Genomic DNA, 56492 nt, shown 5'->3' on the forward strand with positions numbered 1-56492 from the left:
CGCCGCGCGGGTGGTGCAGGGCCTGGGCGCCGCGCTCATGACGCCGCAGACGATGGCCGTGATCACCCGGACCTTCCCCGCCGAGAACCGCGGGCGCGCGATGAGCCTGTGGGGCGCCGTCGCCGGCGTCGCCACGCTCGTCGGGCCGATCCTGGGCGGGGTGCTGGTCGACGGCCTCGGCTGGGAGTGGATCTTCTTCATCAACGTGCCCGTGGGCGTGGTCGGGTTCCTGCTCGCCGTGCGGCTCGTCCCCCGGCTGCCGACGCACGTGCGCCGCTTCGACCTCGTCGGCGTCGCGCTCAGCGCCGTCGGCATGTTCCTGCTGGTGTTCGGCATCCAGGAGGGCCAGGCCTACGACTGGGGCACGATCGCAGGCCCGGTCTCGGTGTGGTCGCTCATCGGCGCGGGCGTCGTGGTCCTGGTGGCGTTCGTGGTCTGGCAGGCGCGCGGCCCGGCCGAGCCGCTCGTGCGCCTGGGGCTGTTCCGCGACCGCAACTTCAGCCTGGCCAACGTCGTGATCACCACGGTCGGCTTCACCGTCACCGCGATGGTCTTCCCGATCCTGTTCTACGCCCAGGCCGTGCTCGGGCTCAGCCCGACCGGGTCGGCGCTGCTGCTGGTGCCCATGGCCGTGGTGTCCGGGGTCCTGGCCCCGTTCGTCGGCGGCCTGACCGACCGCATGCACCCGCGGGTGCTCGCCGGGATCGGGCTGGCGTCGTGGTCGGTGTCGCTGGTGTGGCTCGCCGCCGTGATGGGCCCCGACACCCCGATCTGGCAGCTGCTGCTGCCGATCACCCTGCTCGGCGTGGCCAACGGCTTCGTCTGGGCGCCGGTCTCCACCACCGCCACGCGCAACCTCCCGCCCGCCGACGCCGGGGCGGGCTCCGGGGTCTACAACACGACCCGCCAGGTCGGCGCGGTCCTGGGCAGCGCGGCCATCGCGGTGCTGATCGCCTCGCGGCTCGCGGCGAACCTGCCCGCGGCGCCCGGCGGCGGGGCGTCGGAGACGATCGCGCAGCTGCCCGAGCCGCTGCACGCGGGCTTCGCCACCGCGATGGCGCAGGCGCTCCTGCTGCCCGCGGGCGTGGTGCTGATCGGCCTCGTGGCGGCGCTCTGCTTCGCCCTGCCGCGGCACCTGGCCCGCGCCCGGGACGCCGACGCGACCACCGTCACGCCCGTCGGGTAGCGGCGGCGCCACCCGCGCGCGCCGCTGCCCGTAGGGTTGACGGGTGCTGTCCGCCGTCCCGCCCCCGGTCACCGTCCGGGTCCCCGCCAAGATCAACCTGCATCTGGCCGTGGGCCCGGTGCGCGAGGACGGCTTCCACGACCTCGTCACGGTCTTCCACGCGGTGAGCCTGTTCGACGAGGTGAGCGTGACCCAGGGCGAGCCGGGCATCGAGGTGTTCGGCGAGGGCGTCAGCGAGGTGCCCGCCGACGAGACGAACCTCGCCTGGCGCGCGGTGCAGAGCCTGGCCGAGCGGGCGGGCCGCGAGCCCGACGTCAACCTGGTGCTGCGCAAGGGCATCCCGGTCGCCGGAGGCATGGCGGGCGGCAGCGCCGACGCCGCGGCCACCCTCGTCGGGCTGTCGGCGCTGTGGAAGCTCGACCTCACCCGCGACGAGCTGGCCCCGATCGCCGCCGAGCTGGGCAGCGACGTCACGTTCGCGCTCTACGGCGGCACGGCGCTGGGTACCGGCCGCGGCGAGCGGATCGCGCCGGTGCTGTCGCGCCACCCGCTGCACTGGGTGGTCGCGCTGCACCGCGGCGGGCTGTCGACGCCCAAGGTGTTCGGCGAGCTCGACCGCCTGCGCGGCGACGCCGAGCCCGTCGACCGTCCCGTGGAGCCGGTGCTGGAGGCCATCGCCGGCGGCGATCCGCGGCAGCTCGCGCTCTCGCTGGGCAACGACCTGCAGGCCGCGGCCGTCAGCATGGTGCCGGAGCTGCGGCGCACGCTGCGCGCGGGCGTCGACGCCGGGGCGCTGGCCGGGATCGTGTCCGGCTCCGGCCCCACCACCGCGTTCCTGTGCACGGACCCGGAGGCCGCGATGGAGGTCGCGGCGGAGCTGGCCGGGCTCGGCGTGTGCCGCACGGTGCGCGTGGCCCACGGGCCGGTGCCCGGCGCGCGCGTCGTCGAGGAACCCGCGCCGCCCACGAGCTGGCCGTCGGTGCGTGCCTGATGCCGCCCCGCCAGCAGAACCTCGTCAACCTCGAGGCCGTCACCGCCCACGTCCCCGGCGACGCGTCGCGGGTGCTGCTCGACGCCGTGTCGCTCGGCGTCGAGCGCGAGGAGCGCGTCGGCGTCGTCGGCCTCAACGGCGGCGGCAAGACCACGCTGCTCGACATCGTCACCGGCGTCCGCGCCCCCGACGGCGGCCGCGTCAGCCGCCTGGGCGACCTCAACCTCGCCCACCTCGTGCAGGGCGACGCGCTGCCCAAGGGCGCCCGCGTCCGGGACGTCGTGCTCGCCGCCTGGGAGGGCGCGGCCGACCACGAGTGGGCGGCCGACGCCAAGGTCCGCGACGTCCTCGACGGCCTGGGCATCGGCGACCTCGACCGCACCACCGACGGCCTGTCGGGCGGCGAGAAGCGCCGCGTCGCCCTGGCCGCGGCGCTCGTCGGCGACCCCGACCTGGTCGTCCTCGACGAGCCCACCAACCACCTCGACGTCGAGGGCATCACCTGGCTCGCCGGGCACCTGATCTCGCGGCGCTGCGCCGTCCTGGTCGTCACGCACGACCGCTGGTTCCTCGACGCGGTCTGCACGCGCACCTGGGAGGTCGCGAACGGGCGGGTGGAGAGCTACCTCGGCGGCTACGCCGACTGGATCTTCGCCCGCGCCGAGCGCACCCGCCAGGCCGACTCCGCCGAGGCCAAGCGGCAGAACCTGGCGCGCAAGGAGCTGGCGTGGCTGCGGCGCGGCCCGCCCGCGCGCACGTCCAAGCCGCGGTACCGGATCGAGGCCGCCGAGGCCCTGATCGCCGACGTGCCGCCGCCGCGCAACACCGTCGAGCTGCTCGGCTTCGCCACCAACCGGCTCGGGAAGACGGTGCTGGAGCTGGAGGACGCCACGGCGGTCGTCGCCGGGCGCACGCTGCTCGACCGCGTCACCTGGCGCCTGGGTCCGGGCGACCGCATCGGGATCGTCGGCGTCAACGGCTCCGGCAAGACCACGCTGCTGCGCAGCCTCACCGGCGAGCGCCCGCTCGACGGCGGACGGCTCGTCACCGGCACCACGGTGCAGCTCGCGGAGCTGAGCCAGGAGCTGGTGGACCTGCCGAAGAACATGCGCGTGCTGGAGGCCACCGAGCAGGTGGCCAAGTACGTGCGGCTGGGCAAGCTGGAGCTCACGGCGTCCTCGGTGCTGGAGCGGCTCGGGTTCCCCGCGTCGCGGCAGTGGACGCCGGTCGGTGACCTCTCCGGCGGCGAGCGCCGCCGCCTGCAGCTCACCCGGCTGCTCATGGCCGAGCCCAACGTCCTGCTGCTCGACGAGCCCACGAACGACCTGGACGTCGACACCCTGTCCCGCCTGGAGGACCTCCTCGACGGCTGGCCGGGCACGCTCGTCGTCGTCAGCCACGACCGGTACCTGCTCGAGCGCGCCTGCGACACGGTCGTCGCGCTCTTCGGCGACGGGAAGATCACCCACCTGCCCGGGGGCATCGAGGAGTACCTGACGCGGCGCGCCCGGTCGGGTGACCAGGTCAACGGGCTCACGGCCAGCACCGCCGACGCGCCGGTCTCCCGGCCGGCGTCCGGCGCGGCCGACCAGCGCGCGGCCCGCAAGGAGCTGCAGCGCATCGAGCGGCGCATGACGGCGCTGACGCAGAAGCAGGAGAAGCTGCACGCCGCGCTGGCCGAGGCCGCCACCGACCCCGACCGGCTCCAGACGCTCAACGCCGAGCTCAAGGACGTCGACGCCGAGATCGAGGGCGTCGAGCAGGCCTGGCTCGAGGCGGCGGAGCTCGCCGAGGGCTGATCGGCCCGTGAGGATCAGACTTTCGACCGAGGCGCGCGTGATCACCACCGCCTAGCGTGGTGGTCGTGCGAGGGGGTCGGGGGACCCCTGCTGGGGAGCACGCACACCGAGGCGCCGGCCCGCCGTTCGACGGCGGCGGGTCGGTACCCCTCACGTCCTGCGGCACGGCGGTGCGGTGATCAGGCGCTCTCCCGCTGGAACGTGCGCACCCCCCACAGCAGCGACGCGGCGGCCAGCACGAGCGCCACCCCGATCCCCACCAGCGCGGTCGCCGAGAACAGGTCCCCGACGAACACCGCCCGAGTGGCGTCGACGACGTAGACGAACGGGTTCACCCGCGACAGCGCGAACAGCCACGCCGGCGCGATCGACATCGGCAGCAGGATCCCCGAGAGCAGCAGCAGCGGCAGGAACACCGACTGCACGATGGGCAGGAACGCCTCCTCGGTCTTGACCCGCAGCGCCAGCGCGTAGGACGCCGACGACGCCGCGAAGCCGAGGACCGCCACCAGGGCCAGGCCCACGACCACGCCGCCGACCGGCGCGCGCAGCCCGAACGGGATCGCCAGCACCGTCAGCAGGACGCCCTGGGTGAGCAGGACGGCGGTCTCCTTGAGCGCCCGGCCCAGCAGCAGCGCGACGCGGCTGACCGGCGTCACCTGCATCCGCTCGACGACCCCGGCCTTGAACTCGGTGAGGATCGAGAAGCCGACGAACAGCCCGCCGAACAGCCCGAGCTGGATGAGCAGCGCCGGCACCAGCACCTGCCAGGCGTCGCCGGGCGGGAAGCCGGGGGTGCTCTGCACGATCGGGATGAGCAGCGGGCCGAACAGCGCGAGGTAGAGGAACGGCTGCACGATCCCGATGACGACCCAGAACGGGTTGCGCAGCGACTGCCGCATGGAGCGCTGGAAGATCAGCCAGGTCTCGGTGGCGACGGTCACGACGGGATCTCCGCGGGCTCGGGGTTCGGGGCGTCCTCGCGCAGCGACCGGCCGGTGAGGGTGAGGAAGACGTCGTCGAGGCTGGGGCGGCGGACCTCGACCGAGGTCATCGTGATGCCTGCGGCGTCGAGCTCGCGCAGCAGGCCGGGCAGCACCGACGCGCCGTCGTCGACGCGGAACCGCACCGAGGGGCCGTCGATGGTGAGCTCGGTGCCCAGGCGCTCCACGAGCTGCGCGGTCCGGGACGGGTCGGTGGTGCCGACGAGGACGAGGTCGCCGGAGACGCGGCGCTTGAGGGCGTCGGGGGTGCCCTCGGCGACGATCCGGCCCTGGTCGATGACGAGGATCCGGTCGCAGAGGGCGTCGGCCTCGTCGAGGTAGTGCGTCGTGAGGAACAGCGTGGTGCCGTGCTCGGCGTGCAGGCCGCGGATGTGGCCCCACAGGTTGGCGCGGCTCTGCGGGTCGAGGCCGGTGGAGGGCTCGTCGAGGAACAGCAGCGTGGGCAGGTGCATGAGGCCCATGGCGATGTCGAGGCGCCGGCGCTGCCCGCCCGAGAGCGTGGAGACGACGCGGGTCTCGAGGCCGGTGAGGTCGAGGTCGCGGACCAGTTCGCCGGCGCGCCGGGCGGCGTCGACGGCCGAGAGCCCGTAGAGGCGGCCCTGCAGGACCAGCTCCTCGCCGACGCGGCAGTCGGGCCCGGCGCCGCCGTTCTGGCCGACGTAACCGATCTTGCGGCGCACCGCGACGGGCTCGGTGAGCAGGTCGTGGCCCGCCACCGTGGCCGTGCCCGCGGTGGGGTGGATCAGCGTCGTGAGCATCCGCAGGGTGGTGGACTTCCCGGCGCCGTTCGGGCCGAGGAAGCCGACGAGCTCGCCCGCGGAGACGTCGATGTCGACGCCGGACACGGCGTCCACCGTGCCGCGGCGGGTCCTGAAGCTGCGGGCGAGCCCGCGTGCGTGGATCACCCGACCAGAGTGGACCCCTTGCGGTCAGTCGTCGACCGCGATCGGGATCGTGGTGGGCGCCCCCGGACGGCTGCCGGCGAGGTCGGCCAGGAGGAGGGCCTCGGCGAGCACGCCGCGGCCGAACATCCCGAGGTCGAGGCTCTCGTCGATGCCGTGCCAGCGGCTGGCCGGGTCGCCGACGCCGGTGACGAGCACGGCGGCGCCCGGGAAGGTGCGCGCGAACTCGGCGATGAACGGGATGGAGCCCCCGATCCCGGTCTCGACGACGTCGTTGCCGAAGGCGTGGGCGAAGCTGCGGCGGGCGGCGTCGTAGGCGGCGCCGGTGGCGTCGATGCTGAACGGCTCGGCCGTGCCGTGGTGCGGGCGGACGTCGACGCGGGCGCCCCACGGCACGTGCGCGCGCAGGTGCTCGGTGAGCGCGTCGCGCGCCTTTGCGGCGTCGTCGCCCGGGGCCAGGCGCAGGCTCACCGCGGCGCGGGCGCGGGGGAGCAGGACGTTGGACGAGTCGTCGACGCGCGGTGCGTCGATGCCCAGCACCGCCGCGGCGGGCTTGTTCCACGAGCGCTCCGGGATGGTGCCGCAGCCGATCAGGTCGACGCCCTCGAGCAGGCCCACGTCGGAGCGGAAGGTGGCCTCGTCGAACTCCGGGGCGTCGGAGCGGCCGTGCACCAGGCCGGGCACGGCGACCTCGCCGTCGTCGTCGTGCAGGCTCGCGAGCGTGCGGCACAGCGCGGTGAGCGCGTCGCCGACCGGACCGCCGTAGACCCCGGAGTGCACCGGGCGCTCCAGCATCGACACCTCGATCACGACGTCGACCAGGCCGCGCAGGCTCGTCGTCAGCGCCGGGACGTCGATGGCGGGGTTGCCGGCGTCGGCGATGACGATGACGTCGCAGGCCAGCGCGTCGTGGTGCTCGCGCAGCAGCGCGGACAGCGTCGGCGAGCCCGACTCCTCCTCGCCCTCGATGAACAGTGTCACCCCGACGGGCGGGCGGCCGTCGAAGGCGCGCAGGACGGCGAGGTGGGTCATGACGCCGGCCTTGTCGTCGGCGGCGCCGCGGGCGTAGAGGCGTCCGTCGCGCTCGGTCGGCTCGAACGGCGGGCTCGTCCACTCGTCGTCGCCGCCGGTGGGCTGGACGTCGTGGTGGGCGTAGAGCAGCACCGTCGGCGCGCCCTCGGGGGCGGGCCAGTGCGCGAGGACCGCGGGGGCGCCCCCTTCGACCGCGATCACGCCGACGTCGGCGGCCCCGGCCGCGCGCGCGAGGTCGGCCACGGCGTCGGCGCTGCGGCGGGTGTCGTCGGCATGGGACGGGTCGGCCCAGATGCTCGGGATGCGCACGAGGCGCTCGAGGTCGGCGCGGGCCCCCGGGAGCGCGGCCTGCACGGCGGCGGTGACGGGCGAGGGCGGCAGGGCGGCGTCGGACACGGCTGCCGATGGTAGTGCCCGCCCCGCTTTGCTCTGAGCACCGATACGCACCACCCGGCCCGTTGCGCATGGGTGCTCAGAGCAAAGCCTGCGAGCAGCACCCGTGGTGCTACGGATCACCCGGGGTGCCCTGAGCACGTAGGCTCCCGGTATGTCCCGGTTCCTGGCGATGCTGCTGGAGTCCGCCGCCGGCTCCCCCCGCGCGATGACGACCGGGGAGCCGAAGACCCCCGTCCGGCGCACCTGGCCCGAGGTGCACGACCAGGCCCGGCGGATGGCCGGCGCGCTGCGCGCGGAGGTGTCGCCGGGCGCCGCCGTCGGCGTGCTCGCCGGGGAGCCCGCCGCGATCGCCCCGGCCGCGCAGGCCGTGTGGCTGTGCGGCGGCAGCGTCACGATGCTGCACCAGCCCACCGCCCGCACCGACCTCGCCGCCTGGGCCGAGGACACCGTCTCCGTCCTGGGGATGATCGGCGCGGAGCTGGTCCTGCTCGGCGCCCCGTTCGACGCCCTCGCGCCCGTCCTCACCGAGCGCGGCATCGCGTTCCGCACGATCGACTCGCTCGACGGCGAGCCGGTCGAGCCCGATGCCGACGTCGCCGGCGAGGACGACACCGCCCTGCTGCAGCTCACCAGCGGCTCCACCGCGGAGCCCAAGGCCGTCCGCATCACCCACCGCAACCTCTTCGCCAACATCCGCGGGATGGTCGAGGCCTCGCGCCTGGACATCGAGCGCGACGTGATGGTGTCGTGGCTGCCGCTGTTCCACGACATGGGCATGGTCGGGTTCCTGACGATCCCCATGTCCACCGGGCTGGAGCTGGTCACGGTCACGCCGGTCGACTTCCTCACCCGCCCGCTGCTGTGGGCCGAGCTGATCTCGAAGTACGGCGGCACCGTCACGGCCGCCCCGAACTTCGCCTACGCCGTGCTCGGGCGCCAGCTCGCCCGCGCCGAGGGCCCGCTCGACCTGTCGTCGCTGCGCATCGCCCTCAACGGCGCCGAGCCGATCGACCCGGACGCGGTCGACGCGTTCGTCGCGTCGGGTGCGCGGTTCGGGCTGCGGGCCGACGCCGTCCTCGCCGCGTACGGGATGGCCGAGACGGCGCTCGGGGTGTCGTTCGCGCCGATCGACACCGGCTTGCAGGTCGACCACGTCGACGCCGACCAGCTCGAGGCGCACCGCATCGCCGCCCCCGCGACCTACGGCCCGACCCGGCGCTTCCCGCGCCTGGGCCCGCCGCTGCCCGGCATCGAGGTCAAGGTCGTGGGCGACGACGGAGCGGTGCTCGGCGAGCGCGGCGTGGGGGTGATCCACCTGCGCGGGGAGTCGGTGACGCCGGGCTACCTGACCGTCGACGGCCCGGTCGCCACGCAGGACGCCGACGGCTGGCTCGACACGGGCGACGAGGGCTACGTCGCCGACGGGCAGGTCGTCGTGTGCGGGCGTCGCAAGGACGTGATCATCATGGGCGGGCGCAACATCTACCCGACCGACATCGAGCGCGCCGCGGCCGAGGCGGGCGAGGTGCGCGCGGGCAACGTGGTGGCGGTGCGGATGTTCGCCGGCGCGGAGACCGGGCGGCACCGCGAGTCGTTCCTGGTCGCGGTGGAGTCGCGCAAGGCGGGCGACCCGGCGGCCGAGCAGGCGATCCGCAAGGACGTGACGTCGCGCGTCGTCTCGGCGGTGGGGGTGCGGCCCGCGGAGGTCGTCGTGCTCGGGCCGGGCAGCCTGCCCAAGACCCCGTCGGGCAAGCTCCGGCGGGCGGCGACGGGGGAGCTGCTGCGGGCGCGGGTCTGAGCCGGGAGGGTCAGCCCGAGAGGGCGTGGAACCGGTTCTGCGCCGGCTCGAGGCCGTCGGCGAGCAGCGCCTCGACGGCGTCGGCGGCCAGGTCGACCGCGAACTCCAGCTCCTTGGTCTCCGCTCCGGAGAACCGCTTGAGCACGTAGTCGGCGGGGTCCTGGCGGCCGGGCGGGCGGCCGATGCCGAAGCGGACGCGCAGGTAGTCGCGCGTGCCGATCGACGACGTGATCGACCGCAGGCCGTTGTGCCCGCCCTCGCCGCCGCCGCGCTTGAGGCGGACCACGCCGAAGCCGAGGTCGAGCTCGTCGTGCACGACGACGACGTCCTCGACGGGCACGGAGAAGTACTTCGCGAGGTTCGCGACCGGCCCGCCGCTCACGTTCATGTACGTGCGCGGCTTGGCCAGCACGACCCGGCGGCCGGCGAGCCGGCCCTCCAGGACGTCCGCGTTGCTGCGGTGCTTGGAGAACCGGCCCCCGCCGGCCCGCGCCGCCAGGAGGTCGACGACGCGGAAGCCGACGTTGTGCCGGGTCTCGGCGTAGTCCGGGCCGGGGTTGCCGAGCCCGACCACCAGGGCGGGACCCGGCGCCACGTCAGCTCTCGGACTTCTCGTCGTCGGACGACTCCTCGGAGCCGGCCTCGGCGGAGGAGTCCTCGTCGGCCTCGGTCTCCGGCGCGTCCTCGACGACGCCGGCACCCTCGACGTCGACCTCGGCCTCCATGTCGGATTCGGTCGGCGCCGCGTTGACGTTGACCACCAGGCCCTCGGGGTCGGTCTTCAGCTCGGTGTTGGCGGGCATCGTCAGCGAGCCGGCCAGGATCTGCGTGCCGATCGGCAGGCCGTCGACCGAGACCTCGATGGTCTCCGGGATCGACGAGACGTCGGCCTCGACGAGCAGGGTGTTGAGCTCCTGCGTGACCAGGGTTCCGGGGGCGGCCGAGCCGGAGATGATGACCTGGACCTCGACCTCGACCTTCTCGCCGCGGCGGATCACCAGCAGGTCGACGTGCTCGATGTAGGGGCGGATCGGGTGCTGCACGACCGTCTTGGTCAGCGCGAGCTGCGGGGTGCCGCCGATGTTCAGCGTCAGGACCGCGTTGCGGCCCTGCTCGCGGACCACGCGCTTGAACTCCAGCTCCGGGAGCGAGAGGTGCTGCGGGTCGGTGCCGTGCCCGTAGAGCACGGCGGGGATCTTGCCGGCACGGCGGGTGCGGCGGGCGGCGCCCTTGCCGAACTCCGTGCGGGTCTCGGCGTCGATTCGGGCCTCGGCCACGGTACTTCTCCTCGATCAGCGGATGCGGTGTGTGCGCGCAGCGATGCCGACCGGGAGGACCGGGTCAGCGTCGATCACGGCGGGCTAGAAGGACACCCGCCCTCGCCGCGGAACTGGAGAGGACGATACGCCGTGGCCGGGTGGGGGCGGCGGGTGGGTGGCTCAGGCGTTGCCGTCGAACAGGCTCGTGACCGACCCGTCGTCGAACACCTGGTGGATGGCCTGGGCCAGGAGCGGGGCGATCGAGAGGACCGTCATCGCCGGGAACCGCTTCTCGTCGGGGATCGGGAGGGTGTCGGTGAAGACCACCTCACGGGCCCCGCAGGTGCTGAGGCGCTCGGTGGCGGGGCCGGACAGGACGCCGTGGGTGGCGGCGACGATCACGTCGCGGGCGCCCTGGGCCAGGAGGGCCTCGACGGCCTTGGCCACCGTGCCGCCGGTGTCGATCATGTCGTCGATGACGACGCAGGTGCGGCCGTCGATGTCGCCGACGACGCGGTTGGCGACGGCCTCGTTGGGCTTGCGGGGGTCGCGGGTCTTGTGGATGAAGGCCAGCGGGGTGCCGCCGAGGGTCTCGGCCCAGCGCTCGGCCAGGCGGACGCGGCCGGAGTCGGGGGAGACGACGGCGAGCTCGCGGTCGGCGTAGGTGCGCTTGATGTACTCGGCGAGCACCGGGAGGGCGAAGAGGTGGTCGACCGGACCGTCGAAGAAGCCCTGGATCTGGGCGGTGTGCAGGTCGACGGTCATGATCCGGTCGGCCCCGGCGACGAGGAACATGTCGGCGATGAGCCGGGCGGAGATGGGCTCGCGGCCGCGGTGCTTCTTGTCCTGGCGCGCGTAGCCCCAGAACGGCATGACGACGGTGATCCGCTTCGCCGAGGCGCGCTTGAGCGCGTCGACCATGATCAGGTGCTCCATGATCTGGTCGTTGATCGGCGCGGAGTGGCTCTGCAGCACGAACGCGTCGCAGCCGCGGACCGACTCCTCGAACCGGACGAAGATCTCCCCGTTGGCGAACGAGTACGCCGACTGCGGCGTGATCGTGACGTCGAGGTGCTTGGCGACCTGCTCGGCGAGCTCGGGGTGGGCCCGCCCGGAGAAGAGCATCAGGTTCTTCTTGGGCGTTGCCGACATGGCGCTCACCGCTGGGTGCCTCCGTTGGAAGAGTTGACCGAGGACGCCCGGGCGGCGGCCTCGGCGGCCGGGGTGCCGGGGCGCTTGCGCTCCACCCACCCCTCGATGGTGCGCTGCGATCCGGCCGACACGGCCAGCGCCCCCGGCGGGACGTCGTCGCGCACGACCGTGCCGGCGCCGGTGTAGGCGCCGTCGCCGACCTGCACGGGGGCGACGAACGTGTTGTCCGACCCCGTCTTGACGTGCGAGCCGACGACGGTGCGCTGCTTGCGCACGCCGTCGTAGTTGACGAACACCGACGACGCGCCGATGTTGCTGTGCTCGCCGATCGTGGCGTCGCCGACGTAGGTCAGGTGCGGGACCTTCGTGCCGGCGCCGATGTCGGCGTTCTTGACCTCGACGAACGTGCCGATCTTGCCGCGGTCGCCCAGCCGCGCGCCGGGGCGCAGGTAGGCGAACGGGCCGACGGACGCGCCTGCGCCGATCACCGACTCGCTGCCGTGCGTGCGGACCACCGTGGCGCCGGCGCCGATCTCGCACGAGGTGAGCGTGGTGTCGGGGCCGATCTCCGCGCCGCCGTCGACCGAGGTCACTCCGTGCAGCTGCGTGCCGGGGTGCAGCGTGACATCGGCGGCGAGCTGGACCTGCACGTCGACCCAGGTCGTGGCCGGGTCGACGACGGTGACGCCCTCGCGCATCCAGTGCACGAGCACCCGGCGGTTCAGCTCGGCGCGCAGGGCGGCGAGCTGCACGCGGTCGTTGACGCCCGCCACCTGCCACGCGTCCTCGCACACGACGGCCGCGGCGACGGCGCCGTCGGTGTGGGCCAGCGCGACGAGGTCGGTGAGGTACAGCTCGCCCTGGCTGTTGGAGGTGCTCAGCCGCGGCACGGCGGAGCGCAGGAACGCGGCGTCGAAGACGTAGACCCCGGAGTTGATCTCGCGGATCGCGCGCTGCCCGGCGGTGGCGTCGCGCTCCTCGATTATCGCGGTGACGGCACCGTCGACGTCGCGCAGCACCCGGCCGTAGCCCGACGCGTCGGCGGGCTCGGTGGTGAGCACGGTGACCGCGGCGCCGGCGACGGCGTGCTCGGCGAGCAGCGCGTGCAGCGTCGGCGTCTCCAGCAGCGGGACGTCGCCGCTGGAGACCAGCACCGGACCGGTGAGGTCGGGCGGCAGTGCGTCGAGCCCGCAGGACACGGCGTGCCCGGTGCCGAGCTGGCGGTCCTGGACGGCGACGTGCACCGGGCGGCCGAGCTCGTCGCCGAGGCCGCCGACGGCGGCGGTGACCTGCTCGCGGTCGTGGCCGAGCACGACGACGAGGTGCGCGGGGTCGAGCGCGGCGACGGCGTGGACGGCGTGCCCGAGCAGCGTGCGACCGCCGATCGCGTGCAGCACCTTGGTCGTGGCCGAGCGCATCCGGGTGCCGCGGCCGGCGGCCAGGACGATCGCCGCCGACGGCGGGGGCGTCACGGGTGCGGTCACCGGGGGGACGGGGACGGGCATGGGAGCGGCTCCCTGGTCGACTGGCGATCCGGTCCGGGCCGCGGGGGCGGCACCGGACCGGAGTACCCCGGGATCCTACGTCGTGCCCCGCGTGCCGCCCCGGACCAGCCGCGAACGTCACGAGGTCACGGTGCGGTAGCGGTGAGTAACCCCCGTGGTCCTCGCTCGTTGGGCCGATCGGACGCGCGGCACGACGAACCGGCCCCGCGAGGCACGTGGGTGATGAGGACGTCGATGGGTGCGCACAGCAAGAGCGTTTCGTTCCGGACCCGGCTCGCGGTGGCGCTCGCCGTCGCCGGGCTGGCCACGTTCGGCGTGGTGGGGACGGCGACCGCCGGCGAGGGGACGGTCGACGGCACTCCCTGCTCCGAGTCCACCCGCGCGTGCGTGGACATCGACGGCAAGCAGGCCTGGCTGATCGACGACGGCGAGGTCGTCCGCGGGCCGGTGCAGATCAGCACGGGCGGCGAGGGCCGGGAGACCCCGCGCGGCGTGTTCAGCGTCGAGTGGAAGAACAAGGACCACCGCAGCGCCGAGTTCAACAACGCGCCGATGCCGTTCGCGGTGTTCTTCGCGGCCGGCGGGGTGGCGTTCCACGAGGGCAACCTGCACACGCAGTCGGCCGGCTGCGTCCGCATGGCCTACGAGGACGCCGAGGCGTGGTTCGAGTTCCTGGAGCCGGGCGACCGGGTCGAGGTCCGCTGACCGTCCACTGAGTACCGACCCGGACCAGCCGCTCGACCGCTGAACGGCGGTCCGTCACCGGTTCGGGGTGCGCCGCCGCCGATCTCCGCCGTTCACCCGTTCGCCGTCGATCTCCGACCGGTCGTCTCACACTGCGTGAGAAAGCGGATGACCGGGCACCCACAGGCGTTGAGGGACGAGACGGCAGACGAACACGGAGGTTCACCGGTATGCCCATGCGCACCGCACGCACGGCCTGGAACGGCACGCTCGAGAACGGGTCGGGGCAGGTCGAGCTGAGCAGCAGCAAGGTCGGCACCTACGACGTGAGCTTCCCCAAGCGCGCGGCGGACGACGCGGGCGGCACCACCAGCCCGGAGGAGCTCATCGCGGCGGCGCACTCCAGCTGCTACGCGATGCAGCTGTCGGCGTTCATCGCCGAGGCCGGTGGCACCCCGCAGTCGCTCGACGTCACCGCCGACGTGACGCTCGGCCCGGACGAGGCCAACGGCGGCTTCGCCATCACCTCCATCGCGCTCACCGTGCGCGGTGAGGTCGAGGGCCTCGACGCGGCCGGCTTCGAGGCCGCCGCGCAGAAGGCCAAGGAGGGCTGCCCGGTCAGCAAGGCGCTGGCCGGCACCACGATCACGCTGGACGCCGGCCTCGAATGAGGACGGTCACGAGGGGCTCCACGGAGGAGATCGGCATGAGGTGCACGGGGAACGGTCGGCCCGAGCCGACCCCGCCGCCGCGACCGGGCGGTCGCTGAGCGGGACGGGCGGGAGGGCGGACGACCACGGTCGTCCGCCCTTCGTCGTGTCCGGGGACGGGTCCTGCTCCGCCGCCAGGATTCGAACCTGGACCTACTGAACCAAAATCAGCAGTGCTGCCCTTACACCACGGCGGACAGGCCTCCATCCTGGCACGTCCGGCTCCGCCGTCTGCCGAGGCCACCGCCCCCGGCCATCGCTCCGCCCGGACCGTTTCGCCGGGAGTTTCCGTTCCCGGTGCTGCGCATCCGGGGGAGCGCGACCTACCCTCGGAAGCGGATGTGGCCGCCGACGACGGCCACCTGCCGAACCGAGGAGCCGCATGTCGATCACTGCCCAGGCCGTACCCGATCCGCTGCGGGAGGGCCCCAACCCCGTGCTCGGGGGGCAGCGCACCCGCTTCCAGCACGCGATGATCTACGTGTTCGTGGGCGGGCCGATGATCGCGCTCGTCGCGGCCGTGCCGCTGGCCTGGGGCTGGGGCGTCGGCTGGCACGACCTCGCGCTGCTGGGGGTCTTCTACGTGCTGGCCGTCCTGGGCGTCACCGTCGGGTTCCACCGGCACTTCACGCACAAGGCGTTCAAGGCCAAGCCGTGGCTGCGCGTCGTCATGGCGATCACCGGTTCGCTGGCCGTGCAGGGCAACGTCTTCAACTGGGTGGCCGACCACCGCCGCCACCACGCGTTCTCCGACAAGGAGGGCGACCCGCACTCGCCGTGGGCGTTCGGCACCTCGCCCGCGGCCGTCGCCAAGGGCTTCCTGCACGCGCACATGGGCTGGTTCTTCGACCGCAACGAGACCAACCACGCCCGGTTCATCCCGGACCTGCTCGCCGACCGCGCCATCGTGCGCGTCGCGCGGACGTTCGGCCTGTGGGTCGCGGTCAGCCTGCTGCTCCCGGCGCTGATCGGCGGCCTGGTGACGTGGTCGTGGCAGGGTGCGGTCACCGGCTTCTTCTGGGGAGGGCTGGTGCGCCTCGCGATCTCCAACCACGTGACGTGGTCGATCAACTCGATCTGCCACATGGTCGGCAAGCGCCCGTTCCGCTCGCGCGACCGCTCGCGCAACTTCTGGCCGCTGGCCGTGCTGTCGATGGGCGAGTCGTGGCACAACCTGCACCACGCCGACCCGACCTGCGCGCGGCACGGCGTGCTGCCCGGCCAGATCGACATCTCCGCGCGCGTCATCTGGATCTTCGAGCGGTTCGGCTGGGCGCACGACGTCCGCTGGCCCACCCCGACGCGCCTGGCCAAGCTGTCGAGCCGCTGACCCGGCTCACCGCCGGTGAGCGCGTTCGTCCGTCCGTGGGACACTGACCGGCGTGCTCAGCCTCCTGCCCGAGCGTCTCGACCGGATGCTGCTCCTGGGCGCCCACTGCGACGACATCGCGATCGGTGCCGGCGGTGCGCTCCTGGAGCTGTGCCGCTCCCACCCCGGCATCGCGGTGACCGCGCTCGTCCTCACCGGCGGCGGGTCGCTGCGCGAGGAGGAGGAGCGGGCCGCGCTCGCGGCGTTCTGCCCGGGTGCGCGCCTGGAGGTCTCGGTCCTCGACCTGCCCGACGGCCGCGTCCCCACCCGCTGGGAGCGCGCCAAGCTCTCGCTGGAGGAGCTCCGCGCGCACGGTGAGCCCGACCTCGTGTTCGCGCCGTCGCCGCACGACGCGCACCAGGACCACCGCACGCTCGCCGAGCTCGTCCCCACCGTGTTCCGCGACCACCTGGCGCTGGGCTACGAGATCCTCAAGTGGGACGGCGACCTGCGCCAGCCCACCGCCTACCTGCCGCTGGCGGAGCCGGTGCTGCGGGAGAAGGTCGCGAAGCTGCACGAGCACTACGGCAGCCAGCGCGACCGCAGCTGGTTCGACCCCGAGACGTTCGCCGGCCTCGCGCGGATCCGGGGCGTGCAGTGCCACGCCCGGTACGCCGAGGCCTTCCACGTGTCCAAGCTGGTGCTCGGCGTGGCACCGCTGACCGGGCCCGACCCGGTCGACTAGCACTTCCACCCCCCGATCGACCCGAGGAGATCTCCGACGTGCGTGTTCTGCTGACCGGCCACCAGGGCTACCTGGGCACCGTGATGGCCCCGATCCTGGCCGCGGCCGGGCACGAGGTGACGGGCCTGGACTCCGGCCTGTTCGCCGACTGCATCCTGGGCGGGCTCGACCGCCCCGACGTCGAGGGACTGACCACCGACCTGCGCGACGTCACCGTCGAGCAACTGGCCGGGTTCGACGCCGTCGTCCACATGGCGGCGCTGTCGAACGACCCGCTGGGCTCGCTGGCCCCGGAGATCACCTACGACATCAACCACCACGCGTCGACGCGGCTCGCGCGGCTGGCCAAGGAGGCGGGCGTGCAGCGCTTCGCCTACGCCTCCACCTGCTCGGTCTACGGCGCGCAGTCCGGCGACGACCTCGTCGACGAGGACGCGCCGCTCAAGCCCGTCACCCCGTACGCGATCTCCAAGGTCCGCGTCGAGGACGACCTCGCCGAGCTGGCCGACTCCGATTTCGTGCCGGTCTCGTTGCGCAACGCCACCGCGTTCGGGTTCTCCCCGCGCCTGCGCGCCGACATCGTGCTCAACAACCTCGTCGGACGCGCGATCCTCACCGGCGAGGTCACCGTGCTCTCCGACGGCACCCCCTGGCGCCCGCTGGCCCACGCCGAGGACATCGCCGGTGCCGTCGTCGCCGCGCTGGCCGCCCCGGCCGACGTCGTGCGCGCCCGCGCGTTCAACGTGGGCTCGGAGAAGAACAACCGCACCGTCGCCGAGATCGCGCAGGCCGTGATCGACGCCGTGCCGGGCTCCACCCTCAACATCACCGGCGAGGCGGGCAACGACCCCCGCAGCTACCGCGTCGACTTCTCCCGCGCCCGCAAGGAGCTCGACTTCGAGGCGAAGTGGAGCATCCCGGACGGCGCCCGCCAGCTGGCCGGCGAGTACCGGGAGCGCGGCCTGACGCAGGAGAGCTTCGACAACAGCTTCACGAGGCTCGCCGTGCTCAACCGCAGGCAGGCGGAGGGCACGCTCGACGGGAACATGCGCGTCCTCTAGACGAGTAAGTCCGAATGCGATCAGTGGTCGTAGGCGGTCAGGGAGCGGGTGATCGGTTGGCCGGTGGCCCGGTTGTGCCAGATCGCGGCGGTCAGGGCGAGGAGGCGTTGTCCGATCCGGGCGCCGACCCCGTCGATGGTGCGTCCGCCATGTAGTTCCAGGTCGAGCTGTCCTTTGAGGGTGTCGAAGATCGATTCGACGAGTTGGCGGACGGGTTTGAGCAGATGCTCGGCTGGATGCGGGGTGCGGTTGCGGTAGGACGGTCGCAGTAGTGCAATACCGCGTTCGGCGAGGTAGGTGTCGAGTTCGCGGGACACGTAGCCCTTGTCGGCGATGATGGTGAGTCCGGGCCGGTCGGCGGTCAGAGTGTGGTCGTGGTCCAGTGCGGCAATGAGCACCTGGCGTTCGTCGATCTTGGGGTCGGCCAGGGCCCAGGTGATAGGCAGCCCGGACGGGGTGGCGATCAGGTGCAGGCGCAGTCCCCAGAAGAACCGTGAGTGCGAGGCGCAGTAGCTGTAGCCGGCCCAGCCGGCGAGGTTGGAGCGCTTGACCGTGGGGCGGGAACGGGCGCACTCGACCGGGGTGGAGTCCACGACCCAGACCGGGTCGGCCCATAGATCGGTGTCGGTGGCCAGTACCCGGATCAGCTGTTTGATCAGGGGCAACGCCGCGCGTAGACGCTTGTTGTAGCCCGACTGGCCGGGCAGGTAGGGGAACGCGCCGGGCAGGTGTGTGGGCACGAACCGCAGCCACCGGGCCTCGGACCGCACGCCGAGCAGGACCTGGGCGACGGCGAGGGTGAGCAGTTCGGCGTCGGAGAGTTTCGGTGGTCTCCCGGTGCGGGTGCGGCGCCCGAGATAGTCATCGATCTTGACGTAAAGTGCGGTCAGGAGGGTGTTGAGGTTGGTCGTCACACACTGACCTTCAACACCCTCCGTCCACCTTCGTGGGTGCCACGCCGTTAGGACTTACTCGTCTAGGCCCACCGGATCGCACGTCGGAGCCGGAACGCCGTTCGAGTCCCCTCGGGGAGTGCGTTCCGGCTCCGGAGTGCGGTAGTAACGGGTGCATGTGTCGCAACATCCGCGTCCTGCACAACTTCGAGCCCCCCGCCACCGATGCCGAGGTCTCCGGTGCTGCCCTGCAGTACGTGCGGAAGGTGTCGGGGGCGGCGAAGCCGTCGGCCGCCAACGAGGCCGCGTTCGCCCGCGCCGTGCAGGCCGTCGAGGCGGCCACCCGCGAGCTGCTCGACTCCCTCGTCACCTCCGCCCCGCCCAAGGACCGCGAGGTGGAGGCGGCGAAGGCGCGGGAGCGGGCCGCGGTGCGCTACGGCACCTAGACCGGATCGACCCGCAGGATCTTGTCGTCACTGCCGTTCGACGTGCTGACCAGCAGCGCGCCGTCCGGGGCCAGACGCACCGCGCGCAGCCGCCCGTAGGTGCCGTCGAGCGCCTCGGGTACGCCGACCTCCGTGATCGACGCGCCTTCGGGGGTCATGAACAGCAGCTTCTCCCCGCGCAGCGCACCGACGACGAGCGTGCCGTCGAGGTCGCCCCACCGGCCGCCGGCCAGGAACGCGGCGCCGGACACCGCCTCCACCGGGCGGCCCGAGCTCCACGCGGCGGGCACGGCGTCGGGGAAGCGGTCGAGGTCGGTCATCGGCACCGACTCGTCGTAGCCGCCGACGGTGCCGCCCCGGCTCGGGTCCCAGCCGTAGTTGCCGCCCGCCTGCAGCCGGTTGACCTCGTCGTCGGTGCTCGGGCCGTGCTCGGCGGTCCACACCTCGCCCGCCGCGTCGACCGCGACGCCCTGCACGTTGCGGTGCCCGTAGGTGTAGACGAGGCGCTGGGCCGGGTTGTCGGCGTCGGCGAACGGGTTGCCCTCGGCGGGACCGCCGGTGGCGAGGTCGACGCGCAGCACCTTCCCGCCCAGCGACGTCAGGTCCTGCGGGATCGCGCCACGCGCGGTGTCGCCGGTGCCGACCAGCAGCGCGCCGTCGGCGGCCAGGGTCGGGCGGCAGCCGGAGTGCCGGCCCGACGGGTTGATCGGCAGGCCGCCGACCAGCGGGTCGGTGACGCGCCGCGCCGACGCCCCGTCGGCCGCGAGCTCCCAGGTGATCAGCCGGACGTCGGTGGGCGTGGTGCCCTCGACGTGGGTCTGACAGGTCGTGAAGCGGCGCGTCTCGGCGAAGTCGTCGTGCACGACCATCCCGAGCAGCCCGCCCTCGCCCTGGGCGAGGACGTCGGAGAAGTCGGCGGCCACGGGGGTGACGACGGCGCCCGGGGTGGTGCCCGACAGCAGGCTGAGCCTGCCGTCGCGCTCGGGCACGAGCACGGAGCCGTCGGGCAGCACGCCGACGTCCCACGGGTTGGCGAACCCGCCCGCGACCTCGCTGACCTGCAGCTCCGGCACGCCGGTGCGGACCGGCGTGGACGGCCCGCCCTCGGCGCCACCGGCCGGGGCCGTGCCCGCGCCGCCGCCCGCCACGGACTCGGACGAGGGGCCGGCGCAACCGACCAGGACCAGCGCGGCGGCCACGGCCACCGCTGCACTCGCACGCCGCATGGGTGACATCCTGCCTCCGAGCGGGTGAGGCGACCGTAGGGCCCCCGACCGGTTACGGTCGCCGGCGTGCCGCAGCCCAGCTACCTCCGGTTCCCCCACCTGCGTGACGACACGCTCGTCCTCGCGGCCGAGGACGACGTCTGGACGGTCCCGATCGGGGGCGGGCGGGCGCACCGCGTCACCGCCGACGCCGCCCCCGTCGCGAACCCCCGGATCTCCCCGGACGGCACGCGCGTCGCGTGGACGTCGTGGCGTGAGGGCGGGCCCGACGTGTTCGTCACCGCGCTCGACGGCGGCGTCGCCCGCCGCCTGACCTGGTGGGGAGACCCCCGCGCGCGCAACCTCGGCTGGGCCGGCGACGACGCGCTGGTCGGCGTGACGTCGACGGGCTACCACTCGACCCGCCGCACCTTCGCGTTCACGGTCCCGGCGGCCGGGGGAGCGCCGGTGCCGCTGCCGGTCGGGCCGGTGGGCGATCTCGTCCGCGACGACACCGGCACGCTCGTGCTCAGCGTGCTCTCGCGCGAGCCCGCCTGGTGGAAGCGCTACCGGGGCGGCACCGCGGGCAAGCTGTGGTGGGACGCGGGCTCCACCGGGGAGTTCACGCGCGTCGCGGCCGACGTCGACGGGCAGATCGAGGCGCCGATGCTGGTCGGCGGGCGCCTCGCGTTCGTCGCCGACCACGAGGGCTGGGGCAACGTCTACTCGATCGCCCCCGACGGCTCCGACCTGCGCCGCCACACCGATCACGGGGGACCCGGCGCCCCCGCCTTCTACGTCCGCCACGCCACCAGCGACGGCGAGCGGATCGTCTACGAGTCGGCCGGGCGCCTGTGGCTGCTGGAGTCCCTCGACGCCGAGCCCCGGCCGATCGACGTCCGCCTCGGCGGCCCCCGCACCGCCCGCGCGCCGCACCGCGTCGCCGGCCGCGTCGACGTCGCCGTGCCCGACCGCACCGGGCGCACCAGCATCGCCCTGCTCCGCGGCACCGTGCACCGCCTCACCCACCGCGACGGCCCGGCCCGCACGCTGCTGTCCGAGCCCGGCGCCCGCGCGCGCCTGGCCCGCCCGCTGGGCACCGACCGCGCCGTCTGGGTCGACGACGTGCTCGGCGAGGACGCCGTCTGCGTCGCCCCGCTCGACCCCCGCACCGGCGACGCCCCCACCCGCACCGGTGCGGGCGAGCTCGGCCGGGTCCTGGGGCTCGCGCCCTCGCCCGACGGCGCCCGCGTCGCCCTCACCACGCACGACGGCCGCCTGCTGCTGCTCGACACCGCCACCGCGGAGCTCACCGAGCTCACCCGCAGCGCCGACGGCGTCGAGCTCACCGGGCTGACCTGGTCGCCGGACAGCGCGTGGCTGGCGCTCGCCGAGCCCGTCGAGCAGGTCGCCACGCGGATCGTGCTGGCCCGCGTCGCCGACGGCGAGCTCGTGCCGGTCACGCCGCCGCGCTTCCTCGACCGCGCCCCCGCCTTCACCCTCGACGGCCGCTACCTGGCGTTCCTGTCGCGGCGCAGCTTCGACCCGATCTACGACGAGCACTCCTTCGACCTCACGTTCCCGGCGTCGTGGCGACCGTTCCTGGTGCCGCTGGCGGCGCGCACGCCGTCGCCGTTCGGGGCGAGCCCGGACGGGCGCCCGGTCGCCCCCGGCGACGAGGGCCCCGAGGACCCGCCCGCGCCGGGCCCCGACGACCCGTCCTCCCCGGACGCCGCGGCGGTCCCGGCGCCGGCCGGGAGCGAGGTGCCCGACGTCCTCGTCGACGTCGTCGGGCTGGCCGAGCGGGTCGTCCCGGTGCCCGTCGTCGAGGCCCGCTACGGGGCGCTCGCCGCCGGCAAGGACTGCCTGCTGTGGCTGCGCAGCCCGGTCAACGGCGTGCTCGGCGACGGGCGCGCGGGCACCTCGGAGAAGGCGCGCCGCACGGTGCTGGAGCGCTTCGACCTGGTGCGCCGCAAGCTCGACGTGATCGCCGACGCCGTCGACGGCTACTCCGTCAGCGGCGACGGCACGCGCCTGCTCGTGCGCGACGGCAAGACCCTGCGCGTCCTGCGCACCGACCGCTCCGGCTCCGGTGCGCCCGAGGGCGGCGAGGGCGCCGACGAGTACGAGGTCGACCTCTCCCGCCTGGCCGTCACCGTCGACCCGACGGCGTCGTGGCGCCAGATGTTCGACGAGGCCGCGCGCCTGATGCGCGACCACTTCTGGACCGCGGACATGGCCGACGTCGACTGGGCGGCCGAGCAGGAGCGCTACCGCCCGCTGGTCGACGCCGTCGGCAGCCACGACGACCTCGTCGACCTGCTGTGGGAGTTCCAGGGCGAGCTGGGCTCCTCGCACGCCTACGTGCGCCCGCGCCCGCAGCCCGCCGGCGACGCCCCCGCGTTCCTCGGCGCCGACCTCGCAGCGACCCCGGACGGGTGGCGCGTCGAGCGCGTGCTGCCGCCGGAGACGTCCGCGCCCGCCGCGCGCAGCCCGCTGGCCGCACCCGGCGTCGACGTCCGGGCCGGCGACGTGCTGCTGGAGGTGGCCGGGCGCCCGGTCGACCCCGACCTCGGGCCCGCGCCGCTGCTCGCCGGCACCGCCGACGTGCTCACCGAGATCACCGTCCGCTCCGGCGACGCCGTGCGCCGCGTCGTCGTCCGCCCGCTGCACGACGAGGACCAGCTCCGCTACCAGGACTGGGTGGCGGGGCGGCGCGCGTTCGTCACGGAGCGGTCCGGCGGACGCCTGGGCTACCTGCACGTGCCCGACATGATGGCCACGGGCTGGGCGCAGCTGCACCGCGACCTGAGCCTCGCGATGACCCGCGACGGCCTCGTCCTCGACGTCCGGATCAACGGCGGCGGGCACACCTCGCAGCTGGTCGTGGAGAAGCTCGCCCGCCGCGTCACGGCGTGGACGATCGCGCGCCACCGCCCGCCGCGCACCTACCCGATGGACGCCCCGCGCGGTCCGGTCGTGGCCGTCGCCGACGAGCTCGCGGGCTCCGACGGCGACATCGTCACGGTCGCGCTCAAGCGCCGCGGCATCGCCACCGTCGTCGGGGTGCGGACCTGGGGCGGGGTGATCGGCATCGACAGCCGCTACGGGCTCGTCGACGGCACCGGGGTGACGCAGCCGCGCTACTCCCACTGGTTCGACGACCTGGGCTGGGACGTGGAGAACCACGGCGTCGAGCCCGACGTCGAGGTCGTCGTGACGCCGCAGGACTGGGCGGCCGGGCGCGACCCGCAGCTGGAGCGGGCCGTCGACCTGGCGCTGGAGGCGCTGGAGCGGACCCCGCCGGTGCAGCCGCCCGACATCGCCACGCGGCCCAGCCGCCGTCGCCCGGACCTGCCGCCCCGCACCCCCTCCTGACCTCCTCCTGACCGCCGCCCCGGCCGAGGTCAGGGGCGCGGCGTAGGCTCGGTGGCACGGCCCCGACCGGGTATCCATCCCGGGCAGGGGTCTGTTCCGCGTGCGTCCACCCGCCACCAAGGGGTATCCGAGAACCGTGGCCAAGCTCGCCGGTCTGCTGCACTCCGTCCTCGCCGACTCCGACCTCCGGGCCGTGCTCGACGCCGCCCGCGACACCCGCTCCACCGACGTCCCGGCGCTGCGCGTCGAGGGTCCGGCCGCGCTGCGCCCGTTCCTGGCGGCGGGGCTGTCCGAGGCGCGCACGGTCCTGGCCGTCACCGCCACCGACCGCGAGGCCGAGGACCTGGGCGCGGCGCTGTCCGACCTCACCGACGCCGACTCCGTCGTCGTGCTGCCCAGCTGGGAGACGCTGCCCCACGAGCGTCTCTCGCCGCGCCCCGACACCGTCGGCCGCCGCCTGTCGATCTTCCGCAGGCTGTCCGACCCGGACACCGCGCCGCGGGTCGTGGTCACCGCCGCCCGCAGCCTGATCCAGCCGATCGCGCCCGGGCTGGGCCGCCTGGAGCCCGTCGCACTGCGCGTCGGCGACACCGCCGACTTCGAGGCGCTGCTGGAGCGGCTGGTCGAGCTGGCGTACACGCGGGTCGAGATGGTCACCGCCCGTGGCGAGTTCGCGGTGCGCGGCGGGATCGTCGACGTCTTCCCGCCCACGGCCGACCAGCCGCTGCGCGTGGAGTTCTGGGGCGACGAGGTCAGCGAGCTGCGCACGTTCTCCGTCGGCGACCAGCGGTCCGTCGCGCCGGTGGAGGAGCTGGTCGCGCCCGGCTGCCGGGAGCTGCTGCTCACCGCGCCCGTGCGCGAGCGCGCGGCCGCGCTGGCCCGCACCCACGAGAACAACCCGCCGCTGCGCGAGCTGCTCGACCACCTCGCGGGCGGCATCCCGTCGGAGGGTATGGAGTCGCTCGTGCCCGTGCTCACCGGCGGCGAGCTGGAGCTGCTCACCGACCTGCTCCCGGCCGGCTCGGTCGTGCTCGTCGCCGACCCCGAGCGCGTGCGCACCCGCAGCGCCGACCTCGTCCGCACCGGCCAGGAGTTCCTCGAGGCGTCCTGGTTCGTCGCGGCCACCGGCGGCGACGCCCCGATCGACGTGGGCGCCTCGGCCTACCGCGATCTCAACGACGTGCTGCACCACGCCACCGCCACCGAGCACCCCGTGGTGACGTTCAGCCCACTGCTCTCGGGCCGCGACGACGCCCTCGCCCCGCCCGTCCACGAGGTGGAGTCCTACCGCGGCGACACCGACCGCGCCCTGGTCGACCTGCGCGCGCACGCCGCGGGCGGCGGCACCGCCGTGCTCGTCGTCGGCGGCGCGGGCACCGCGCAGCGCAGCCTGGAGCAGCTGCGCGAGGCCGACGTGCCCGCCACGCTCGTCGACGAGCTGACCGAGGACCCGGAGAAGGGCCTGGTCACGGTCACCTGCGGGCGGCTGACGCAGGGCTTCACGGCCGGGCCGCTGGTCCTGCTGACCGAGGCCGACCTCACCGGCAACCGCGCGGCCGCCACGGCCCCGGCGAAGCTGCCGAGCAAGCGCCGCAACACCGTCGACCTGGTCACGCTCAAGCCCGGCGACCACGTCGTGCACTCCCAGCACGGCATCGGCAGGTTCGTCGAGATGCGGGAGCGCACCGTCGGCGGGGCCACCCGTGAGTACCTGGTGCTGGAGTACGCGTCGAGCAAGCGCGGCCAGCCCGCCGACCGGCTGTTCGTCCCGACCGACTCGCTCGACGAGATCAGCCGCTACGTCGGCGGCGAGATCCCGACGCTCAACAAGCTCGGCGGCGGTGACTGGGCGAAGACGAAGGGCAAGGCGCGCAAGGCCGTCCGCCAGATCGCGGCGCAGCTCGTGCAGCTCTACGCGGCGCGCCAGTCCGCGCCCGGCCACGCGTTCGCGAAGGACACGCCGTGGCAGCGCGAGATGGAGGACGCCTTCCCCTACACCGAGACGCCCGACCAGCTCGCGGCGATCGACGAGGTCAAGGCCGACATGGAGCGCCCGGTCCCGATGGACCGCGTGATCTCCGGCGACGTCGGCTTCGGCAAGACCGAGATCGCGGTCCGGGCGGCGTTCAAGGCGGTGCAGGACGGCAAGCAGGTGGCCGTCCTCGTCCCGACGACGCTGCTCGCCACGCAGCACCTCGACACGTTCACCGAGCGGATGCGCGCGTTCCCGGTCACGGTGCGCGGCCTGTCCCGGTTCACCGACGCCGCGGAGGCGAAGGAGACGGTGAAGGGGCTGGTCGAGGGCACGGTCGACGTCGTCGTCGGCACCCACCGGCTGCTGCAGAGCGGAGTGCGGTGGAAGGACCTCGGCCTGGTCATCGTCGACGAGGAGCAGCGCTTCGGCGTCGAGCACAAGGAGCACATCACGGCGCTGCGCACGCACGTCGACGTGCTGACGCTGTCGGCCACGCCGATCCCGCGCACGCTGGAGATGAGCCTGGCCGGCATCCGGGAGATGTCGACGATCGCGACCCCGCCCGAGGACCGCCACCCCACGCTGACCTACGTCGGCGCCTACGACTCCAAGCAGGTCGCCGCCGCGATCCGCCGCGAGCTGCTGCGCGACGGCCAGGTGTTCTACGTCCACAACCGCGTGTCGACGATCGACCGGGCCGCGAAGACGATCCGCGACCTCGTCCCGGAGGCGCGCATCGCGGTGGCGCACGGGCAGATGAACGAGGACCTGCTCGAGCGCACCGTCAACGGCTTCTGGCACAACGAGTTCGACGTCCTGGTCTGCACCACGATCGTCGAGAACGGCCTCGACATCTCCAACGCCAACACCCTCGTCGTCGAGCGCTCCGACACCCTCGGGCTCTCGCAGCTGCACCAGCTCCGCGGGCGCGTCGGCCGCGGTCGCGAGCGCGGCTACGCCTACTTCCTGTTCCCGCCCGAGCACCCGCTCACCGAGACCGCGCACGACCGGCTGGCCACCATCGCCCAGCACTCGGAGCTGGGCGCGGGCGCGGCCGTCGCGATGAAGGACCTGGAGATCCGCGGCGCGGGCAACATCCTGGGCGCGGAGCAGTCCGGGCACATCGCGGGCGTCGGCTTCGACCTCTACATCCGGCTCGTCGGCGAGGCCGTCGCCGCCTTCCGCCGGCAGGCGGGGGCGGGCGAGGGGGAGGCGGAGGAGACCCTCACCGAGGTGCGCGTCGACCTGCCGATCGACGCCCACGTGCCGCACGACTACGTCACCGGCGAGCGGCTGCGCCTGGAGGTCTACCGCAAGATCGCCGAGGCGGGCGACCGCGCGGCGCTCGACGCGATCGTCGACGAGCTCACCGACCGCTACGGCGAGCCGCCCGCGCCGGTGCGCAACCTGCTGGCCGTCGCGGAGTTCCGGCAGGTGTGCCGCGGGCTCGGGATCGGCGAGGTCGCGGTGGCCGGCAACGCGGTGCGCGTCGGGCCGGTCGACCTGCTCGACTCGGGCCAGATGCGGCTCACCCGCCTCTATCCGAAGTCGCAGTACAAGGCGGCCGCGCGGGCGGTCATCGTGCCCAAGCCGGTGGCCGGCGGGCGGATCGGCGGGGCGCCGCTGCGCGACGTCGAGCTGCTGGAGTGGGCCACCCGGCTGGTGCGCGACCTGGCCACCCCGGCGAAGGCGCCCGCCGCGGGGTGATACCGCCCGGCCGGCCGTTGATCCCGCCGCACGGCCCCCGACCGCCGCCATGAGAGGGTGGCGCCCGTGCGCAGGCAGGTGGGACGGGTCGTGGCCGCGGTGGCGGTCGTGGGCGCGATGGTCAGCGGGTGCGGCTCCGGACCCAGCCAGGTCGGGTCGGCGGCGATCGTCGGCGACGAGGTGATCGAGCTGAGCACCGTGCAGGACCAGATCGCGCTCGCGCTGAGCCCCGACAAGGCCCAGGCCGTCGCCGGGCGCAACCAGGGCGCGGGCGGCGGCTACGGCGCGCCGCAGGTGGCCCGGGAGATCGTCACGAGCGCGATCCTGGGCGACCTGCTCGACCGGCGCACCGCCGAGGAGGGCATCGCGGTGAGTGACGCCGAACTCGACGCCGCGCTCGCCACGGCCGGCAGCCCCGACGAGCTGGCGCAGGCCTCGCTCTACACGCCGCAGGTGCAGCGGGAGAAGATCCGCGACGACCTCGCCGCCGCGGCGCTCGGCGCCCGCTACGTCGACCGGCTCGGCGTCACGCTGGAGTTCGTGGCGCTCCCCACAGAGGAGGAGGCCACCGGGGCCGCGCAGGCCGTGGCCGCGGGCGGTCCCGGCGCCGACGCCGTGTTCGCCGACGTGCCGCCCGAGCAGCGCGCCCAGCAGGTGCGGGCCGTCGACAACCCCGCGCTCGCCACCTCGTTCGCCTTCGGGACACCGGCCGGCTCGGTGATCGTGCTGCGCCCCGCGCAGGACGGCGCGCCCTGGACGGTCATCCGGATCCTGGAGCGCACCACAGACCTCGCCCCCGAGGGCCCGTCGGCGCTCGACCGGTTCAGCCAGTCCGACCTGCAGCTCATCGGCTACCGGCTGCTGCAGCCGGCGTCGGAGGAGCTGGGCGTGCAGGTCAACCCCCGCTTCGGGGTGTGGGACCCGATCCAGCTCGCCGTGGTCGACGCCGACCAGACGGCCGGCACGATCGTCCGCGCCCCCGCCGCGCCGTGAGCGGGGAGCCGCTCATCGAGGCCGTGGCGGTCATGGACCGGCTGCGCTCGCCGGGGGGCTGCCCCTGGGACGCCGAGCAGACGCACGCCTCGCTGCTGCAGTACCTGGTGGAGGAGTGTTACGAGCTCTACCAGGCGATCGAGGACGGCGACCGCGCCGCGCTGCGCGAGGAGCTGGGCGACGTCCTGCTCCAGGTGCTCTTCCACGCCCGCATCGCCGCCGAGGGCCCCGACCCGTTCACGATCGACGACGTCGCGGCCGACCTGGTCGCGAAGCTCGTCGGGCGGCACCCGCACGTGTTCGCCGGCACGGAGGTGGTCGACACCGCGGAGCGGCAGGAGCACCGCTGGGAGGAGCTCAAGCGCGCGGAGAAGCAGCGGGACTCGAGCGTCGACGGCGTCGCCACCGCGCAGCCGGCCGTGGCGCTCGCCGCGAAGCTGGCCAGCCGCACCGCGCGCGCCGGGCTGCCCGTCGAGCTGCTGCCGTCCGGGTCGGGGGTGGGGGAGCAGCTGTTCGCGCTGGCCGCCCGCGCGAAGCTCGCCGGGGTCGACCCCGAGGCCGAGCTGCGCACCACCTCCCGCCGCTTCGAGGCCGACGTCCGCGCCGCCGAGGACGCCGCCCGGGCGGCCGGGCTCGACCCGCACGCCCTGGGCGAGCAGGACTGGCTCCGGTTCTGGCCCCGCTGAGATCCCTCTCAGCACGCTTCCCGGTACGTTCGGCGCAGTGACCCGTCGCCGATCCCTCGCCGGCCCGCTCGCCGCGCTCGTCGCGTTCGGGGTGGTGCTGGCGTTCCTGGTGGCCGTCGTGCGCGGCCTCGACGGGCAGCGCCCGACCGGCGGTGACGGCCTGACCGCGGCCGACGTCGACCGCGACACCCCGGTCGCCCAGGGCGACCCGCTGCCCGAGGGCGTCGACCTGGACACCTGGGCCGAGGCCGCCGCACCGGGCACCGGCGTGCCGGCCCGCGCGCTGCGGGCCTACGGCGGCGCCGAGCTGGCGCAGCGCGCCGAGACGCCGGGCTGCCGGCTGTCCTGGACGACGCTGGCCGGGATCGCGCGCGTCGAGTCCGACCACGGCGGCCTGGGCCGGTCGCAGCTCGGCGACGACGGGCGCCCCGAGCCGCGGATCGTCGGCGTGCCGCTGGACGGCTCGTCGGGCGTGCGGGAGATCCTCGACACCGACGGCGGCGCGCTCGACGGCGACACGACCTACGACCGCGCCGTCGGCCCGCTGCAGTTCCTGCCCACGACCTGGGAGGTCTACGGCGCCGACGGCGACGGCGACGGCGTCCGCGACCCCCACCAGATCGACGACGCCGCCCGCGGGGCCGCCGCGTACCTCTGCGCCGAGGGCCGCGACACCGCCGACGGCACGGGCTGGTGGGACGGGGTGCTGGCCTACAACCGCTCCGGGGAGTACGCGCGGCTGGTGTGGGCCGCCGCCGACCGCTACGCCGGCGCCGCTCAGGCCTCGAACAGCGACTGACCCCAGTACCCGCCCTCGCCCAGCCCGGCCGGGCAGGCGAACACCGCGGACCCGGTGTGCTCGATGTACTCCATGAGCACGTCCTTCGTGGACAGCGCGCGCTGCATCGGCACGAACTGCGCCTGCGGGTCGTTCATGAACGCGATGAAGAACAGCCCGGCGTCGAGGTGGCCCTGCCCGTCGCTGCCGTCGACGAAGTTGTAGCCGCGACGCAGGATCTTCACCCCGCCCAGCGCCTCCGCCGACGCCAGCCGGATGTGGGCGTCGACGGCGATCCGGGGCGCGCCGGTCTCGTCGGTGGCGGCGAAGTCGGCGGGGTCGAACTCGGCGGCCGCGCCGAAGGCCGCGCCCTCGTCCTTCGTCCGCCCGATGATGACCTCCTGCTCGACGAGCGAGGTCCGGTCCCAGATCTCGATGTGCATCCGGATCCGGCGCGCCACGAGGTAGCTGCCGCCCGCCAGCCACGCGGGGCCGGCGTCGGGGGACACCCACACCTGGTCGCGCAGGCCGTCGGGGTCCTCGGCCTTGAGGTTGTTGGTGCCGTCCTTGAACCCGAACAGGTTGCGGTGGGTCTCCTGCGCCGTCGACGTCGACGACGTGCGCCCGAACCCCAGCTGCGACCAGCGCACCGCAGTGGTGCCGAAGCCCATCCGCACGAGGTTGCGCACGGCGTGCACCGCGACCTGCGGGTCGTCGGAGCAGGCCTGGATGCACAGGTCGCCGCCGGAGAGCGCGGGGTCGAGCTGGTCGCCGGCGAAGCGCGGCATCTCGGCCAGCCCGGGTGGGACCAGCGACGGGTCGAGCCCGACCTTCGCGAACAGCGACGCCCCCACCCCGAAGGTCAGGGTGAGCGACGCGGCGGGCAGTCCGAGCGCCTCGCCCGTGTCGTCGGGAGGGGAGTTCGGGTTGCCGCCGGTGGCGCCGCCCGGGGTGGTCTCCGCACCGGCCGTCATGCGTTCGGCGGCCGCCGTCCAGCGCTGCAGCAGCGCGCGCAGCTCCTCGCGGTCGTCGGTGATGACGTCGAGGGCGACGAAGTGCAGGCGGTCCTGCGCGGGCGTGACGATCCCGGCCTGGTGCTCACCGCGGAACGGGACGACGAGCTGGGCCGGGCCCGGCGCCGCCGGGGCGGCGGCGCAGCCCGCCACCGCCCCGATCCCGGCGGCCGCGGCGCCCGCACCGGTCCACCCGAGCAGCCGTCGCCGCGAGAAGGCACTCATGCCGATCATTCCCTCACGACGAGACGACGCCCGCGACCTGGCTCACCGGCTCGCCCAGCGCGTCGACGGCCTCGGTCATGGCCTTGACGTCGTCCGGGGTGAGCGCGGTGTAGAGGACGAACCCGTCGCCGTCGCGGTAGTTCTCCAGCAGCGCGTCGACGGCGGCGAAGCGCTCGTCGAGCAGCGGGCCCAGTGCCGGGTCGCGCTCGTCGATCACCGGGCGCAGGGCCGCGATGGCGCCCTGCGAGCCGTCGACGTTGGCGCGGAAGTCCCACAGGTCGGTGTGCGAGTAGCGGTCCTCCTCGCCGGTGATCTTGCCGGTGGCGACCTCGTCGAGCAGCTCCTTGGCGCCGTTGGCCAGGTTGAGCGGGGTGAGCTCGACGCTAGGGACGCGGTTGGCGAGCTCGGTGATGTCGTCCATCAGCATGTCGGCGATCGCGGTGGAGTCGGGCTGCAGGCCGTCCTGCCACAGGTCGCGCTCCAGGCGGTGGAACCCGGTGAACTCGACGCCGGGCTCGCCGTCGTCGCGGCCGTCGATGCGCGGGTCGAGGTCGCCGAAGGACTCGGCCACCGGCTCGATCCGCTCCCAGTACGTGCGGGCGATCGGGAACAGCGCCTTCGCGCCCTCGACGTCACCCGCGACGACCGCGTCGACGAACTCCTGCGTCTTCGGCACCAGGGCCTCGACCTGCGAGTTCACGTAGCGCTGGTAGCCGGCGGTGGCCTCGGCCAGGCGGGTGTCGGTGTCGACGGAGCGCTGCGCGGAACCGGTGACGGTGAACGCGCTGCGGATGCCGTCGCCGACCATGCCGGGCTTGCACGCCGTCTCGTACTCGCCGCCCTCGGGCACCTCGACGATGAGCCGGCGCGAGAGGCCGGGGCCGATGTTCTCGACCTCGCCCATGATCCGGCCGCCGGTGGCGTAGAGGTAGAACTCGGTGACCTTGGAGCCGCCGTTGGTGATGTCGAACGAGATCGTGCCGGCGGGGGCCTCGGCGGCGCTGACGTCGCAGGCGTCGTCGGCGGCGGCGACGGTGATCGGCCCGCCCGCGCCCGCGTCGACGGGGGCGGTGCTGGTGCAGCCGGCCATGGCGAGGCCGAGGACGGCGAGGCCGACGGCGGCGGGGGTGCGGCGGGACATGGTTCTCCTCGTGCAGAACGAGCGGGAGTGGTGGATCACGCGGGGGTGGTGGTGCGGACGCGGTGGGGGCGCAGGAAGAGCGGGAGCACCACGGCGACGTAGGCGACCCAGACGGCGGCCTCGAGCACGGTGGTGGCGGGGGAGAAGTTGAAGATCCCCTTGAGCAGCACGCCGTACCAGGAGTCCGGCGGCACGGCGGTGCTGACGTCGAACGCCAGCGTGTTCAGGCCGGGCAGGATGCCGGCCTCCTGCAGGTCGTGGACGCCGTAGGCGAGGATCCCGGCGGCCACGAAGATCAGCAGGCCGCCGGTGACCGAGAAGAACTTCCCGAGGTCGAGGGTGACCGCGCCCCGGTAGATCAGGTACGCGATGACGATCGCGACGGCGACGCCGGACAGGAAGCCGATCAGCGGCTCGGTCGTCTCGCCGGCGGCCTGGGCGGCGGCGAAGAAGAAGACCGCGGTCTCCAGGCCCTCGCGGCCGACGGCCAGCGCGGCCATCAGGACGACGGCGCCCGATCCCATGGCCAGCGCGTCCTCCATCCGCCCGCGCAGCTCGGCGGAGATGGACCGCGCGGTCCGGCGCATCCAGAAGATCATCCAGGTGACGAAGCCGACGGCGATGATCGACAGCACGCCGCCGAACGTCTCCTGCGCCTCGAACGTGAGGGCCTGCTGGGTGAGCGTCAGCACCAGGGCCACACCCACGCTGATCACCACGGCGATGCCGACGCCGAGCCAGACCTTGGGTAGCGCCGAGCGCCGGTCGGTGCGCACGAGGAAGGCGATGAGGATGCTCACCACCAGGGCCGCCTCGAGCCCCTCGCGCAGGCCGATCAACAGGTTGCCCAGCATCGTCGTCCTCCCGAGGTGAGCCTCAGCAGAGGCACGGGGAGGCTAACTTGCCGACGCGGCCAGCGGAAGGCCGCCCCGGTCACATCCCCGCAGGTCAGCGGGCATTCGGGGCCTTCGTCCGGTTCGTCCGGGAGTCGGCTCTAGTCGTCCTCGAGCGCCAGCCGGGCCCGGACCTCGCCGAGCGCCTCCTGGTACTCCGGCCGCGGGTCCATGGCCGCGGCCATCTTGAGCTGCGCGTGGGCCTCGGGGAGCCGGCCCTGGCGCTGCAGCGCCTTGCCCAGGGCGAAGCGCGCGTAGTGGTCGGCCGGGTCGAGGTCCAGGACCCGCACGAACGCCGCCTCGGCCCGCTGGAGCTGCGCGGAGTTGAGGTACGCGCGCCCGGCGAGGAGCTGCACCGAGGCGTCGTCGGGTTGGGAGTCCAGGACGGGCGCGAGCGCCTGGAGGGCGTCCAGGGGACGGCTGCGCGCCACGAGCATCTCGGCGCGCCGGAACGAGGCGAAGAGGTCGGGACCCGTCATGGTCGCTCCCACGTTAGGGCGTGCGGACCCGCCCGTCGACACCTGCGCGGGTCGTGGGCCCCCGCCGACTACCCTGGCCGCGGAACCGGAGATCACGGCATGGAGCGGAGCACTGGTGGCGGTCATCGAGCAGGTCGGCGCACGCGAGATCCTCGACTCGCGGGGCAACCCCACGGTCGAGGTCGAGGTGTCCCTGGAGGACGGAACGCTGGGCCGCGCCGCGGTCCCGTCGGGTGCGTCCACGGGTGAGCACGAGGCGGTCGAGCTGCGCGACGGCGACCCGCTGCGCTTCGGCGGCAAGGGCGTCGAGAAGGCGGTGCGCAACGTCCTCGACGTCATCGCGCCCGAGCTCAAGGACATGGAGGCCGTCGACCAGCGGCTCATCGACCAGGTCCTGCTCGACCTCGACGGCACACCCGACAAGTCCAAGCTGGGCGCCAACGCGATCCTCGGCGTCTCGCTCGCGGTCGCCAAGGCGGCCGCCGAGTCCTCCGGGCTCGACCTCTACCGCTACCTCGGCGGGGCCGGCGCGCACGTGCTGCCCGTGCCGATGATGAACATCATCAACGGCGGCGCCCACGCCGACAGCTCGGTCGACGTGCAGGAGTTCATGATCGCGCCGGTCGGCGCCGAGTCCTTCCGCGAGGCCCTGCGCTGGGGTGCGGAGGTCTACGCCTCGCTCAAGTCGGTGCTCAAGTCGAAGGGCCTGGCCACCGGCCTGGGCGACGAGGGCGGCTTCGCCCCCGACCTGCCCGGCACGCGCGCCGCGCTCGACCTGATCGCCGAGGCCGTCGAGAAGACCGGCTACACGCTGGGGCGCGACATCGTGCTCGCGCTCGACGTGGCCGCCACCGAGTTCCACAGCGACGGCGTCTACTCCTACGAGGGCCGCACGCTCACCTCGGCGCAGATGTCGGACGCCTACGCCGAGCTGATCGGCGCCTACCCGCTCGTCTCCATCGAGGACCCCCTCGACGAGGACGACTGGGAGGGCTGGGTGCAGCTGACGAGCGCGATCGGCGACAAGGTCCAGATCGTGGGCGACGACCTGTTCGTCACCAACCCCGAGCGGCTCGAGGAGGGCATCGCCCGCGGCGCCGCCAACGCGCTGCTGGTGAAGGTCAACCAGATCGGCACGCTGTCGGAGACCCTCGACGCCGTCGCGCTGGCCCACATGTCCGGCTACCGCTGCATGATGAGCCACCGCTCGGGCGAGACCGAGGACACCACGATCGCCGACCTCGCCGTCGCCACCGGCTGCGGCCAGATCAAGACCGGCGCCCCGGCCCGGTCCGAGCGGGTCGCGAAGTACAACCAGCTCCTGCGCATCGAGGAGTTCCTGGGCGACGCCGCGCGCTACGCGGGCGACCTCGCCTTCCCGCGCTTCACCCCCACCGCCGGCTGACCCACGTGGTCGAGGAGCGCACGCGCGCCCGCCGGGCCGCGCGCCCGGCGGGCACCGGTGCGGCCCGCCGGCGCACCCGCGAGCCGCAGCTGACGAAGGTCCGCTCGCGCGCGGGCACCGTCGTCGCGGCCACCACCGGGATGCTCGGCGTCTCCTCGACCCGCCGCGCCGCGGTGCTCGCCATCGTCGTCTGCGCGCTGGCGCTCACCGTCGCGGTCCCGCTGCGCAACTACGTCGCCCAGCAGCAGGAGCTGGCCGCCGTCACCGAGCAGCAGGAGGCGCTCGCCGCCGAGGTCGACGAGCTGACGCGGGAGAGCACGCGGCTGTCCGACCCGGCCGTCACGGCGGCCGAGGCGCGCTCGCGGCTGGGCTACGTCGCGCCGGGGGAGACGCCCTACGTCGTGCAGCTGCCGGTCGACCCGTCCACCGAGGTCGCGCCCGACCCGTTCCGCGACGAGCCGTGGTACCGGCGCCTGTGGCGCGACGTGTCGGAGGGACCGGCGTGACCGGCATCTCCGAGGCCGACTCCGCCGCTGTCGCCGCCCAGCTCGGCCGCGCCCCCCGCGCCGTCCGGGAGGTGGCCCACCGCTGCCCGTGCTCGCTGCCGTCGGTGGTGCAGACCGCGCCCCGGCTGGAGGACGGCACGCCGTTCCCCACGCTCTACTACCTCACGTGCTCGCGGCTGAACTCCCGGATCGGCAGCCTGGAGGCCGACGGGCGGATGCGCGAGATGCAGGACCGCCTCGCCGAGGACCCCGACCTCGCCGACGCCTACCGCCGCGCCCACGAGGCCTACCTCGCCGAGCGCGACGCGATCGGGTCGCTGGGCACGGCGGTCAGCGCGGGCGGGATGCCCGACCGCGTCAAGTGCCTGCACGTGCACGTCGCCCACGCGCTCGCTGCCGGGCCGGGCGTCAACCCGTTCGGCGACGAGGCCCTGGCCGAGCTGGGCGAGTGGTGGACGGCCGGGCCCTGCGCCACGCCCTGAGCCGCCCCGCGCCGACGTCTACCGCTGCGGCGTGACCCGCTCCGTCAGCGCCTCGATGTGCGACTCCGCGGGCAGCGTGCCCGACGTGCGCCACGGCCCGTCGGGCAGGAACCGGCTCGACACGAACGCGCTCGACACCTCCACGGGCGCGAACCGCAGCAGCAGGCTGCCCTGCAGGCAGAGCGCGAGCATCTCGGCGAGCCGCCGCGCCCGGCGCTCCTCGCGGCTGCGCAGCTCCATCCGCAGCTCGTGCACGCCGCGGTCGAACCACTCGTCGGAGCCGCCCGCGAGGTCGATCTCGGCCAGGACGGCCTCCACCGCGTCGGGCTCACGGGTGACCGCGCGCAGGACGTCGAGCGCGGTGACGTTGCCCGAACCCTCCCAGATCGAGTTGAGCGGGGCCTCGCGGTAGAGCCGCGGCATCCCCGACTCCTCGACGTAGCCGTTACCGCCCAGGCACTCCAGCGCCTCCGCGACGGCCGCGGGCGCCCGCTTGCACACCAGGTACTTCGACGCGGGCAGCGCGAGGCGCAGGAACGCGTGCTCGCCGCGGTCGACGGCGCCGGCCAGCCGGATGCCCAGCGCGGTGGCCGCCTCCGACTCCAGTGCCAGGTCGGCGATCACCGTCCGCATCAGCGGCGTCTCCCCGACGACCGACCCGAACGCCCGCCGGTGCGCCACGTGGTGCGCGGCCTCCGACAGCGCCGCGCGGACGACCGCGGCGGAGCCGAGCACGCAGTCCAGGCGCGTCATCGACACCATCTCGATGATCGTGGTGACGCCGCGGCCCTCCTCGCCGAGCCGCCAGCCGGTGGCGCCGGTGTACTCGAGCTCGGCGGAGGCGTTGGAGCGGTTGCCGAGCTTGTCCTTGAGGCGCTGCAGGTGGATCGCGTTGCGGGTGCCGTCGGGCAGGACGCGGGGGAGCACGAAGCAGGTGAGCCCGCCGGGGGCCTGGGCGAGGGTGAGGAACAGGTCGTTCATCGGCGCCGAGGTGAACCACTTGTGCCCGGTGAGGCGGTAGGTGCCGTCGGCGACGGGCGCGGCCGTGGTGGAGCCGGCGCGGACGTCGGAGCCGCCCTGCTTCTCGGTCATCGACATGCCGGCGAGCAGCCCCGCCTTGCGCGAGGGCTCCGTGAGGCCGAACTCGTAGACCTGGCTCTGCAGGCCCGGGACGTAGGCGGCGGACAGGTCGGGATCGGCGCGCAGGGCCGGCACGGCGGCGTAGCTCATCGAGATCGGGCAGCAGTGCCCCGCCTCGAGCTGGCTCATCAGGTAGAAGCCCGCCGCCCGTGCCACGTGCGCGCCGCTGCCCGGCTCGGCCAGCCACGGCCGCCCGTGCAGCCCCCAGCCGACGGAGCGGCCCATCAGCCAGTGCCACGACGGGTGGTACTCGACCTCGTCGATCCGGTGGCCGTAGCGGTCGTGCGTGCGCAGCACCGGCGGGTGGGTGTCGGCGAGGCGGGCGTGCTCGCGCGCCTCCTCCGACGACGCCAGCGCGCCGAGCGTGCCCAGGTGCGCGAGCGCGTCGCCCGCGCCCTCGCGGGCCACGGCGTCGGTGAGCGCGGGGTCGCACGCCAGCGCGTCGAACCCGGCGAGGGGAGGGGGCTGGTTCTCCACGGCGTGCGTGCCACCGGCCCGCTCCGGGACCGTCCCCTGCTGGGCCGGGATGCGGGGTGCCCGGACCTCCTGCTCACCGCGCGTGGCCATGACGAGAGGGTAGTCGGGCGGGGGTCGTCCCGTACGGTGATCGCGCCGGATCCGCCCCGAGGGACCGGCACCGACGAAGGAGCCTGGGCAATGTCGCGAGTGGCCGCCATCGACTGCGGGACGAACTCGATCCGCCTGCTCGTCGCCGACGCGAGCCCGGACGGCTCGCTGCGCGACGTGCACCGCGAGATGCGGATCGTCCGGCTCGGCCAGGGCGTCGACGCCAGCGGGGTCCTCGCCCCCGAGGCGCTGGAGCGCACGCGCGTCGCGCTCGCCGACTACACCGCGGTGCTGCGGCGCAAGGGCACCGAGCGGGTCCGGATGGTCGCCACGTCCGCCACCCGCGACGCGGCCAACCGCGACGACTTCTTCGGCATGGTCCGCGACACCCTGGGCGTCGACGCCGAGATCGTCTCAGGCGACGAGGAGGCCGCGCTGTCCTTCGTCGGCGCCGTCGGCGACCTCGACGCCGAGGACGGCCCGTTCGTCGTCGTCGACGTGGGCGGCGGCTCCACCGAGCTCGTCGTCGGCGAGCTGACCGGCGGGAAGGCGACGGTCACGGCCGCGCGGTCGGTCGACGTCGGCTCCGTCCGGATCACCGAGCGCTGCCTGCACGGCGACCCGCCCACCCCCGACGAGGTCGCGGAGGCCCGCCGGGTGGCCGCCGGGATCCTCGACGACGCGTTCGCCGCCGTCGACGTCACCGGGGTGCGCACCTGGGTCGGCGTCGCGGGCACGATCACGACGCTGTCGGCCGTGGCGCTCGGGCTCGACGAGTACGACTCCGCGGCCGTGCACCTCTCGCGCCTGAGCGGCGACGACCTGCACCGCGTCGCGTCGGAGCTGCTGGGCGCGTCCCGCGAGCAGCGCGGCAGCTACGGCGCCATCCACCCCGGCCGGATCGACGTCATCGGCGGCGGCGCGCTCATCGTCGAGACCCTCGCCGCGGAGCTGCGCGAGCGCGCCGGCGTCACCGAGCTCGTCGTCAGCGAGCACGACATCCTCGACGGCATCGCTCGCTCGATCCTCTGACGTGGATGCTGCCGGGTACCGGAGCGTCGCCGAGCTGGACGCGGCGCTGGTCGACTGCCGGGCCTGCCCGCGCCTGGTGGAGTGGCGCGAGCGGGTGGCCCGGGAGAAGCGCGCGGCCTACCGCGACGAGGAGTACTGGGGCCGCCCGGTGCCCGGCATCGGGCCGGAGGACGCGTCGCTGCTCGTCGTCGGGCTGGCGCCGGCCGCGCACGGCGGCAACCGCACGGGACGCATGTTCACCGGCGACCGCTCGGGCGACGTCCTGTTCGCCGCGCTGCACGCCGTCGGCCTGGCCAACCAGCCCACCGCCGTGCACCGCGACGACGGGCTGACCCTGTACGGCGTCCGCATCACCGCGCCGGTGCACTGCGCGCCGCCGGACAACAAGCCCACCCCCGCCGAGCGCGACACCTGCAGCGGCTGGCTGCGCGCCGAGCTCGCCCTGCTGCGCCCGCGCGCGGTGGTGGTGCTGGGCGGGTTCGGCTGGCAGGCGCTGCTGCCGGTGCTGGGCGCGGCGGGCTGGACCATCCCGCGGCCGCGACCGGTGTTCGGCCACGGCGCGCACGTCGAGCTGGCCGGGCCGTGGCCGCTGCAGGTGTTCGGCAGCTACCACGTCAGCCAGCAGAACACGTTCACCGGCCGCCTCACGCCCGCGATGCTCGAGGACGTCCTGCGGACGGCGGCCGCCGCGGCCGGTGCCACCCCGATTCACTGAATCGTCACAGGTATCACCCTGCGGCGAGGAGTGAAACCCCCGTGAGGGTGGGAACATGGGGGTCATGGCACGCAACACGAGGATCGTCGTGGTCGGTGGCGGGTACGTCGGCATGTACACGGCGCTGCGCCTGCAGAAGAAGCTGCGACGGTCCGAGGCCGAGATCACCGTGATCGACCCGCAGCCGCACATGACCTACCAGCCGTTCCTCCCCGAGGCGGCCGCCGGCTCCATCGAGCCGCGTCACGTGGTCGTGCCGCTGCGCAAGGTGCTCAAGAAGTGCCACCACCTGACGGGCCGGGTCACGAAGATCGACCACTCGCAGCGCGAGGTCACCGCGGAGCTGTCGGCCGGGCACGTCACGACCGTGGGCTACGACGTGCTCGTCGTCGCTCCCGGGTCGGTCGCGCGCACGCTCCCGATCCCCGGGCTGGCCGAGTGCGGCATCGCGTTCAAGACCGTGGGCGAGGCCATCTACCTGCGCAACCACGTGCTGTCGCGGCTCGACGCCGCCGCCACCACGATCGACCCGGCGCTGCGCCGCCGCCTCCTCACGTTCCTCGTCGTCGGCGGCGGCTACGCCGGCATCGAGGCGCTGGCCGAGCTCGCCGACATGGCCCGCTACGCCAGCCGCTACTACGAGAACATCCACCGCGAGGACATCCGCTGGGTGCTCGTCGAGGCCGCCAACCGGATCATGCCCGAGGTCGGCCCGAAGATGGGCCGCTACACCGTCGAGCGCCTGCTCGACGCCGACATCGAGGTCAACCTCGACACCCGCGTGAAGACCCTCGAGGGCGGTCACGTCGTCCTCGACGACGGGCAGTCGTTCGACGCCGACACCATCATCTGGACCGCGGGCGTCAAGCCCAACCCGATGCTGGAGAACACCGACCTGCCCCGCGACGAGCGCGGCCGCGTCGTCTGCACCACCGAGCTCCAGGTCGAGGGCATGCCCGGCGTCTTCTGCGCGGGCGACTGCGCGTCGGTGCCCGACCTCTCGAAGGACGACCCGAACGCCAAGACCAGCCCCTCGGCCCAGCACGCCGTGCGCCAGGCCAAGACGTTGGCCGACAACATCGTCGCCCACATCCGCCGGCGCAAGCTCAAGGAGTACAAGCACAACTACGCGGGCTCGGTCGCCAGCCTCGGCCTCTACAAGGGCGTCGCGGAGATCTACGGCATCAAGCTGCGTGGCATCGTCGCCTGGTTCATGCACCGCACGTACCACGTGAGCCGGATGCCCACCTGGAACCGCCGGATCCGCATCGTCTTCGACTGGACCGGTGCGCTGTTCCTGGGCCGCGAGGTCGTGTCGCTGGGCCAGATCAACGACCCGCGCGCCGACTTCCACCGGATCGCCGGTGGTGTGCGTCCGGCCGGCCAGGCCACCCAGCCGCCGATCGGGGAGACCGCGCCGGACCGGGTGCCGGCGGGTGGGCGGGCCTGAGCCTGCTCGACCGGGCCTGACGCGTCCCTCGCGCACCGGGGCGGGCCCGGCCTCCTCCGGTGCCCGACGGCGGTCGGCTGCGCTGCGACCCCGGGTCGGAGTGGCGCACCGGTTGCGTCGCTCGCACACCGGTCGTAGTCGACGCGCGAGCCGCGGAACCGGTGTGCCGCGGGTTCGGGTCGTCCTGGGCGTTCGCAGGAGCAATTGATTCCCACATCGTCGCTGTTCAGTGCGGTATGGTCGAACACATGTTCGATACCCTGATTCGCCGTGCGGTGTCCGCCGACGCTGCGCCCTCGGGTATCGCTGCGCTTGATCTCGACCGCGCGACGGAACTGCCGGAGGCGTTGACCGACGCCGAGCTCGTCGACGGGATCGTCGGCTTCGAGCGGGTCGCGGCCTGGGCCGCCGCCCGGCAGCACGCACTGCTCGCGGAGTTCGCCGGTCGTCCCGACGACGGTCCGCCGGCACCGGGTCGGGCGCGTCCGTGGGCGGGCGACGAGATCGCCCTGGCCCTCACGGTCTCACCCGGGTCGGCCGCGCTGCGGGTGGCGCGGGCCGTGCGGCTCGCCGGGCCACTGCGCGCCACGCGGGACCTCCTGGAGGCGGGCTCGCTCGACGCGTCCCGCGCCCGGCTGGTCGCCGACCGCACCGCCGCGCTCGACGAGGCCACCGCTGCTGCCGTGCAGCACCGCGTGCTGCCGCGCGCCCCGGAGCAGACCTGGGGTCAGCTCGACCGCGCGCTGCGGCGGGCGGTCGTCGCTCTCGATCCCGGGGGTGCCGAGGGCCGGCACCGCCGCGCCCGGGCCGCGCGCCGCGTCGACGTGTACCCCGGCGAGGACGGCATGGCCACGCTCTGGGCGCGGATCACCGCCCCCGACGCCGCCGCCTCGCACGAGTGGATCACACGGCTGGCCCGGGGCATGGACACCGACGGCGACCCGGACGGCGACCCCCGCGGCATCGACGCCCGCCGCGCCGACGTCCTCGTCGCCCTGCTCACCGGCCGCCTCGTCGCGCACCGGGCCGGGCAGGTCGATGCACCGGCGGTGCGCCCGGTCGGTGCCGACCGGCCGCTGGTCCAGGTGACGGTCGCTCTCAGCACCCTCGCCGGCGAGGACGACGAACCGGGCGAGCTCGACGGCCACGGCCCGATCCCCGCGCACCTCGCCCGGGAGATCGCGCTCGACGCCCGGGCCGCGTGGAAGCGACTGGTCACCGACCCGGAGTCCGGGGTGGTCCTCGACGTCGGCCGCACCTCCTACCGGCCGCCTGCGGCCCTGGCCGACCTGGTCCGCGCCCGCGACACGACCTGCCGCAACCCGCGCTGCCCCCGCGCGGCCCGCGCCTGCGAGCTCGACCACGTCGTCGAGTGGCAGCACGGTGGCCCCACGTCCGAGGCCAACCTGTGCGCGCTGTGCGTGCGCCACCACGACCTCAAGGAGCGGCCGGGGTGGCAGGTAGTGCTGCACCCGGACCGCACGGTCGAGTGGACCACCCCCACCGGCCACCGCTACCGCAGCCACCCCCACGACCACCGCGTCCCCGCCGCCCGGGCGCGCGGGTGGGAGGATGGCGCGGCGTCCCCGTAGCCCAACCGGCAGAGGCAGGCCCCTTAAAAGGGTTGCAGTGTGGGTTCGAATCCCACCGGGGGCACCTGACCGGGGCTACACCGCGTCCAGCACGAAGAACAGGAAGCACAGGGACGCCCCGAGGGTGTGTCCGCGAGCTCGCCGGGGAACAGGGCGCGGGCGGCCGGGTCCGGGGCGGGTTCGCTGATCACCGCCACCCGGAACCCGGCGGTGGGCGTTGACGAGGTTCGACTCGGCCGCGTACGCCTCGGCGAAGTCGTCGTAGCCGTTGGCGGCAGCGGGACCGTCAGGGGCGGTGGACACGCCCCGATCCTGGCGTCAGGGACCGTCGACCCGGAAGTCGGGCAGCGTCAGCGTCCCGTCCTCGGCGAGGGTGAGGCCCGGGTTGTGCGCGATCTCCCAGACGTGGCCGTCCGGGTCGGCGAACACTCCGGCGTAGAAGCCGAGCACCGTGGGCCCGGCGGCCCGGGTCACGACCCCGCCGGCGCGTTCGGCGATGTCGAGCAGGTCGTCGACCTCGGCGTCCGACCGCACGTTGTGGGCCAGCGCGATGCCGCCGAACCCGCCGGCCCGGACGTCGGGCACCCCGCAGTCGGCGGCGAGCAGGGCACGGTCCCACAGCACGAGCGCGAGCCCGCCCGCCTGGAAGAAGACCGTCTCCTGCACCTCCTGACCCCGCCACCCGAGCGCCTCGTAGAACGTGTGGGCGCGGGCCAGGTCGGCGACGCCGAGCGTCACCAGGGTGAGGCGCTGTTCCATGCGGAGGCGGCTCAGCCGTGGCCGGAGTCGACGTGGTGGATGTCGAAGGCCTTGTTGGTGATGAACAGGAACGTGCAGTCGGTCTCGTCGGTGGCGCCGTGCTCCATCGTCCCGCCCTCGGGGAACCAGACGAAGCTGCCGACGCCGTAGTCGCCCTGGTGGGTGCGCAGCACGCCTTCCAGCACGTAGATGCCGTGTCCGCACGGGTGCGTGTGCCAGGTGTTCATGAACCCGGCGCGGTAGACCATCTTCACCGCCATCGCGCCCGTCTGCGGGTCGTCGAACAGCGGCACGTGCTCCAGGTTCGCGCCGATCGCGGGCACCGGGAAGTCCTGCCACGGCTCGTTCAGGGTGTCGACGACGGTCACGTCCACGGGCTCCAGAGCACCGGTCACCGGCACAGCCTCCTCGCGGGCCGTTGCGGGAGCAAGGCCTCCGGGTGACGCCTACGCGTAGCGGACCGCGCAGCGCACGTGCGTCGACGACGGCCACACGTTCCCGCCGAGCTGGGTGAGGGCGTACGGGCCGTCGGGCGCGACGAGGGGCGTGCCCGCGCCGAGCAGGACCGGGGCGACGAGGAGGTCCAGCTCGTCGACGAGCCGCTGGCGCAGCAGCGACCGCATGAGCGCCAGCGACCCCCAGAGCAGCACGTCGCCGCCGTCGCCCGCCTTGAGGTCGCGGACGTGCGCCGCCGCGTCGCGCACGACCTCGGCCGGGGCGAACCGGCCCCACGGCGCGGCGTCGATCGTGGACGAGCACACCACCTTGCGGGCGGCGTTGACGTGCTCGGCCATCGGCTCGGCGTCGGCGTCGGCGTCGGGCCAGAAGCCCACGAACGACTCGTAGGTGCGGCGCCCGAGCAGCACGACGTCGACGGTCGGGAGGAGCGCGGCGTTGTGGGCCTCGCTGTGCGAGAAGTCGTCGACCGCCTCGAAGATCGCCCCCTCGCCGTCCGGCCCCGAGGCGAAGCCGTCGAGGGAGATCCACTGCTGGGCGACGAGGCGGCGGGGCACGGGCCGATCCTGGATCACCAGGTGACGTCGAGCGACTCCAGGCCCCGGAAGAAGTAGCTGGCGATGTAGACGGGCTCGCAGCCGTCGGCCAGGCGCATCCCGGGCAGGCGGGACACGAGGTGCTCCAAGGCCACCCGGATCTCGGCGCGGGCCATCGGCGCCCCGGGGCACACGTGCAGGCCGCGGCCGAAGGCGAGGTGCTCCCGGACGTTGGGGCGGTCGAGGTCGACGGCGTCCGGGTCGGGGAACACCGACTCGTCGCGGTTGCCGGAGCCGAACAGCAGAAGCAGCGGCGTGCCGGCGGGGAGGTCGGTGCCGCCGAGCGTCGTGTCCCGGGTCGTCAGCCGGAACAGCCCGCGGTGCGGGGCGTCGCGGCGCAGCACCTCCTCGGTGGCGCGCGGGATCGCCTTCACGGGGTCTGCCAGCACGCGCTCCCGGATCGTGGGGTCGGCGAGCACGGCGTACATCGTCGAGGTGATGGCGTCGCGGGTGGTGTCGAAGCCGGCGACCCGGGCTGCGCCCCGCACGATGCAGTGCGTGTACTCGTCGGGCAGGCCGGGGTAGCCGTTCGCGCCGTGGACGAGGTCGGAGAGCAGGTCCTCGCGCGGCGCTGCGCGGCGCTCGTCGATCAGGGCCTGCAGGTAGCGGGTGTACTCGCCCATCCGCTCGGCCGCGGCGAGGTGGGCCTCGACGGGCGCGAGCGGGTTCCACAGCGTCGTCTGGTCGTCGGTCCACACCTGGATCTGTGCGGTGTCCTCCGGCGGGAACCCGATGATCGCGCTGATCACCGTCTGCACGAACGGGACCGCGTAGTCGCCGACGAGGTCGGCGCCGCCGTCCGGGAACGCGTCGATGAGCGCGTCGGCGGTGGCGTGCATCGTGGGCAGCATCGCCCGCACGCGCGCGCCGGTGAACCCGGCGTCGAAGACGCGGCGGACGGGGGTGTGCGCCGGCTCGTCCTCGTTGACGACGGCGTTGGTCTCGGGCACGTTCCCGCGGCGCAGCACCTCGACGACCGCGGGCGCGTTCGCGTAGATCTTCGGCACGGCCGGCGCGGACGAGTAGGTCCGCGGGTCGTCGATCACGGTCCGCAGGTCGTCGTAGCGGGTCACCATGTACGCGCCCAGCGTCGGGCTCATCCGGGGCGGCTGCGCACGGGCGGCGCGGTAGAACAGGTGCGGGTCCTCCCGGTGCGGCGACATGAGGGGGTTGAAGTCGAGGACGGGCTCGGTGGTGGACACCCGCCCGACGCTAGGTGTGGCCCCGGTCACGGTCGATCCGGTGGACGCACCCCGGTGATCCGATCAGCGCACCGCCCGCAGGTCGGTCGAGGGCGGGCGCCCGTAGCGCTCGCGGTACACCGCGGCGAAGCGGCCGAGGTGGGTGAAGCCCCACCGGCCGGCGACGTCCGCGACCGAGCAGCGGGCCGGGTCGGCGGCGAGCAGGTCGAGGTGCGCGCGCTCCAGGCGGACGCGGCGCAGGTGCGCCATCGGCGCCGCGCCGACGTGCCGCGCGAACCCGGCCTGCAGACCGCGGGTCGTGAGCCCGACGCGGCGGGCCAGGTCGGTGACGGTCCACGGCTGCTCCGGCGCCTCCTCCAACAGGTCGACGGCCTGACGGATCGTCGCGGGCCGCGGCGCGGCGGGGCGCGCGGCGAGCAGGTCGCGGTAGGGGTGGTCGGCGGCGTGCAGGAACCCGGCGACGACGCTGCGGGCCAGCGGACGCGCCACGACCGGGTGCCCGAGCGGACCGCCGGGATCGACGGCGAGGTCGACCAGCGCCCGCGCGAGGCCCCACCACTGCCGGCCCGCGCCGCGGCGGAGGTCGAGCCGCGCCCCGACCGGCACGACCGACCGCACCGGCCGGTCGGTCAGCTCCTCCAGCGCCTCCTCCAGCGCGGCGCGCTCGATCTTGAGCCCGAACAGGCGCCCGCCGCCCGCCCAGCCGTGCAGCCGGGTGCGGCCGTCGGGCCGGTAGACCGCGGCCGTGCCGGGGTCGGCGCAGACGTCGGCGTGGCCGGTCCAGGTGCGCAGGTCGCCGTCGAGCGGGACGTTCACCTCGTAGCCGGACTCGAGCTCGTCGGTCTCGACGCGGATCTCCCCGGTGTAGCCGAGCAGCCCGGCCGACACCGTCCCGAGCGAGACGGCCGACAGCGTCATCGCGAACCGGCGCGGGTCGTGCAGGACCGTGAGGCGGTGCGGGAAGTAGACCCGCCCGCACTCCTCGCGCGCCACGGACGGGTCGGTGGTCGTGATCGACGTGCCGGGCATCGTCGCCTCCGCAGGGTCGCCCTCCACCCTGCTCGGCGAGCGGCGGGCGTCAACGGTGCGGTTCCGCCCCGGCGAACGCGAGTCAGCGGCGCGACCGCAGGAACGCGCGCTCGGCCTCGTTGTCGGTGCGCGCGATCGCGGCCTCGACGGCGGCGACCGCCTCGTCGGACCGGCCCAGGCGGCGCAGCAGGTCGGCGCGGACGGCGTGCAGTAGGTGGTAGCGGTCGAGGTCGAGACCGTCGACGATCTCCAGCGCGGCGGCCGGGCCGTGCACCTCGGCCACCGCGACGGCCCGGTTGAGCGCCACGACCGGGGTCGGGGTGAGGGCGAGGAGCAGGTCGTAGAGCGCGAGGACCTGGTGCCAGTCGGTCGGCGGTTCGCTGTGGACGGCCTGGATCGCGGCCTGCACCTGGTAGGGCCCCGGGGCGTTGCGGCGCAGGCAGGCGCGGACGAGCGCGCGGCCCTCGTCGGCCAGGCCCGTGTCCCACAGCGCGGTGTCCTGGTCGGCAAGGCGCACCAGCGCGCCGTCCGGGGCCGTGCGCGCGGCCCGGCGCGACTCCGTGAGCAGCATCAGCGCGAGCAGCCCCGCCACCTCCGGTTCGTCGGGCATGAGGTCGTGCAGCAGCCGGCCCAGGCGCAGGGCCTCGGCGCACAGGTCGGCGCGCACGAGGGCGTCGCCGGACGGGGCGGTGTGCCCGGTCGTGAAGACCAGGTAGACGACGGCGAGCACGGGCCGCAGCCGGCCGGGCAGTTCCGCCTCGCTCGGCACCCGGTACGGGACGCGGGCGTCGCGGATCTTGCCCTTGGCGCGCACGATCCGCTGCGCCATCGTCGCCTCGGGCACGAGGAACGCCCGCGCGATCTCCGGCGTCGTGAGCCCACCGAGCAGGCGCAGCGTGAGCGCGACCTGCGCGGCCGGGGCCAGCGAGGGGTGGCAGCAGGTGAAGACGAGGCGGAGGCGGTCGTCGGGCACGGGCTCCTCCTCGGGCACCTCGGCCGGGGCGTGCAGCAGCGCCGCCTCGGCGTGGCGGGCGTCGCGGGTGGACTCGCGGCGGTGCCGGTCGATCGCGCGGCGCCGCGCCGTCGTGATGATCCAGCCGGCGGGGCTGGGCGGGAGCCCGCCGCCGGGCCAGGTGCGGGCGGCCTCGGTGAACGCCTCCTGCACCGCGTCCTCGGCGAGGTCGAGGTCGCCGAGGACGCGGGTCAGGACCGACACCGCGCGGCCGTACTCCGCGGTGAAGACGCGGGCCACCTCGTCGGGGGAGGGGCCGGTCACGCGCCGCCCTGGATCGGCCGGACCTCGATCGCCAACGGCGCGAGGACGCGTGCGAGGCGCCCGCCCCAGTGCAGGGCCTCGTCGAGGTCGGCCGCGCGGATCACGGTGAACCCGCCGACGTGCTCCTTGCCCTCGGCGAACGGGCCGTCGGTCAGCAGCGTCTCGTCGCCGTGCGCCCGCACGACGGTGGCCGTGCCCGGCGGGTGCAGGCCGGCCGCGAACACCCAGGTGCCGTCGGCCCGCATCTCCTCGTTGAGCGCGTCCAGGTCCCTCATGATCGGGCCGAGCACCTCGGGCGGCGGCGGGTCGCCGTCGGGCTGGTGGATGGTGAGCAGGTACTGGGGCATCGGGTCCTCCGTCCGGTGGGGGTTCGTCTACTGCACGAACGGCGACCCGGCGGATCGACAGGTTCCCTCGACGATCCCCCAGAAGTCCGACCACACCGCGGGCGGGCCCTGGGTCCACTCGACCTGGGTGAGCAGGATGCCGGTGACGCCGGTGCCGGGATGGGTGGCCCACGAGGTGCCGAGGCCGCCGTCCCACCCGTAGCGGCCGTCGTCGCGCACGGCCAGCCCGTAGCCCCAGCCGTAGCCCTCGGACAGGAAGTTCCCGTCGGCCTGGCCGGGGGAGAGGTGGTCGCGCGTCATCTCCGCGACGGCGCCGGGCGGCAGCAGGCCGCCGGTGCGCAGGGCCTCGCTGAAGGCGAACCAGTCGTCGACGGTGGACACCAGCCCGCCCGCCCCCTGCGGGAACGTCGGCGGGCGGCTCCACGCGCCGGTGGCCGGGTCGTCGGACACCTCACCGCCGGGCAGGTGCATCGTGACGAAGCGGTCCAGCGACGACGACGGGACGTGGAACCCGGTGTCGCGCATGCCGAGCGGGGCGAACACGCGCTCGTGCAGCAGGTCGGGCAGGGACGTGCCGGACGCGCGGGCGAGCAGCACACCGAGGACGTCGGCCGAGGTGCCGTACGCCCAGCGCTCGCCCGGCTGGTGCAGCAGCGGGAGCGTCGCGAAGCGGCGCAGCCACTCGTCGGGCTCGGGCGGGGCCTCGGCGCCGGGGCGGCCCTGGCCCAGGACGAGCGCGTCGAGGGCGCGCTGCACGGGGTGCCCGCCGGGCGGGCCGAGGATCAGGCCGAAGCCCATGCGGAACGTCAGCAGGTCGCGGACGGTGATCGCGCGGTGCGCGGGCACGGTGTCGTCGAGGTCGGCGTCGAGGCTGCGCAGGACGCGGCGGTCGGCGAGCTCGGGGAGCAGGGGCTCGACCGAGCCGTCGGGGTCGAGCAGACCGTCGCCCACCAGCAGCAGCGCGGCCGCGGCGACCGCGGGCTTGGTCATCGAGCTGATGCGGAAGACCGCGTCGCGCTCGAGGGGCGGGCCGCCGGGCGCGATCCGGCCCCGGATCTCGACGTGGATCTCGTGCCCGCGGGCGACGAGGGCGACCAGGGCGGGGATCTCCCCGGAGTCGACGTGCGGCGCGAGGGCGGAGAGGGGCGAGGTGGTCACGGGGGATGGACCGGCGGTGGGGCCGGAACTCATCGCCCTACGAGCAGGTAGCCGGGGGCGTAGTAGCGGTGCAGGGGTCCGGTGTCTCGGACGCGTCGGTCGCGGCCGGACGCGTCGGCTGGGTCGACTTCGTGGGAGGGAGGAGGACGATCGTCTCCTCCTCGGTCGTCGGCGGGGGCGCGACCGTGGTGGTCGGCACCACGACGACCGGAGCCGGCGCCGGCGGCGGCGTGGTGGTCGGCACCACGGCCCGCGGCCGGGTCTGCACGACCTCGGCCACGACGTCGTCGGCGATCTCCTCGATGATCCCGGTGTCCGTGGCCGCCACCGTGGGGATCGGTGCGGGGGAGGTGCGGGCGGTGGTCGGGGCCGCGGCGGGGCGGGTCCACGTGGTCTCGTCGCTGCGGTTGCCGGCGCCGACCGTCACGCCGACGACGAGCAGCAGCGCGAGTACCCCGCCGCCGATCAGGTACGGGACGCGCGGGTCGCGCGGGCGGGGGACCGGCGCGAACGTGATGTCGGGGTGCACGACGTGCAGCGCCGTGGTGGCCTCGTCGGTGACGTCGGGCAGGCGCAGCTCCACCTCGAGCTCGCCCTGCGGCCCGTGGCCGACGAGCGCGACGGCAGCGGGGCGGGCGCCCAGGGCCAGCAGGTCGTGGACGTGCGGCAGGTAGCGCTCGGCCGGCGTCGGGGCCAGCTCGCCGATCCGCCACCCGTCGAGCAGCACCTCGACGCCGGGGCGGCCGGCGTCCCAGCCGATCGTCACCGGGGCGGGCCGGAGCTCCACCGCGACGTGGCGCGGGAGCTCGTCGGCGAAGGGCGCCCACGGCGCGAGCACGGGCTGGTGGTGCTCCACGCCCGTCACCACGACGGTGTGGGAGGCATCGAGCAGGGTCAGGCCGTCGGTCGAGTTCTCGAGCATGGTCCCCTCGATGGAGTAGTGGCAGTCTCCCTGCCCATCGACGATCATCGCTGACCGTTACCGCTCACCAGAACGGGTGGCGACAGTTAGGCCGAACGGTACGGGTGGGTACGCCGAACGGTCGCGGTCACTCGCAGGCGATCCCGTCGCGGTCGCGGTCCAGGTCGAAGCTGTAGCCCGGGTCCCCGGCGCGGATGGGGTCGGCGCCCGCGGCGCGCACCGCCGAGCAGTTCGGGTAGTACGCCGCCTCCGGCTCCTCCACCACCTGCCGTTCCGGCTCGGGCTCGGGCTCCGGGGCGCTCTCCCGCGTGCGCCGCGTCTCCGGCACCCGCGCCGCGGCCTGCGGCGCGACCTCCGGTGCGTCGACGTCGGGCACCGCGACGTCCACCTGCTCGACCTCCTCCACCACCGTCGGGGCGGGCACGGTGGTCGGGGCGGGCGGGACGGGGACCGTGGTCGGGGTGGGCGCCGAGCGCGTGGTGGACGGGGCGGCCGCGGAGACCGTGGGCACCTCGCCGCTGTGGTTGCTCATCGTCGACCCGATCACGACCAGCGCGGCGAGCACGCCGGCGCCGACCCAGAGCGGGCGGCGGCTGCGCCGGGCGCGGCCGGGACCGCGTCCACCGGGGCCGCGACCGGGGCCGCGTCCGTCGGGGGCCGGATAGGGCGAACCCGGCCCCGGCCGGTTGCCGGGCCAACCGCCCCCGGCCGGTGCGGGAGCGGGCCACCCACCGGAGCCGCCGGGCGGCGGCCAGGCTCCGGCGCCGGCCGGCGGGGCGGGCGGAGGGGTGACGGGCAGCGCCTCCGTGGCGCGCGCCACCTCGGGCAGGTGCACCTCGACCTCGATCCCGCGGCGGCCGGGGACGACCACGGCCACGCAGGCGGGGCGGCCCCGCTCGCGCAGCACCTCGTGCACGTGCGAGGCGTACCGCTCGGACATCAGCGGCGTGAGGACGCCGACGCGCTGCCCGTCGATCCGGACCTCGATCAGGCGCCGACCACGCGGTCCGGTGACGAACCCCAGCTCGGCGGCGACCCGGCGGCCGCGTCCGTCGGGGTGCGGCGCCCACCGGACCAGTGCGTCCTGGTGGTGCTCCTCACCCGTGACGACGACCTTGCGGTCCGGGTCGAGCAGGGTCAGTCCCTGCGTCGAGTTCTCGATCAACGCGTCCCCCAGTGGCATCGGCGACACCTAGATCGGGAGAGCGCGGAAGTCGTTACCGCGCGAGCTTGCGGCTGATCACGAGGCGCTGGATCTGGTTGGTGCCCTCGAAGATCTGCATGATCTTGGCCTCGCGCATGAAGCGCTCCACCGGGAAGTCGCGGGTGTAGCCGTAGCCGCCGAGGACCTGCACGGCGTCGGTCGTGACCTTCATGGCCGCGTCCGTGGCGACGAGCTTCGCGACCGAGGCCTGCCGCCCGTACTCGCGGCCGGCGTCGCGGCGGCGGGCGGCGTCGAGGTAGGTGGCGCGCGCCGAGTCGACGGCGGCCGCCATGTCGGCGAGCAGGAAGCCGAGCCCCTGGTGGTCGATGATCTTCTTGCCGAACGCGCTGCGCTCATGGGCGTAGTCGACGGCCGCGTCGAGCGCCGACTGCGCGAGCCCGGTGGCGACGGCGGCGATCCCGAGCCGACCCGAGTCGAGCGCGGAGAACGCGATCGGCAGGCCGTCGCCCTCGGAGCCGATGAGCCGGTCGGCGTCGAGGACGGCGCCGTCCCAGTTCGCGGTGACGGTGGGGATCGCGTGCAGCCCCATCTTCTCCTCGGGCTTGCCGAACGACAGGCCCTCCGCCTGTCCGGGCGCGAGGAAGCACGACACCCCCCGCGAGCCCTCGCCGGTGCGGGCGAACAGGGCGTAGAAGTCGACGATGCCGCCGTGCGTGATCCACGCCTTGGTGCCGGTGATCCGGTACCCGCCGGTGGTCTTCTCGGCCTTGCACGTCAGCGCGGCCGCGTCCGAGCCGGCCTGCGGCTCCGAGAGCGAGTACCCGCCCACGAGCTCGCCCGAGAGCATCCGCGGCAGCCACCGCTCCTGCTGCTCGGGCGTGCCGAACGCGGCCATCGGGTGGCAGGACAGCCCGTGGACCGACAGCGCCACGGCGACGGCCGCCCAGCGGGCCGCGAACTCCTCCAGGACCTGCAGGTAGACCTCGTAGGGCTGCCCGCCGCCGCCGTGCTCCTCCGGGTAGGGCAGGCCCAGCAGCCCGGCCTCGCCCAGCGTGGCGAACAGGCCCTCGGGGTAGGTCTCGGCCTTCTCGTGCTGCTCGACGATCGGCGCGAGCTCCTTGTCGGCGATGTCGCGGACGAGGTCGATGAGGTCGTGCGCCTCTTGCGTGGGCAGCAGCCGGTCGACGGCCATGGGGATCTCCATCGGTACTGGTACGGGTCCGTGAGTACCGCTTACGATAGCTGACATGACCCAGGTCCGCGGCCCCGCTCGGCGCACCGAGCTCTTCGACGCGCTCGTGGCCCTGCTGCTGGACGAGGGGTTCGCCCACCTCACCCTCGACGACCTCGCCGCCCGCCTGCACTGCTCCAAGCGCACCCTCTACGCGCTGGCCGGGAGCAAGGAGCAGCTGGTCCGGGCCGCGGTGGTGCACTTCTTCCGCGGCGCGACCGAGCACGTCGAGGCCGCGGTGGCCGCCGAGGCCGAGCCCGCGCGGCAGGTCGGGGCGTACCTGCGGGCCGTCGCGCGCGAGCTCGCGCCCGCCTCCCCGCGCTTCTTCGACGACGTCGCGGCGTTCCCGCCGGCGGCCGAGGTCTACGAGCGCAACACCCGCGCGGCGGCCCGGCGCGTGCAGCAGCTCGTCGACGCCGGCACGGCCTCGGGCGCGTTCCGCCCGGTGCACGCGGGCTTCGTCGGAGACGTCGTCAGCGCCACGATGGTGCGCATCCAGCAGCGCGGCGTCACGGCGTCGACGGGCCTCGACGACGCCGCGGCGTACGAGAACCTCGCCGACCTCCTGCTGCACGGGCTGGCCCGCACCTGAGGGTCAGGCGAGCGCCAGCAGCAGCTCGGCCAGCTCGGCCGGGCGGTTCTCCGGGACCATGTGGGTGGTCGCGATCTCGTGGTAGCGCCACGCGGGCGAGGTGCGGGCACGCGCCGCGGAGGCGTCGAACAGCGCACCGTTCGGGTCCTCGGTCGCCCGGATGTAGGTGAGCCCGACGCCGCGCTCCTCCACCGGCACCGAGGTGCGCACCGGCTCGGTGAGCGTGCGCATCGGCTGCGCGTGGCGCCGCGGGTTGGAGCGGGCGGCGACCATCGGGTCGTCGAACGTCCGGATCCCGGCCGGGACCGTCGGCGGCGCGTCGGGGGAGTCGTCGCCGAGCGCACCCCCGGTCAGCGACCGCACGCTGTCGCCGTCGTCGGGCACGAACGCGTCGAGGTAGACCAGCTCCCGGACGCGGGCGCCCGCCTGCTCCATCGCCCCCGTGACGACGAGGCCGCCGTAGGAGAAGCCGAGCAGGACGACGTCCTCGAGATCGTCGTAGTGCAGGACGTTGACGACGTCGCGCACGTGCAGCGACAGGTCGACGTGCGGCCCGGTGAGGTGGCTGCGCTCGCCGAGCCCGGTGAGGCTCGGCGTCAGCACCTCGTGACCGGCCGCCGACAGCAGCCGCCGCACGGCGCGGAAGCCGTACGACCCGCCCCACGCGCCGTGCACGAGGACGTAGACGGCCATCAGCGGGCGGGGGTCCCCGCGTCGCGAACACCGGCGGGGTCGGCCGCGCTGCGCGAGGCGAGCGGGCCGGTGGCCCGCTTCTGCAGCCAGCGGCGGCCGGTGTGCAGCACCTTGGTGACGTTGTTCGGGCCGCGGCGGGCCTCGATGAGGTCACCCGCCTTGCCGAGCACGAACCCCACGACGGGAGCGCCGACGGCCAGGATCAGCCACATCCGCAGGCGCCGGGAGAAGAAAGCCCACATGTTCGTCCACACCCTCACTGCCGGCGGCTCCGCCGGCTGGTGGCGAGGACAGTAGCGCCGCCGTCGGAGGGCTGCCGGGCACGGTCGCCGCACTGTGCGCGGCGCCTCTGCGGCGTACCCTCGCGCCCGTGGCGGGTGACCGCTCTGCCCTGGTGGGGCTCCTCCTGTTCGTCCTCGTCGCAGCGGCGCCGACGGTGACGTTCTGGCTCGCGCTGCAGGTCGTCCCGCGCCTGGTCGGGGCCGTCGCCGATCGCCGGGCGAAACGCCGCCCGCCGACACCGGGTCCCTCGCTCGAACGGGTCGTGGCCGACGTCCGCCGGCTGCACCGCGAGGTGCGCGCGGGCCGCGCGACCAGCCGCGTGCGCCAGGTGGCGCTGCTCGCCGCCTACGACGACGCGCTCCTGACGGCCTGCACCGTGGTCGGCGTGGCCGACCCGCCGCTGGCCGGCGCGGCCGAGCGCGACCGCGCCTTCGCCCGCCTGCTGACCGAGGCCGCGCTGGAGGAGGCGGGCGTGGCGCTGGACCCGCCGCGCGGCGGCACGCGGGCCGCGTAAAGTCCGGCTTTACCGTCGCGGGAACGCGGATGGGGCTTCCTGCGTTGGACAGGATGCACAGCACGTCATCCAGGGAGGAACCAGGTGCGCACCAGCAGCAACCCGGCGTTCCGCAACCTGCCCCAGGGGCAGGGCAACGGCGGGTACGCCACGTTCGACCGCCAGGGCGGCGGCGCGATGAGCGGCGCCTCCGCTTACGCCGACAGCCGGGCCTCGCAGGTCGAGCACGGGCGCGCCGGCAGCGGAGAGCGCCCGATCACCATCGACGACGTCGTGATGAAGACCGGCCTGAGCGCGGGCACCGCGCTCGTGCTCGGCACGCTCACGGCCGTGTCGGGGCTCTACGCCCTCGCGCTGCCGGCGTTCATCGTCGGCTTCGTCGTGTCCCTCGTCCTCATCTTCAAGCCGCAGTGGTCGGGCGCGCCCCTGGTGCTCCTGTACTCCGCGGCCATGGGTGTGGCCCTGGGCGGCATCACCGGCGTCTTCGACCAGATCTACCCCGGCATCGCCCTGCAGGCCATCGTCGGCACCGCGGGCGTGTTCCTCGGGATGCTGGTCGTCTACAAGACCGGCGCCGTCCGCGTCACCCCGCGGTTCACCAAGTGGCTGATGGGCGCCCTGATCGGCGTCGTCGTCCTCATGCTGTTCAACCTGGTGATGAGCCTGTTCGGCATCAACACCGGGCTGCGCGACGGCGGCCCGCTGGCCATCGGCTTCAGCCTGCTCGTGATCGGCGTGGCGGCGTTCAGCCTGCTGCTCGACTTCGACCAGGCCGACCAGGCCATCCGCGGCGGCGCCCCGGCGAAGTTCGCCTGGTACATCGCCTTCGGCCTGATGACCACGCTGGTCTGGCTCTACATCGAGATCCTGCGCCTGCTGAGCTACCTGCGCCAGGACTAGCTCCGCGACGATGACGCAGCGGCCCCGCACCGATCCGGTGCGGGGCCGCTGTGCGTTCGCGGGTTGGTCAGCTCAGGCGCTCGAGCACCATGGCCATGCCCTGGCCACCGCCGACGCACATCGTCTCGAGCCCGATGCTTCCGTCCTTGCTCCGCAGGCCGTTGAGCAGGGTGTTCGTGATGCGGGCGCCGGTCATGCCGAACGGGTGCCCGATCGCGATCGCCCCGCCGTGGACGTTGAGCTTGTCCTCGTCGATGCCCAGGCCGCGCGCCGACGGGATGACCTGCGCGGCGAACGCCTCGTTGATCTCGACCAGGTCGATGTCGTCGATGGTCATGCCGGCCAGCGCGAGCGCGCGGCGGGAGGCCTCGACCGGGCCCAGGCCCATGATCTCCGGCGACAGCCCGGACACGCCGGTGGACACGACGCGGGCCAGTGGGGTGAGGCCCAGCTCCGCGGCGCGGGTGTCGGACATGATCACCAGGGCGGCGGCGCCGTCGTTGAGCGGGCACGCGTTGCCCGCGGTGACCAGGCCGTCGGGGCGGAAGACGGGCTTGAGGCCGCTGATGCCCTCGTAGGTCGTGCCGGCGCGGGGGCCGTCGTCGGTCGAGACGATCGTGCCGTCGGGCAGCGTGACCGGGGTGATCTCGCGGGCGTAGAAGCCGTCGGCGATGGCCTTCTCGGCGAGGTTCTGCGAGCGGACGGCGAAGTGGTCCATCTCCTCGCGGGTGACGCCCTCGGCGCGCGCCAGGTTCTCCGCGGTCTGGCCCATCGCGATGTAGACGTCGGGGACCTCGCCGACGGTGCGCGGGTCGATCCAGGTGTCGGTGCCCGACTCCGCGGTGGCGGCGCTGCGCGCGGCGGCGTCGGCGAACAGCGGGTTCTGGGTGTCGGGCAGCGAGTCGGAGTTGCCCTTGGTGAACCGGGAGACGGTCTCGACGCCGGCGGAGATGAAGACGTGGCCCTCACCGGCCTTGATCGCGTGCAGCGCCATGCGGGTGGTCTGCAGCGAGGACGAGCAGTAGCGGGTGACGGTGGTGCCCGGCATCGAGTCGTGGCCCAGCGCGATGGCGACGACGCGGGCCATGTTGAAGCCCTGCTCCCCGCCGGGCAGGCCGCAGCCGAGCATGAGGTCG

At 74.3% G+C, this 56492-nt stretch carries 53 protein-coding genes, 2 tRNA genes and 1 pseudogene (2 of these 56 cut by a window edge); 26 read left to right on the forward strand and 30 right to left on the reverse strand.

Features of this window, described 5'->3' with window-relative positions; all coding sequences use genetic code 11:
* The 3 genes in view from I4I82_RS18460 to I4I82_RS18470 are tightly spaced (at most 43 nt apart) and all read left to right on the forward strand, a layout consistent with a single transcriptional unit that may run on beyond the window.
* Positions 1-1186, forward strand: the 3' portion of a protein-coding gene (locus I4I82_RS18460) for a DHA2 family efflux MFS transporter permease subunit (protein WP_218592243.1). Its footprint begins 332 nt before the window's first position; only the last 1186 of its 1518 coding nucleotides appear in the window; its start codon lies off the left edge, out of view; it ends in the stop codon at positions 1184-1186.
* A 43-nt stretch (positions 1187-1229) separates the two neighbouring features.
* Positions 1230-2177, forward strand: coding sequence for a 4-(cytidine 5'-diphospho)-2-C-methyl-D-erythritol kinase (locus I4I82_RS18465; RefSeq protein ID WP_218592242.1), 948 nt, complete (start codon positions 1230-1232; stop codon positions 2175-2177).
* Positions 2177-3976, forward strand: a complete 1800-nt coding sequence (locus I4I82_RS18470) for an ABC-F family ATP-binding cassette domain-containing protein (protein ID WP_218592241.1) — start codon at positions 2177-2179, stop codon at positions 3974-3976. The genes I4I82_RS18465 and I4I82_RS18470 overlap by 1 nt, the downstream gene beginning before the upstream one ends.
* 179 nt (positions 3977-4155) lie before the next feature.
* Here the strand turns inward: I4I82_RS18470 and I4I82_RS18475 are convergent, their stop codons facing one another.
* Genes I4I82_RS18475 through I4I82_RS18485 form a run of 3 tightly spaced genes read right to left on the reverse strand, consistent with a single transcriptional unit; the run spans position 4156 to position 7310 of the window.
* Positions 4156-4920 carry an ABC transporter permease gene (locus I4I82_RS18475; RefSeq protein ID WP_226370127.1) on the reverse strand — a complete coding sequence of 255 codons (765 nt, stop codon included), beginning with the start codon at positions 4918-4920 and terminating at the stop codon, positions 4156-4158.
* Entirely contained in the window at positions 4917-5885 is a 969-nt protein-coding gene (locus I4I82_RS18480; RefSeq protein ID WP_218592240.1) for an ATP-binding cassette domain-containing protein, read from the reverse strand. The genes I4I82_RS18475 and I4I82_RS18480 overlap by 4 nt, the downstream gene beginning before the upstream one ends.
* Positions 5886-5909: 24 nt before the next feature.
* Positions 5910-7310, reverse strand: coding sequence for a dipeptidase (locus I4I82_RS18485; RefSeq protein WP_226370128.1), 1401 nt, complete (start codon positions 7308-7310; stop codon positions 5910-5912).
* A 151-nt stretch (positions 7311-7461) separates the two neighbouring features.
* Here I4I82_RS18485 and I4I82_RS18490 point away from each other — a divergent pair, with 151 nt between their 5' ends.
* Entirely contained in the window at positions 7462-9108 is a 1647-nt protein-coding gene (locus tag I4I82_RS18490; protein WP_218592239.1) for a fatty acyl-AMP ligase, read from the forward strand.
* Between the two features lie 10 nt (positions 9109-9118).
* On the opposite strand, the gene pth is transcribed toward I4I82_RS18490, so the two are convergent.
* From pth to glmU, 4 genes are all read right to left on the reverse strand, one after another.
* Positions 9119-9703, reverse strand: coding sequence for an aminoacyl-tRNA hydrolase (gene pth, locus I4I82_RS18495; protein WP_218592238.1), 585 nt, complete (start codon positions 9701-9703; stop codon positions 9119-9121).
* A gap of 1 nt (position 9704) precedes the next feature.
* Positions 9705-10385 (reverse strand): 50S ribosomal protein L25/general stress protein Ctc, encoded by a 681-nt coding sequence (locus tag I4I82_RS18500; protein ID WP_218592237.1) that lies wholly within the window; start codon positions 10383-10385, stop codon positions 9705-9707.
* 162 nt (positions 10386-10547) lie between these two features.
* A complete protein-coding gene (locus I4I82_RS18505) occupies positions 10548-11519 on the reverse strand; it encodes a ribose-phosphate diphosphokinase (RefSeq protein ID WP_218595899.1) in 972 nt (323 codons plus the stop codon).
* A 5-nt stretch (positions 11520-11524) separates the two neighbouring features.
* On the reverse strand, positions 11525-13024 hold the full coding sequence (glmU, locus tag I4I82_RS18510; RefSeq protein ID WP_218593729.1) for a bifunctional UDP-N-acetylglucosamine diphosphorylase/glucosamine-1-phosphate N-acetyltransferase GlmU: 1500 nt from the start codon (positions 13022-13024) through the stop codon (positions 11525-11527).
* A gap of 234 nt (positions 13025-13258) precedes the next feature.
* Here glmU and I4I82_RS18515 point away from each other — a divergent pair, with 234 nt between their 5' ends.
* Both I4I82_RS18515 and I4I82_RS18520 read left to right on the forward strand, forming a co-directional pair.
* Positions 13259-13729: a L,D-transpeptidase gene (locus tag I4I82_RS18515; protein ID WP_218593728.1), complete on the forward strand. Its 471-nt coding sequence runs from the start codon at positions 13259-13261 to the stop codon at positions 13727-13729.
* 209 nt (positions 13730-13938) lie between these two features.
* Complete coding sequence (locus I4I82_RS18520; RefSeq protein WP_218593727.1) at positions 13939-14379, forward strand: OsmC family protein; 441 nt, start codon at positions 13939-13941, stop codon at positions 14377-14379.
* A gap of 165 nt (positions 14380-14544) precedes the next feature.
* Here the strand turns inward: I4I82_RS18520 and I4I82_RS18525 are convergent.
* Positions 14545-14615 (reverse strand) — tRNA-Gln (locus I4I82_RS18525).
* Between the two features lie 185 nt (positions 14616-14800).
* On the opposite strand from I4I82_RS18525, the gene I4I82_RS18530 reads away from it, so the two are divergent.
* From I4I82_RS18530 to I4I82_RS18540, 3 genes are read left to right on the forward strand one after another with little or no spacing between them, the layout of a single operon-like run.
* Positions 14801-15748, forward strand: a complete 948-nt coding sequence (locus I4I82_RS18530) for an acyl-CoA desaturase (RefSeq protein ID WP_218593726.1) — start codon at positions 14801-14803, stop codon at positions 15746-15748.
* A 52-nt stretch (positions 15749-15800) separates the two neighbouring features.
* Positions 15801-16472 (forward strand): PIG-L deacetylase family protein, encoded by a 672-nt coding sequence (locus I4I82_RS18535; protein ID WP_226370129.1) that lies wholly within the window; start codon positions 15801-15803, stop codon positions 16470-16472.
* A 38-nt stretch (positions 16473-16510) separates the two neighbouring features.
* Positions 16511-17533: an NAD-dependent epimerase/dehydratase family protein gene (locus I4I82_RS18540; protein WP_218593725.1), complete on the forward strand. Its 1023-nt coding sequence runs from the start codon at positions 16511-16513 to the stop codon at positions 17531-17533.
* A gap of 20 nt (positions 17534-17553) precedes the next feature.
* On the opposite strand, the gene I4I82_RS18545 is transcribed toward I4I82_RS18540, so the two are convergent.
* A complete protein-coding gene (locus tag I4I82_RS18545; protein WP_218595225.1) occupies positions 17554-18447 on the reverse strand; it encodes an IS982 family transposase in 894 nt (297 codons plus the stop codon).
* Positions 18448-18602: 155 nt separating this feature from the next.
* Between I4I82_RS18545 and I4I82_RS18550 the strand changes: the two genes are divergently transcribed.
* Complete coding sequence (locus I4I82_RS18550) at positions 18603-18872, forward strand: DUF2277 domain-containing protein (protein WP_218594192.1); 270 nt, start codon at positions 18603-18605, stop codon at positions 18870-18872.
* On the opposite strand, the gene I4I82_RS18555 is transcribed toward I4I82_RS18550, so the two are convergent.
* Positions 18869-20098, reverse strand: a complete 1230-nt coding sequence (locus tag I4I82_RS18555) for a PQQ-dependent sugar dehydrogenase (RefSeq protein WP_218594193.1) — start codon at positions 20096-20098, stop codon at positions 18869-18871. The two genes, I4I82_RS18550 and I4I82_RS18555, sit on opposite strands and share 4 nt — an antisense overlap.
* Positions 20099-20164: 66 nt before the next feature.
* Between I4I82_RS18555 and I4I82_RS18560 the strand changes: the two genes are divergently transcribed.
* From I4I82_RS18560 to I4I82_RS18580, 5 genes and pseudogenes are all read left to right on the forward strand, one after another.
* Positions 20165-23455 (forward strand): S41 family peptidase, encoded by a 3291-nt coding sequence (locus tag I4I82_RS18560; protein WP_218595900.1) that lies wholly within the window; start codon positions 20165-20167, stop codon positions 23453-23455.
* A 136-nt stretch (positions 23456-23591) separates the two neighbouring features.
* Positions 23592-27137 (forward strand): transcription-repair coupling factor, encoded by a 3546-nt coding sequence (gene mfd / locus I4I82_RS18565; protein WP_218593300.1) that lies wholly within the window; start codon positions 23592-23594, stop codon positions 27135-27137.
* 66 nt (positions 27138-27203) lie between these two features.
* The gene (locus I4I82_RS18570; RefSeq protein WP_225920623.1) at positions 27204-28130 is read left to right on the forward strand and encodes a hypothetical protein; all 927 of its coding nucleotides are present in this window, start codon (positions 27204-27206) and stop codon (positions 28128-28130) included.
* A gap of 2 nt (positions 28131-28132) precedes the next feature.
* Positions 28133-28816: pseudogene (locus I4I82_RS18575) on the forward strand (nucleoside triphosphate pyrophosphohydrolase); the annotation flags it as partial.
* A gap of 37 nt (positions 28817-28853) precedes the next feature.
* Positions 28854-29615: a lytic transglycosylase domain-containing protein gene (locus I4I82_RS18580; RefSeq protein ID WP_218593299.1), complete on the forward strand. Its 762-nt coding sequence runs from the start codon at positions 28854-28856 to the stop codon at positions 29613-29615.
* Here the strand turns inward: I4I82_RS18580 and efeB are convergent.
* The 4 genes from efeB to I4I82_RS18600 all read right to left on the reverse strand — a co-directional run bounded on the left by efeB (position 29594) and on the right by I4I82_RS18600 (position 33345).
* The gene (gene efeB / locus I4I82_RS18585; protein ID WP_218593298.1) at positions 29594-30832 is read right to left on the reverse strand and encodes an iron uptake transporter deferrochelatase/peroxidase subunit; all 1239 of its coding nucleotides are present in this window, start codon (positions 30830-30832) and stop codon (positions 29594-29596) included. The two genes, I4I82_RS18580 and efeB, sit on opposite strands and share 22 nt — an antisense overlap.
* Before the next feature lie 13 nt (positions 30833-30845).
* Complete coding sequence (gene efeO, locus I4I82_RS18590) at positions 30846-31973, reverse strand: iron uptake system protein EfeO (RefSeq protein ID WP_218595901.1); 1128 nt, start codon at positions 31971-31973, stop codon at positions 30846-30848.
* A 35-nt stretch (positions 31974-32008) separates the two neighbouring features.
* Positions 32009-32827 carry an iron uptake transporter permease EfeU gene (gene efeU, locus I4I82_RS18595; protein ID WP_218595902.1) on the reverse strand — a complete coding sequence of 273 codons (819 nt, stop codon included), beginning with the start codon at positions 32825-32827 and terminating at the stop codon, positions 32009-32011.
* A gap of 140 nt (positions 32828-32967) precedes the next feature.
* Entirely contained in the window at positions 32968-33345 is a 378-nt protein-coding gene (locus tag I4I82_RS18600; RefSeq protein ID WP_172154650.1) for a tetratricopeptide repeat protein, read from the reverse strand.
* Positions 33346-33460: 115 nt separating this feature from the next.
* Here I4I82_RS18600 and eno point away from each other — a divergent pair, with 115 nt between their 5' ends.
* From eno to I4I82_RS18615, 3 genes are read left to right on the forward strand one after another with little or no spacing between them, the layout of a single operon-like run.
* The gene (gene eno / locus I4I82_RS18605; protein ID WP_218592891.1) at positions 33461-34750 is read left to right on the forward strand and encodes a phosphopyruvate hydratase; all 1290 of its coding nucleotides are present in this window, start codon (positions 33461-33463) and stop codon (positions 34748-34750) included.
* A 5-nt stretch (positions 34751-34755) separates the two neighbouring features.
* The gene (locus tag I4I82_RS18610) at positions 34756-35256 is read left to right on the forward strand and encodes an FtsB family cell division protein (RefSeq protein ID WP_226370130.1); all 501 of its coding nucleotides are present in this window, start codon (positions 34756-34758) and stop codon (positions 35254-35256) included.
* A 5-nt stretch (positions 35257-35261) separates the two neighbouring features.
* Positions 35262-35738: a DUF501 domain-containing protein gene (locus I4I82_RS18615; RefSeq protein ID WP_218592897.1), complete on the forward strand. Its 477-nt coding sequence runs from the start codon at positions 35262-35264 to the stop codon at positions 35736-35738.
* 18 nt (positions 35739-35756) lie between these two features.
* On the opposite strand, the gene I4I82_RS18620 is transcribed toward I4I82_RS18615, so the two are convergent.
* Positions 35757-37445: an acyl-CoA dehydrogenase family protein gene (locus I4I82_RS18620; RefSeq protein WP_218592892.1), complete on the reverse strand. Its 1689-nt coding sequence runs from the start codon at positions 37443-37445 to the stop codon at positions 35757-35759.
* Between the two features lie 90 nt (positions 37446-37535).
* Between I4I82_RS18620 and I4I82_RS18625 the strand changes: the two genes are divergently transcribed.
* The 5 genes from I4I82_RS18625 (at position 37536) to I4I82_RS18645 (ending at position 42298) form a co-directional block, all read left to right on the forward strand.
* Positions 37536-38477: a Ppx/GppA phosphatase family protein gene (locus I4I82_RS18625; RefSeq protein WP_218592893.1), complete on the forward strand. Its 942-nt coding sequence runs from the start codon at positions 37536-37538 to the stop codon at positions 38475-38477.
* Position 38478: 1 nt separating this feature from the next.
* The gene (locus I4I82_RS18630; protein ID WP_218592894.1) at positions 38479-39192 is read left to right on the forward strand and encodes a uracil-DNA glycosylase; all 714 of its coding nucleotides are present in this window, start codon (positions 38479-38481) and stop codon (positions 39190-39192) included.
* A gap of 55 nt (positions 39193-39247) precedes the next feature.
* The gene (locus I4I82_RS18635; RefSeq protein ID WP_218592895.1) at positions 39248-40642 is read left to right on the forward strand and encodes an NAD(P)/FAD-dependent oxidoreductase; all 1395 of its coding nucleotides are present in this window, start codon (positions 39248-39250) and stop codon (positions 40640-40642) included.
* A 248-nt stretch (positions 40643-40890) separates the two neighbouring features.
* Positions 40891-42234, forward strand: coding sequence for an HNH endonuclease (locus I4I82_RS18640; protein WP_218595903.1), 1344 nt, complete (start codon positions 40891-40893; stop codon positions 42232-42234).
* A tRNA-Leu gene (locus tag I4I82_RS18645) sits at positions 42225-42298 on the forward strand. Before I4I82_RS18640 ends, I4I82_RS18645 begins: the two co-directional genes overlap by 10 nt.
* 11 nt (positions 42299-42309) lie before the next feature.
* Here I4I82_RS18645 and I4I82_RS35015 read toward each other — a convergent pair.
* From I4I82_RS35015 to I4I82_RS18705, 12 genes are all read right to left on the reverse strand, one after another.
* Complete coding sequence (locus tag I4I82_RS35015; RefSeq protein ID WP_372451513.1) at positions 42310-42537, reverse strand: hypothetical protein; 228 nt, start codon at positions 42535-42537, stop codon at positions 42310-42312.
* 15 nt (positions 42538-42552) lie between these two features.
* Positions 42553-42993: a VOC family protein gene (locus I4I82_RS18655; protein ID WP_218593771.1), complete on the reverse strand. Its 441-nt coding sequence runs from the start codon at positions 42991-42993 to the stop codon at positions 42553-42555.
* Between the two features lie 11 nt (positions 42994-43004).
* Positions 43005-43388 (reverse strand): cupin domain-containing protein, encoded by a 384-nt coding sequence (locus tag I4I82_RS18660; protein WP_218593772.1) that lies wholly within the window; start codon positions 43386-43388, stop codon positions 43005-43007.
* 51 nt (positions 43389-43439) lie between these two features.
* Complete coding sequence (locus I4I82_RS18665) at positions 43440-44006, reverse strand: dihydrofolate reductase family protein (protein WP_218593773.1); 567 nt, start codon at positions 44004-44006, stop codon at positions 43440-43442.
* 14 nt (positions 44007-44020) lie between these two features.
* On the reverse strand, positions 44021-45247 hold the full coding sequence (locus I4I82_RS18670; protein WP_226370131.1) for a cytochrome P450: 1227 nt from the start codon (positions 45245-45247) through the stop codon (positions 44021-44023).
* A gap of 63 nt (positions 45248-45310) precedes the next feature.
* A complete protein-coding gene (locus tag I4I82_RS18675) occupies positions 45311-46276 on the reverse strand; it encodes an AraC family transcriptional regulator (RefSeq protein WP_218593774.1) in 966 nt (321 codons plus the stop codon).
* A gap of 82 nt (positions 46277-46358) precedes the next feature.
* Positions 46359-47552, reverse strand: coding sequence for an RNA polymerase sigma factor (locus tag I4I82_RS18680; protein ID WP_218593775.1), 1194 nt, complete (start codon positions 47550-47552; stop codon positions 46359-46361).
* On the reverse strand, positions 47549-47899 hold the full coding sequence (locus tag I4I82_RS18685; protein ID WP_218593776.1) for a YciI family protein: 351 nt from the start codon (positions 47897-47899) through the stop codon (positions 47549-47551). Before I4I82_RS18685 ends, I4I82_RS18680 begins: the two co-directional genes overlap by 4 nt.
* A gap of 27 nt (positions 47900-47926) precedes the next feature.
* Entirely contained in the window at positions 47927-49057 is a 1131-nt protein-coding gene (locus tag I4I82_RS18690; RefSeq protein ID WP_226370132.1) for a serine hydrolase domain-containing protein, read from the reverse strand.
* 37 nt (positions 49058-49094) lie between these two features.
* On the reverse strand, positions 49095-49979 hold the full coding sequence (locus I4I82_RS18695; RefSeq protein WP_218595905.1) for a hypothetical protein: 885 nt from the start codon (positions 49977-49979) through the stop codon (positions 49095-49097).
* A 127-nt stretch (positions 49980-50106) separates the two neighbouring features.
* Positions 50107-51162 (reverse strand): excalibur calcium-binding domain-containing protein, encoded by a 1056-nt coding sequence (locus tag I4I82_RS18700; RefSeq protein ID WP_225920624.1) that lies wholly within the window; start codon positions 51160-51162, stop codon positions 50107-50109.
* Between the two features lie 34 nt (positions 51163-51196).
* Positions 51197-52336, reverse strand: a complete 1140-nt coding sequence (locus tag I4I82_RS18705) for an acyl-CoA dehydrogenase family protein (protein ID WP_218591213.1) — start codon at positions 52334-52336, stop codon at positions 51197-51199.
* A 55-nt stretch (positions 52337-52391) separates the two neighbouring features.
* On the opposite strand from I4I82_RS18705, the gene I4I82_RS18710 reads away from it, so the two are divergent.
* Positions 52392-52967: a TetR/AcrR family transcriptional regulator gene (locus I4I82_RS18710; protein WP_225920625.1), complete on the forward strand. Its 576-nt coding sequence runs from the start codon at positions 52392-52394 to the stop codon at positions 52965-52967.
* Positions 52968-52970: 3 nt separating this feature from the next.
* Here I4I82_RS18710 and I4I82_RS18715 read toward each other — a convergent pair whose 3' ends face one another.
* Both I4I82_RS18715 and I4I82_RS18720 read right to left on the reverse strand, forming a co-directional pair.
* Complete coding sequence (locus I4I82_RS18715) at positions 52971-53660, reverse strand: alpha/beta fold hydrolase (protein WP_218591212.1); 690 nt, start codon at positions 53658-53660, stop codon at positions 52971-52973.
* The gene (locus I4I82_RS18720; RefSeq protein WP_218591211.1) at positions 53660-53920 is read right to left on the reverse strand and encodes a hypothetical protein; all 261 of its coding nucleotides are present in this window, start codon (positions 53918-53920) and stop codon (positions 53660-53662) included. Before I4I82_RS18720 ends, I4I82_RS18715 begins: the two co-directional genes overlap by 1 nt.
* Before the next feature lie 110 nt (positions 53921-54030).
* Between I4I82_RS18720 and I4I82_RS18725 the strand changes: the two genes are divergently transcribed.
* Both I4I82_RS18725 and I4I82_RS18730 read left to right on the forward strand, forming a co-directional pair.
* Positions 54031-54456: a hypothetical protein gene (locus I4I82_RS18725; RefSeq protein WP_218591210.1), complete on the forward strand. Its 426-nt coding sequence runs from the start codon at positions 54031-54033 to the stop codon at positions 54454-54456.
* A gap of 84 nt (positions 54457-54540) precedes the next feature.
* A complete protein-coding gene (locus I4I82_RS18730; RefSeq protein WP_172154610.1) occupies positions 54541-55356 on the forward strand; it encodes a Bax inhibitor-1/YccA family protein in 816 nt (271 codons plus the stop codon).
* Positions 55357-55423: 67 nt separating this feature from the next.
* On the opposite strand, the gene I4I82_RS18735 is transcribed toward I4I82_RS18730, so the two are convergent.
* Positions 55424-56492, reverse strand: the 3' portion of a protein-coding gene (locus tag I4I82_RS18735) for an acetyl-CoA C-acetyltransferase (RefSeq protein ID WP_218591209.1). Its footprint extends 152 nt past the window's final position; 1069 of the gene's 1221 nt are visible here — the last part of the coding sequence; the start codon falls outside the window, past its right edge; its stop codon occupies positions 55424-55426.

The sequence above is a fragment of the Pseudonocardia oceani genome (assembly GCF_019263585.2).
Taxonomy (GTDB): Bacteria; Actinomycetota; Actinomycetes; order Mycobacteriales; family Pseudonocardiaceae; genus Pseudonocardia; species Pseudonocardia oceani.

Excerpts from the sequence above, each read along its gene's own strand:
- I4I82_RS18675 (WP_218593774.1), bottom strand. The coding sequence starts at position 46,276 with ATGCCCGGCACGTCGATCACGACCACCGACCCGTCCGTGGCGCGCGAG.
- I4I82_RS18695 (WP_218595905.1), bottom strand. The coding sequence starts at position 49,979 with ATGCTCGAGAACTCGACCGACGGCCTGACCCTGCTCGATGCCTCCCAC.
- I4I82_RS18655 (WP_218593771.1), bottom strand. The coding sequence starts at position 42,993 with ATGGAACAGCGCCTCACCCTGGTGACGCTCGGCGTCGCCGACCTGGCC.
- I4I82_RS18520 (WP_218593727.1), top strand. The coding sequence starts at position 13,939 with ATGCCCATGCGCACCGCACGCACGGCCTGGAACGGCACGCTCGAGAAC.
- I4I82_RS18715 (WP_218591212.1), bottom strand. The coding sequence starts at position 53,660 with ATGGCCGTCTACGTCCTCGTGCACGGCGCGTGGGGCGGGTCGTACGGC.
- I4I82_RS18490 (WP_218592239.1), top strand. The coding sequence starts at position 7,462 with ATGTCCCGGTTCCTGGCGATGCTGCTGGAGTCCGCCGCCGGCTCCCCC.
- I4I82_RS18640 (WP_218595903.1), top strand. The coding sequence starts at position 40,891 with ATGTTCGATACCCTGATTCGCCGTGCGGTGTCCGCCGACGCTGCGCCC.
- I4I82_RS18635 (WP_218592895.1), top strand. The coding sequence starts at position 39,248 with ATGGGGGTCATGGCACGCAACACGAGGATCGTCGTGGTCGGTGGCGGG.
- glmU (WP_218593729.1), bottom strand. The coding sequence starts at position 13,024 with ATGCCCGTCCCCGTCCCCCCGGTGACCGCACCCGTGACGCCCCCGCCG.
- I4I82_RS18470 (WP_218592241.1), top strand. The coding sequence starts at position 2,177 with ATGCCGCCCCGCCAGCAGAACCTCGTCAACCTCGAGGCCGTCACCGCC.
- I4I82_RS18625 (WP_218592893.1), top strand. The coding sequence starts at position 37,536 with ATGTCGCGAGTGGCCGCCATCGACTGCGGGACGAACTCGATCCGCCTG.
- I4I82_RS18530 (WP_218593726.1), top strand. The coding sequence starts at position 14,801 with ATGTCGATCACTGCCCAGGCCGTACCCGATCCGCTGCGGGAGGGCCCC.
- efeU (WP_218595902.1), bottom strand. The coding sequence starts at position 32,827 with ATGCTGGGCAACCTGTTGATCGGCCTGCGCGAGGGGCTCGAGGCGGCC.
- efeB (WP_218593298.1), bottom strand. The coding sequence starts at position 30,832 with ATGAGTGCCTTCTCGCGGCGACGGCTGCTCGGGTGGACCGGTGCGGGC.
- I4I82_RS18515 (WP_218593728.1), top strand. The coding sequence starts at position 13,259 with ATGGGTGCGCACAGCAAGAGCGTTTCGTTCCGGACCCGGCTCGCGGTG.
- I4I82_RS18685 (WP_218593776.1), bottom strand. The coding sequence starts at position 47,899 with ATGCCCCAGTACCTGCTCACCATCCACCAGCCCGACGGCGACCCGCCG.
- I4I82_RS18700 (WP_225920624.1), bottom strand. The coding sequence starts at position 51,162 with ATGCCACTGGGGGACGCGTTGATCGAGAACTCGACGCAGGGACTGACC.
- I4I82_RS18710 (WP_225920625.1), top strand. The coding sequence starts at position 52,392 with ATGACCCAGGTCCGCGGCCCCGCTCGGCGCACCGAGCTCTTCGACGCG.
- I4I82_RS18705 (WP_218591213.1), bottom strand. The coding sequence starts at position 52,336 with ATGGCCGTCGACCGGCTGCTGCCCACGCAAGAGGCGCACGACCTCATC.
- I4I82_RS18600 (WP_172154650.1), bottom strand. The coding sequence starts at position 33,345 with ATGACGGGTCCCGACCTCTTCGCCTCGTTCCGGCGCGCCGAGATGCTC.
- I4I82_RS18555 (WP_218594193.1), bottom strand. The coding sequence starts at position 20,098 with ATGCGGCGTGCGAGTGCAGCGGTGGCCGTGGCCGCCGCGCTGGTCCTG.
- I4I82_RS18620 (WP_218592892.1), bottom strand. The coding sequence starts at position 37,445 with ATGGCCACGCGCGGTGAGCAGGAGGTCCGGGCACCCCGCATCCCGGCC.
- I4I82_RS18550 (WP_218594192.1), top strand. The coding sequence starts at position 18,603 with ATGTGTCGCAACATCCGCGTCCTGCACAACTTCGAGCCCCCCGCCACC.
- efeO (WP_218595901.1), bottom strand. The coding sequence starts at position 31,973 with ATGTCCCGCCGCACCCCCGCCGCCGTCGGCCTCGCCGTCCTCGGCCTC.
- I4I82_RS18505 (WP_218595899.1), bottom strand. The coding sequence starts at position 11,519 with ATGTCGGCAACGCCCAAGAAGAACCTGATGCTCTTCTCCGGGCGGGCC.